We start from the raw sequence: 56,126 nt of genomic DNA, 5'->3' as shown, positions 1-56,126 counted from the left end.
ATGCCGCACGCGACCGCAGACGACATCGTCACCGCGCTCGCCGCCGAGCTGCCGACCACGAGTCACCAGGCGGTCTACGGCGTCCTCGCGGCACTGACCGGCGTCGGACTGGTCCGGCGCATCGAGCCCGCGGGCAGCCCCGCCCGGTACGAGCGACGGACCGGCGACAACCACCACCACGTCGTCTGCACGATGTGCGGCGCGATCGAGGACGTCGACTGCGCCGTCGGCCACGCGCCCTGCCTCACCCCGTCCGAGACGCACGGCTTCGCCGTCACCACGGCCGAGGTCACCTACTGGGGCATCTGCGAACAGTGTGCCGCCGCCGAACGCGACGACACCGTGGCCGTCCCGGCCTGACCGCCGACACCCCGACCCGGGGACGACCGCAGTCGTTCCCGCTCCCGGCACCGAACCGGGACCACGAGCAACCCGAGCACCCCTGACCGAACCAACCGTTCCACCCAAGGAGGAACCGTGTCCGACCAGAACACGACGCCCGGCCAGCCGGCCGGCACCCCCACCACGACCACCAACTCCGGCGCGCCGGTGTCGAGCGACCAGCACTCCATGGGAGTCGGCGCCGACGGCCCCCTCGCGCTGCACGACCACTACCTGGTCGAGAAGCTCGCCCAGTTCAACCGTGAGCGCGTCCCGGAGCGGGTCGTCCACGCCAAGGGAGGCGGTGCCTTCGGTACCTTCACCGTCACGCAGGACATCAGCAGGTACACCCGTGCCGCGTTCCTGCAGCCGGGCAAGCAGACCGAGATGCTCGCCCGCTTCTCGTCCGTCGCCGGCGAGCAGGGCTCCCCGGACACCTGGCGCGACCCGCGCGGCTTCGCGCTGAAGTTCTACACCGAGGACGGCAACTACGACCTCGTCGGCAACAACACCCCCGTGTTCTTCATCCGCGACGGCATCAAGTTCCCGGACTTCATCCGCTCGCAGAAGCGCCTGCCGGGTTCGCACCTGCGCGACCACGACATGCAGTGGGACTTCTGGACCCTGTCGCCCGAGTCGGCCCACCAGGTCACGTGGCTGATGGGCGACCGCGGTCTGCCGGCGTCGTGGCGCGAGATGGACGGCTTCGGCTCGCACACCTACCAGTGGATCAACGCCGAGGGCGAGCGCTTCTGGGTCAAGTACCACTTCCTCACCGAGCAGGGCCACAAGACCCTGACGCAGGAGGACGCCGACCGCATCGCCGGCGAGGACGCGGACTTCCACATCCGTGACCTGCACGCGGCCATCGAGCGCGGCGACAACCCGCGCTGGACCCTCAAGGTGCAGGTCATGCCCTACGCCGACGCCGAGGGCTACCGCTTCAACCCGTTCGACCTGACGAAGGTGTGGCCGCACGCGGACTACCCGCTCATCGAGGTCGGCACGATGGAGCTCAACCGCAACCCGGAGAACTACTTCGCGCAGATCGAGCAGGCGACCTTCGCCCCCTCGAACTTCGTCCCCGGCATCGCGGCGAGCCCCGACAAGATGCTCCTCGCGCGCATCTTCAGCTACGCGGACGCGCACCGCTACCGCGTCGGCACGAACCACGCGCAGCTGCCCGTGAACGCCCCGAAGAACGAGGTGCACTCGTACTCGAAGGACGGCGCGATGCGCTTCGACTTCCAGAAGTCCGAGGTCCCGGTCTACGCGCCGAACTCGCTCGGCGGTGCGCACGCCGACCCGGCCGCGACCGACGAGACCCCCGGCTGGGAGTCCGACGGCGCGCTGCAGCGCTCCGCCGCGACCCTCCACCCCGAGGACGACGACTTCGGTCAGGCCGGCACCCTGGTGCGCGAGGTCCTCGACGACGCCGCCCGTGAGCGCCTGGTCGGCAACATCGCCGGGCACGTCTCGAAGGTGACGCGCGACGACCTGCGCGAGCGGGTGTTCGCCTACTGGACGAACGTCGACGCCGACCTCGGCGCGCGCGTGCGCGCAGCGGTCGCGCCGAGCGCGCCCGGTTCGAACGAGGACCCGGAGAAGGTCGCGGTCGAGGCGTAAGCCCCGCTCTCACCAGACGGGAGGCGCGGTGCGGGTCGAACCCGCACCGCGCCTCCCGTCTGTGCGCGGTCCCACGACGACTGCGCACGGTCCACCGCGTGCAGTCGTCGTCCTGCTGCGCAGGTCCGGTGCGATCCCTAGACCTGCTGGCCGTTCAGCCAGATCGGGCCGGCCGGCCAGTCCTCGAGCCGCTCCGCCACGGGGAGCACCATCCAGCCGCCCTGGTCGGTCATCGGCAGCCCGGCGCCCTCGGCCGTGAACGCCGTGTAGTCCGCCACGACGTCGTCGAACACGTGCCAGCCGAGGTTCGCGTAGAACGGCACCCGGTTCTCACCGGCGCCGAGGAACCCGTACGGCACCGCCAGCCCCTCGAGCACGGCGTGCGCACGCTCCATCAGGTCGCGGCCCTTGCCGGTGCCCTGCAGTCGTGGCGACACCGCGACGAGGCCGGTGTCGCCGACGAGCACGTCCCGGCCGCCGACGGTGATGAACATCCGGCGGATCCCGACGTGGGCGAGGACGACGTCGTCGGCGTCACGGGCGAGCACGCGCCGCTCGGGCTGCATGCCCGCCCAGCTGCGACCGCCCACGTACCAGTGCGACCAGTCGGGGAACGCCTGCCCCAGGAGCGCTGCGATCGCCTCGTGGTCGGGGAGCGACAGCGTGCTCTCCTCGACCACCTCCCACCGGATGTCCTCAGTCACGGGTCCATCCTGCCGGAGACCGTCCGTCCCGGTGCGGTGGGGTCAGCCGCGACCCGGCGCCGTGACCTCGATCCGGTTCGCCCACGGGTCCTCGAAGGCGACCGTCCGACCGTCGTCCGCCGACCGCACCCCGGAGTCGTGCATCCGCTCGACCAGGGCGCCGAGGTCGTCCGCGCCGGGGACCTCGATCCGGACGAGACCGAGTCCGAGCGCGAGCTGGCGGCGTCCGGCACCGCGCGAGTTCCACGTGTTCATCGCCATGTGGTGGTGGTAGCCGCCGGCGCTGACGAACAGCGCTTCACCCCAACCGGCCGTGGTCGCGAAGCCGAGACGGTCGACGTAGAACTCCTTGGCGGTGGCGACGTCCCCGACCGACAGGTGCACGTGGCCGACACGTCCGGGGCGTGCTGCTGCGCCGTCGAGGGCGTCCTGCGTGAGGTGCTCCTGCAGGAAGGCGTTCGGGTCGACGGAGATGGTGGCCATGTCGACCATGCCGTGCGTCCACGACCACTCGGTGCGGTCGCGGTCCCAGTAGAGCTCGACGCCGTTGCCCTCGGGGTCGGTGAAGTAGAAGGCGTTGCTGACGAGGTGGTCGGCGCTGCCCGTGAAGGTCTGCGGGTACCGGGTCGCGACGGAGTAGAGCGCGGCGGCCAGGTCGGCCTTCGTGTCGAACAGGATCGCGGTGTGGAACAGGCCGGCGTCGTGCGGCCCGGCGTGCTGCATCGACGGCGCGTGCTCGAGGATGACGATCGGGGTCGTGCCCCGCCCGAGCACCGCCACACCACCCTCGTTCGACAGGAGGGACAGCCGCACGCCGTCGCGGTAGTAGGCGATCATGCGGTCGAGGTCGGCGACCCGGAGCGTCACGGCGCCCATCGAGGTGTCGTCGGCGAGGAGGTCCTGCGTGGTCATGCGACCAGTGTGCGCCCATTTGGTTGACGCGTCAACCAAATGGGCGTGACGTCTGCCATCGCACGCGTGGCGTGTGCCATCGCGAACACGGCGTGTGCCATCGCACTCGGTGTCCTGTCGGCTGCGCGGCCCCGGGCCGGGCCAAGATGGAGGGATGCCACGCACACGACGACTGCCGGACCGAGCGGACGGCCGCGGTGGTGGCCGTCCGGACCGCCGCGACCTGCCGATCGAGCAGATGCGCGACCGGATGTCGTCGTACGTCTACGGCAACATCACCGTGCTCGCCGCCGCGATCGCCGTGGACCCCGCCGCGATCCACCACGGCTCGGCGGTGTGGGCGGTCCTCGGCACCGCGGTGCTCACGTACCTCGCGCACGTGCTGTCGCACCTGGTCGCGCACGGGCTCGGGGACGACGACGCGTCCGACGACGTCCGTCGCGAGTCCGTGGTCACCATCGTCCGCAACGCGAACCCGATCGCCACGTCCGGCCTCATCCCCGCGGTGCTGTACGCCGTCGCGTGGATCGGCTGGCTGCCCGCGTCGTGGGCGCAGACGGCCGCGCTCGTGATCCTCGTGGTCCGCATCGGCATGGTCGGTGTGTTCATGCAGCGGTTCAGCGGCAAGCGGCCGACGTTCCTCGGGCTCTGGGGTGGCATCGTGCTCGCCGCCGTCGCGTTCGTCATCGGTGTCGTCAAGGTGGTGCTGACGCATTGAGCGACGAAGCCGTCCCCGAGCCCCGCAGGCGTGCCCGCTGGAAGTTCCTCCGTGACCTCGCGATCATCGTGGTCGTCGCGCTCCTGGCGTCCTTCCTGGTGAAGTCGTACCTCGTCCGGTCGTTCTTCATCCCCTCGCTGTCGATGGCGAACACGCTCCTGGTCGGTGACCGGGTGCTCGTCAACGAACTCGTCCCCGGATTGGTGCCGCTCCGACGCGGCGACGTCGTCGTCTTCGAGGACCCGGGCGGCTGGCTCGGGCCCGGGCAGGGGAACGACCTCATCAAGCGGGTGATCGGCCTGCCCGGCGACACCGTGTCGTGCTGCGACGCGCAGGGACGCCTGTCGGTGAACGGTCACGCGGTCGACGAGTCGTACGTCGTGCTGCAGCCCGGCTCCGACCGGGTCGCGCTGACCGACTTCTCGGTGACCGTGCCGAAGGGCCGGCTGTGGGTGATGGGCGACAACCGGTACGACTCCGCCGACTCCCGAGCGCACGGGACCGTCCCGGTGTCGGACGTCGTCGGTCGGGCGTTCGTCACGACCTGGCCGGTGTCGCGGTGGACGGTGCTGTCCCGGCACGGCGACGTCTGGGACGCGGTCCCGGACCCGTGATCGACGGCGAACGGCCGACCCGTTGCGCGACGCGGACGGGGGTCTCGCGTGCGCCGGACGGTCACGGTAGCGTTCGGTGGCCCGCCGGACCCGGCGCGCGGATCGTCGAACGGAGGCTCTCGTGACGTCCTCCGACCAGCCGTTCGACTACCGCTCCGGCGGCGACGAGCACGTCTCCCTCCGGAAGATCCGCACCGGTGGGCCGCAGGCCGGCACGATCGGCCCCCGCCCCGACCACGTCGTCTTCGTGCTCGCCAACGGCCGGGCGACGCTGACCGCCGACGACGGCAGCGAGTGGGACGTCGGGCCCGGACGACCGATGATGCTGTCGGCACCCGTGGCGTACGCGTTCGACACCGACGCGACCGCGATGACGCTCCTGCACGTCGCGCCCGCGATGCTCGGCGACGCCGAGGAGCCGTCGGAGTTCGTGCAACCGGACGCCGCCGACCCCGGCGTCGAGCCCCTGCTGACCCTGTTGCGCGAGGTGACCGACCGCATCCTCGACCCCGACCTCGACGCCACCGAGCGGGCAGCGCTGAACCGGCGGGTGGCCACGGTCGTGCTGTCGACGTTCACCCGCTCACGCTCCGACGTCGAGCACCGGCTGCGTCGCGCCATCCGCTTCGTGCACGACCACGCGGGCGAGGACCTCGAGGTCGCGGACATCGCCGCCGGCGCGGAGCTCAGCGAACGGGGTCTGCAGGACCTGTTCCGCCGTCGCCTCGCCGTGACGCCGATGCGCTACCTCCGCGAGGTCCGCCTCGACCGCGTGCACCTCGAACTCACGTCCCGCCGGGGTGGGGTCGTGACGGTCCGCGACATCGCGCGGCGCTGGCGCTTCGCGCACCTCGGCCGGTTCGCGGCCTCGTACCGGCAGCGGTTCGGCGAGAGTCCGCACCAGACGCTCCGGCGGTCGGGCCGTTCCGAGGGCTGACCAGCTGGACCCCGTCCAGGAGGCGCGGTGCGGGTCCGGCCCGCACCGCGCCTCCTGTGCGTCAGCAGCCCGTCGTCGTCAGCGTGACCGTCGCGACCTCGCCGATCGACACGGTCGCCTCCTGCGGGCAGAGCTCGTTCGCCCGCACGGTCACCTTGCCCAGCGGTACGCCGGCGAAGTCCGCGGTGCCGCCCGGGAACACCCGCTGGTGCTCGGAGAGCTTCCCGGTCTCGGCGGTGAAGACCTTCACCTCGTAGGGGTGGTCCGCGGCGTTGGCCGACACGGTCACGGACAGCTGCCCGGTGGAGTCGTGCGCACCGCAGCCGGTGAGCGTCAGGACCGCGGCGACGCCGAGGACGAACACGGGGGCGACACGTCGGAGCACGTCGGCAAGGCTACGCCGTCCCGAGCAGCCAGCCGTTGTCCGCCGCGACCCGGAGCGCCTCGGTCGCGTTGCGCGCGGCGGTCTTCCCGATCGCGGACGACAGGTGGTTGCGGACCGTGCCCTCCGACAGGTGCAGCGACCCGGCGACCCCGGCCACGGTCGGCGCCGTGCGGAAGGCGATGAGCACGTCGGTCTCCCGCGGGGTGAGCGGGGACGGGCCGGCGGCCAGGGACTCCGCGGCGAGCACGGGGTCGACGACCCGGAACCCGCCCGCGACACGTCGGACGGCGTCGGCGAGCTGCTCGGCGGGGGTGTCCTTCACGACGAAGCCCGCGGCCCCGGCCTCCAGTGCGCGCCGGAGGTACCCGGGCCGGCCGAACGTCGTCACGATGAGCGATCGGCACGTGGGCAGCGAGCGGGCGAGGGCAGCGGCGGCGGTGAGCCCGTCGGCGCCGGGCATCTCGACGTCGAGCAGGGCGACGGTGGCGCCGGACGACCGTGCTGCTTCGAGCACCTCGTCGCCGCGGGCCACCTGGGCGACGACCTCGATGTCCCGCTCGAGCGACAGCAGGGACGCGAGCGCACCGCGGACGAGCGCCTGGTCGTCGGCGAGGAGCACACGGATGGTCTCGGTCATCGTCGGTTCCTCTCGACCCGCAGCCGGAAGCCGCCCAGGTCGCTCGTGCCGGTGGTCAGGGTCGCCCCGACGGCGTCGGCGCGCTCGCGGAGCCCGCGCAGCCCGTTGCCCGGGGTGGTGGAGGCGGCGTCCGGGTCGAGCAGGCCTGTGCCGTCGTCCTCGATCGTCAGGGCGGACCGGGTGAGCGTGACCCGGACCCGACTGGCGGCCGCGTGGCGGATGACGTTCGTGACGCCCTCGCGCAGGACCCACGCGAACAGGCTCCGGACGTCGTCGGCCGCCGCGTCGCCGTCGCGGGGGAGCACCGCGTCGATCGCCGCGGCCTCGAGTGCCGCCCGTGCCGACACGAGTTCGGCGTCGAGGTCGGCCTCGCGGTAGCCGCTCACCGCGCGCCGGAGACCCTGCAGCGCCTCGCGGGAGAGTCGCTCGACGTCCTGCATCTCGGTCTTCGCTCGTGCCGGGTCGACGTCCACCAACCGTGCGGCGAGCTCGGACTTCATCGCCACGACCGTGAGCGAGTGGCCGAGGACGTCGTGCAGGTCGCGGGAGAACCGTGCGCGCTCCTCGACGACGGCGAGCCGGGTGATCTCGTCCTGCGCGACGCCGAGCCGCTGTTCCGCTTCGCGCTGCCGGCCGAAGAAGAGCATCGACGCTCCGACGGACACGGTGATGACCGGGGCGAACAGGATGCCGCTGTTCACCGCCGTGTCCCAGCCGGTGCTCGCGGCGACGAGGAACTGTGCGCCGAGGATCGCGAGCACGACCACGCCGGCGACCCAGAACCGTTCCGCGACGAACCCGGACAGTGCGGCGACGAGCAGCCAGGTCCAGACGGCGAGCGGCCCGACCACGAACAGCAGCAGCCCCGCGAGCAGGGCGACCCCGGCGAGGACCACGACTCGTCCGCGCAGGCTCCGCCGCCACATCAGCTCCGGTGCGAACAGGTACGCCGCGTAGACGACGGCGAGGGCCACGGTGGAGAGGACGTGCGCCCGGAGGGTCCGGCCGTCGCTCCAGACGGCGATGATCTCGAGCACCTGCCAGAGGAGCGCGAACACCGCGCCGGTGTACCAGCGGCGCCGCCCGATGCGGATGTCGTCGTCGCTCGCGCCCGGTGGGACGGCCCACGGGAACGATCGGGGTGACGGGCGGGACGACCTGGAGGCGCGGGGTGCGTGCTCCGCACCACGCGCCTCGGTCGTGCTGGTCGCCTCGGACATCGGTGCCAGCGTAGGACCGTCGGTCACTGTCGTGCGGCGTCGCGGCGGTAGCGCCACACGATCACCGCGGCGAGGACGATCGCCCAGCCCGCCAGGACCATCGCCGGCTCGGTCATGCCCGAGGACCCGGTCGCCCCGGCGCCCATCTGCCCGATCCGGTTCAGCCAGTACGAGGGCAGCAGGTGCGCGACGCTCCCCATCCAGCCCGGCATCACCGACAGCGGGACCCAGAGGCCGCCGAGGATCGCCAGGCCCATGAACACCACCATGAAGAGCGGCTGCGCGAACGACGGCTTCGCGAACTGCCCGATGAGGATCGCGATGAGGGCGAACGGGATCACCCCGCACCAGATGCCGAACCCGGCGGCGAACCAGTGCAGCGGGTCGAGCGAGGCGTGCAGGACCACGGTCGCGACGAGCACCGTGATGACGATCGACACCGCGGAGAAGGCCATCGCGGCGATCACCTTCGAGACCATGAACCCCCACCCGGACAGCGGCGTCACGCGGAGCTGCCGGTTCCAGCCGATCGACCGTTCGTTGACGATCGCGAACGCCTGGCTGAGCGCGGCCATCATCGCGCCGTACGAGGCCATCTGCAGCGTCGTGACGGTGAGGTACTGCAGGTGCGTCGTCGGGTCGGTCTGGGAACCGAACGCCGAGCCGAACACGAGCAGCATGATCACCGGGACGGCGAAGGTGAAGACCATCGCGCGGACGTTGCGGAGCTGTCGCTTCGTCTCGAGGTACACGTAGCGGATCGGCAGGCGGCCGGAGGCGGTGGCGGTGGTCATGCGAGGACTCCTTCGGGAGCGGTGTCGGTGGGAGCTGCGGCGGGGTCGGCGGTGAGCGCGAGGAAGGCGTCGTCCATGGTCGAGGCGACCACCTGGATGTCGTGTGCCTGGGGGAACGTGGCGAGCAGGGCCCTGAGGGTGTCGTCGCTGCGGTCCGAGCGGAGCGTGACGGAGTCGTGCCGCGCCTCCAGGGAGACGACTCCCGGCAGACCGCGCAACGCGACGTGCGCGTCGGTGCCGAGCCCGGAGAACCGGACCGCGCGCGTGGCGGTGATCGCCTTGATCTCGGCGGGCGTGCCGTCCGCGACGATCCGGCCGGCGCGCATGATGACGATGCGGTCGGCGAAGGTGTCGGCCTCGTCGAGGTAGTGCGTCGCGAACACGACCGTGCGCCCCGCGTCGGTGAACTCGCGCATCGACGACCAGAACGTGTGCCGGGCCTCGACGTCCATCGCCGCGGTCGGCTCGTCGAGCACCAGCAGGTCCGGGTCCGAGACCACGGCCACGGCGAACCGTGCGCGCTGCAGCTGTCCGCCGGAGAGCTTGTTGACCCGGCGTCCGGCGATCTCGGTGCACCGCGCTCGCCGGAGGGCCTCGTCGACCGGCATCGGACGCCGGTGTGCCGCGGCGACGAGCGCGACCGCGTCCCGGACCGTCGTGTCCGGCAGGAGTGCGCCGCCCTGGAGCATCGCGCCGACCCGGCCGGCGACGACCGCGGCGCGGGGCTCCTCGCCGAAGAGCAGGGCCTGGCCGGTCGTCGGCGTGGACAGCCCGAGCGCCAGGTCGACTGTCGTGGTCTTGCCGGCGCCGTTCGGGCCGAGGAGGGCGACGACCTCGCCCGGACGGATCGTCAGGTCGACGCCGTCGACCGCGGCCACGGCGCCGAAGCGCTTGCGGAGGTCGCGGAGCTGGATGACCGGTGTGTCGTTCATGGTCCACAGCCTGACGCTGCGTGCGGACGTGCCCCTCTGCCGTGCGTCACGGATCGGGCATGACATCTGTCACGGCCGACCCCGGCGTCCTCCGTACTGGGGACGGCCACTGTCCGGTAGGCGCGTTAGCGTGGGTGTATGCACCACGAGCCCGTCGTCACCGACCGACCCGCCACGGACGCCGTCCGGCGGGCAGCGCTCCTCGCCGCGCTGGACGTGGTCGAGGGCGGGCCCGAGGAACGCTTCGAACGGATCACGCGGATCGCGCGCGAGGCGTTCGGCGTCACCGGCTCGTTCCTCAACCTCGCGGGGGAGTCCGAGGTCTTCATCAAGTCGCAGCAGAGCGACACGGTGTTCGGCCCGACCATCCCGCTGCACGACACGTTCTGCGGCCGGACCCTCGCGGTCGACGGCCCCGTCGTGGTCCCCGACGCCCGCGCCGACGTCCGGTACTCGGACATGCCGATGGTCGTCGACGACCCGAACGTGCGGTTCTACGCCGGGGTGCCCCTGCGGGTGGGCGACGACGACGTCAAGGTCGGTACGCTCTGCCTCATCGACCCGGCACCGCGCACGCTCGACGACGACGACCTCGCGCTGCTGCAGGAGCTCGGCGTGTGGGCGGAGCGCGAGCTCGCCGCCGGCGCCGACGAGGACCGGCTCCGCTCGGTGCTCGCCGGACTCGAACCGGCCGGTGTCGACCTGCCCGGGTACCGCGTCGGCGGCATGTCCAAGCCGCACGGCGTCGTGTCCGGTGACTTCCACGACTGGCACGTCGACGGGGCGTCGCTCTCGGTGACCGTCGCCGACGTCATGGGCAAGGGGATGTCCGCCGGGCTCCTCGCCGCGACCATCCGTGGTGCGCTGCTCGCCCGGGGAACGTCGTCGTCCCGTGATGCCGTGGCGGCGCTCGAGGCCCAGGTCGCCCCGGACCTCGGTCGTGCCGAGTCCTTCACGACGCTGTTCCACGGCCGCCTGACGACCTCGACCGGGCGGATGGAGTTCACCGACGCGGGGCACGGTCTCGTGCTGCACCTGCACGCGGACGGCACCGAGACCGTGCTGCGCTCGTACGACCTGCCGATCGGGCTGCACCCGGTCGGTGCCGCGCGGGTCACCGGGACGCTCGAGCTGGAGCGCGGGGACGTCCTCATCGTCGTGAGCGACGGGGCGCTCGAGCTGTGGGATTCCACGCTCGCGTCCCTCGGTGCGCTCGGGGCGATGTGGCGGGACGCGCCGGACCTCGACGTGTTCTTCGGGCGGGTGCGGGCGCGTGCGGCGACGCACGACCCGGGGGACGACCTGACGGTCGTCGTCGTCGCGCGCGACTGACGGGCGCGGGCGGGCGGGGCGCCGAGAGCGCAAAATCTGTCGCGCTCGGCGCCGCGGGGCGGCACTTCATGCCCCCTCGGCGGACGTGAGCGGCGTGTTGCGCGCACTCGCGGCGGCGTCCGGCGCCCGTGCGGCCTGGAGGCGCGGGTCGGCCTCACGCCGCGCCTCCCGTCCGGCGCGCGCGCGGGTCAGGCGCCGAGAGGGCACGTTCTGTCGCGCTCGGCGCCGCGGGGCGGCACTTCGTGCGCCCTCGGCGGACGTGAGCGGCGTCTTGTGCCCGCTCGCGGGAGCGTCCGGCGTGCGTGCGGCCTGGAGGCGCGGGTCGGCCTGGCGCCGTGCCTCCCGTCCGGCGGTCGTGCGGGTCAGGCGCCGAGAGGGCAAGATCTGTCGCGCTCGGCGCCGGCGGGCGGCACTTCGTGCGCCCTCGGCGGACGTGAGCGGCGTGTCGTGCCCGCTCGCGGCGCCGCGCGCGGCCGCCCGCGCCCGCGGCCGCCCCGCGCGGGCGCTACGCGCCCAGGCGCTCGATGAGCTCGCGGTAGCGCTCGGCCGTCCGCGCCACGATCGCCTCGGGCAGCACCGGCGGCGTCCCCTGCCGATCCCAGTTCGCGCTGAGCCAGTCCCGCACGATCTGCTTGTCGAACGACTCCGTGCGGTTCCCCGACCGGGCGTCCCAGTAGCGGCTGGAGTCGCTCGTCAGGACCTCGTCGGCGATCCGGATCTGCCCCGACGCATCGCGCCCGAACTCGAACTTCGTGTCCGCGATGACCACCCCGCGGTCGAGCGCGATCGCCGCCGCCTCGGAGTAGACGCGGAGCGAGAGGTCCCGCAGCTGCGTCGCGACGTCGGACCCGACGAGGTCGACCGTCTGCTCGAAGGAGATGTTCTCGTCGTGCTCACCCTGCGGCGCCTTGTACGCCGGCGTGTAGATCGGTTCGGGCAGCTGGTCGCCGTTCGACAGGCCAGCGGGGAGGGGCACGCCGCAGACACTGCCGGACTGCTGGTACTCGGCCCACCCGCTGCCGACGAGGTACCCGCGGACGACGCACTCGACCGGGAACATCTCGAGCGGCATGACGTGCATGGAGCGCGATGCCACCGACGACGGCACCGGGGTCCCGCCGGCGGACGGCGCGATGAGGTGGTTCGGCACGTCGGCGAGCTGGGTGAACCAGAAGCGGGACAGCCGGGTGAGGAGCTCGCCCTTGCCCGGGATCGGCGGCTCGAGCGCGAAGTCGTAGGCGCTCACCCGGTCGGACGCGACGAGGAGCAGCTCGGTGGCGCTCGCGACGTCCGCGGTGCCGGTGGGGACGTAGAGCTCGCGGACCTTGCCGGAGGAGACGTGCTGCCATCCGTCGAGGACGGGCGCCGGGCTCATCGGGCGACCTTCGCGGCGATGTCGGTGCGGAACTGCGCTCCCTCGAGCGTGATGTCACCCAGGCCGGCGTACGCGCGGTCGCGGGCCTCGGCGAAGGAGGACCCGGTGGCGACGACGCTCAGCACCCGCCCGCCGGTCGCGACGAGCTGGTCGTCGAGGACCCCGGTGGCGGCGTGCGCGACGGAGACCCCCTCGCGCGCGTTCGCGGCGTCGATCCCGGTGATCGGCCGACCGGTCTGCGGGTTCTCCGGGTAGCCCTCGCTCGCGAGCACGACCGTCACGGCGGCCTCGTCGCGGAACGACGGCGCCGGGGTGCCCCCGAGCTGCCCGGTGGCCGCGGCGAGCATCAGCCCGCTCAGCGGGGTCGCCAGGCGGGGGAGGACGACCTGGGTCTCCGGGTCGCCGAAGCGCGCGTTGAACTCGATGACCCGGACGCCCTGCTCGGTGACGATGAGCCCGCAGTAGAGGAGGCCGACGAACGGCGTGCCCTCGTGCTCGAGCCGACGGACGGTGGGGAGCGCGACCAGGTCGGTGACCTCGTCCACGAAGGCCTGCTCGGACGCCCAGCGGTCGGCGAGCCAGGGCAGCGGCGAGTACGCGCCCATGCCGCCGGTGTTCGGCCCGACGTCACCGTCGCCCAGTCGCTTGTAGTCCTGTGCGGGGCTGAGCGGTCGGACGTCGTGCCCGTCGCTCAGGAAGAACAGGGAGACCTCTTCGCCGTCGAGGAACTCCTCGACCACGACGTGGCCGTGCTGCAGCCAGTAGGTGGCGTGGTCGATCGCTGCCTGGCGGTCCTCGGTCACGAGGACGCCCTTGCCGGCGGCGAGCCCGTCCGCCTTCACGACGTAGGGGGCGCCGAGCTCGTCGATCGCGGCGACGGCTTCGTCGACGGTGCCGGCGTACACCGGGCGCCCGGTGGGCACCGCCGCCTCGGACATGATCCGCTTCGCGAAGGCCTTGGAGCCCTCGAGCTGCGCGGCGGCCTTGCTCGGACCGAACACCGGGATGCCCCGCGTGCGAACCGGATCGGCGACACCGGCGATGAGCGGCGCCTCGGGACCGACGACGACGAGTTCGACACCGTGCTCGAGCGCGTACTCGGCGACGAGGGCACCGTTCGTCGGGTCGATCGAGACGGTCTCGACGTCGGCCGCGATGCCGGCGTTGCCCGGCGCTGCGGTGATGACGTGACCGGCCTGCTCCGCGAGGAGGGCCGTGATGATCGCGTGCTCGCGGGCACCGGAACCGAGGACGAGGATTCGCACCCGATCACCCTACCGATCCCGACTCGCCCGTTGCGATGCGACGGCTAGCCTGTGGACATGCCACCCAGGAGGATCGAGGACGCGGAGGGCCGCGCCGCGCTCACCGCCGTGCAACAGGGGGCCACCGCTCGGCCGACCCTGGCGACCGCGGTGCGGTGGTCGTTGCAGCGCCTCGCGGAGGACGTGCCCGGCAACAGCGTCGAGGTGCGGGTCCCGCCGTTCGCGGCGGTCCAGGCCGTCCCCGGTCCCCGGCACACCCGTGGGACGCCGCCGAACGTGGTCGAGACGGACGCGGCCACGTGGCTCGCGCTCGCCACCGGCGAGCTGCGCTGGGACGAGGCCGTCGCGCAGTCGCGCGTCAGCGCGTCCGGGTCACGTGCGGACCTGACGGACTTCCTGCCGGTGCGTCTGGCCGTCTGAGACGGCCGCCGACACGGGACAGCAGACGGCCCCGAATCGGGACAGCAGACGGCCCCGAATCGGGACAGCAGACGGTCGCGGAGCAGCCAGCAGACGGTCGCGTGTGCCGGACGGGAGGAACGGTGCCAGCCCGCCCCGCGCCTCCTGGTCCATACGGACGCAAGTACTTAGACGGCCTCACCGAATTAGGTAGTACCTACTGATGTGACGTCGCCGACCCGGCGAATACCGTAGAAGTCGCCGGGATTCGGACCCGACCCGAACGGGTCCGAACCCGGCGACAGGGTCAAAGGTACGCGACATTCCGTACATCCTGTCAACCGTTCCGGCGAGTCGTGCTGCATTCCGCAACGAACCTGCGGCTTCCGGAGGCGCGGTTGCGCCCGGACGACTCGCCGATCAGAGCAGCTCGGCGAGCTCCGTGCGCGCGTGCAGGTCCCACTTCGTGAACACCCGTGACAGATGGGCGTCGATCGTGCGCACGCTGAGGCCGAGCACCTCGGCGATGCGGCGGTTGCTCATGCCCTGCGCGGCGAGCTCGGCGACCTCGTACTCGCGGTTGGTGAGCGGTGGCTTCACCCGTCCGGCCGACACCGCCATCCCGTGCGACGCGAGCACGCCCTGGGCCGCGATGATCCGGGTCCGTTCGTCGGCGCGGATCGCCTCGGCGTACTCGACGATGGCTCCCGCGAGCGGTCCGTCGACCCGGGTGGCGGCGTCGCGCATCCGTTCGAGGGACGCGGCGGAGTCCCGCCCGTTCAGCATGTCGTTCGTGTAGTGCAGCGTCTGCGCGTACATGACGTGCGTCCAGGACCCGCTCGCCGTCCCGCGCTCGATGATGTCGTCCGCGTGCCGCAGGCCCGCCGGGTTGCCGAGCACGGCCTCGGTCCACGCGATCGTCACCGCGATCTGCTCGCCGATGATCCGCATCGCCCGGAGCGGCGTCGACCGGGCGCGTTCGAGCGCTGCTGAGGCTTCCTCGGCGCGACCGGCGTAGGCGTACGACATCGCGAGCCGTGCCCACGGGTAGGCCGCGAACCCGCCGTGGTCCGCCACGTCGTACCGCTCGCAGGCGGCGGAGAACGCGGCGATGGCGTCGTCCCAGCGCCGCTGGCCGAGCGCGAGGTTGCCCTCGCCGATGAGCTCGAGCGTGAAGTCGTACTTCAGGTAGGGGCTGGACCGGCGGACCGGGACCTCGGTGATGAGGTCGGCGATGTCGCCCCGCCAGACCTGCAGCTGGTGCAGCACGGAGACGATCTCGCCGACGCTCCAGGGGGCGTCCTCGAGGTGCTCGACCGCGGTCGCCAGGCAGGCCCGGCCGAACGCCGCCGCCTCGTCCAGCCGGCCCCCGGTCGCGAGGGCCATCACCGCGCACGGCGCCAGGCAGAGGAAGGCGAACGGCACCGTCGCCGCGTGCACGATGCCCGAGCGCTCGAGTTCGGCGCGGACCTCGTCGAAGCTGCCGCCCCAGCCGAGGTGGGCGAGCCGCAGCAGCCGGAGCCGTTCGACGGCGTCGCCGGAGACGAACCGTGCGGCGACGTCGGTCAGGGCCACCGCGGCGAGGACGTCGTCGTCGTGGAACTGTCGGATGTTCGCGAGGGTCTCGCACGCCTCGATCACGGCGTGGTCGTCGACCTCGGTCGGAGCCGAGCACACCACGGCCCAGGCGGCCTCGGCATCGGCGCGACCGGCCTCGCGACCGGTGCTGTACGAGTGCGCGAGCGACCGCAGGCAGTGCGCGGCGACCCTTTCACTCGGGCTGAGCGTGGTGCGCAGGGCCGCCGAGGCGAGGGCGATGCCGCTCTCGTGCTCCTGCAGCCGGACGGCGACCTGGGCGGCGTCGAGCAGCTGGTCGACCGGGGGCAGCACGCCGCACTCCAGCGACCACAGCGCGGCACGGAGCCGGGCGGCCGGCGGGGCACCCTCGGGGCGGTCGGTGCGGAACGCGTTGGCGCGGGCGAACAGCGCCGTCCGCCGGGCGACCGGGACGAGTGCCCGGACGACCTCGCCGACGAGCGGGTGCGACGGACGGACGACCGCGGCGCCGTCGTCGAGCGAGTCGATGCGGACGAGGCCGAGCGCCACCACCCGGTCGACGTCCCCGCCGCTGACGAGCCCGATCAGCCGCGCGAGGGGGATCGGGTCCGCGAGGGCGACGATGTCGACCACGTCGCGGAGGTCCTCCGGCAGCGAGCCGAGCTCGGTCCGGTACATGTCGGCGAGGCTGTTCGACGCCGTCACCCGGCCCCGCCAGTACCAGCCCGTCGCGGTCTGGTCGAGGGCACCGGAGGCGAGTGCGGACCGGACGACCTCGCGGATGTAGAGCGGGTTGCCGGCGGTGGCGCGGTGCACCCGCTCCGCCGACGCCGTCTCGAGCTGGGCACCGAGCGCCTCGGCGATGAGGGACGAGGTCTCGTGCAGGTCGAGCGGTTCGAGGTCGATGCGCTCCAGCAGGTCGTCCTGCCACAGGGCGCGCAGGGGTTCGGGGAGCGCGGTGAAGTCGCGGCACGTCAGCACGAGACGGGCGCCCTGCTCGCGGACGAGCCATGCCACGTACCGCGCCGAGATCGCGTCGAGGTGGTCGGCGTCGTCGACGCGCAGGAGGACGTCGCGGTCGGTGAGCTCCTCGCTCTCGCGCAGGCGCTGCTCGGCACCGCCGGCACCGACGAGCTCGGCGAGCGACCCGGGGAGCTCCCCGAAGCGCTCGGCCACCGCGCCGAACGGCATCGAGCGGCTGGCGGCGACGGCAGTGATCGGCACGACGAGGGTCCGGCCGGAGGTGTCACGCCCGGAGACCCGGTCGGTGACCCGCACCGCGGCCGAGCTCTTGCCGAGACCGGGAGCACCGACGAGCGCGACGCTCCACCGGTGCTCGGCCACGACCGAGACGGCTCGGTCCTCCTCGCGACGCTGGAGGATCGGCCAGCCGATCCGCGCCGGGATCCGGGAACCACGAGTGGTCCGTTCGCGCATCTGCCGTACCTCCTCCCCGTGGATACCGATCGGTAGGGACCATCCTCTCCCGGATCGACCTGGCCGCACAGACCGGAGCACGTCCCACAGTGGGGGACAATGGGACCGTGAGCAACACCGATCGACCCGACGAACGACCGGCTCCGGCGCCGAACGCCGTCTCCTCCTCCGACGAGGTGACGATCCGTCGCGCCCCGAAGTTCGGCGTCTTCATCGTGGGCGGTGCGGTGCTCGGCTTCATCGCGACGCTCATCGTGGTGTCGCTCACCATGGACATCGACCGCGGGGACACGCAGGAGACCGCGAGCTTCGGCAGCCTGGTGGGGTACTTCAGCCTGTGGGGCGTCACGATCGGCGCCTTCGTCGGCGCGGTCGTCGCCGTCGTCCTGGACCGCGTGTTCTCGCGCCGTGCGGCTCGCCTCACGGCGGAGCGCGTCGAGGTCGAGCTGCCGCCCGAGACGGTGGACGGCGAGATCGAGGACCACGGCGACCAGGCGCGGTAGACGCGACCGGTCGGACGGGAGGCGCGGTGCCAGCTGGCACCGTCCCTCCAGGCACGGCCGTCACCCCGCTGGCGCGGTGCGCCGGAACCGGCTGGTGGGGCCCACCTCCCGTCAGTCAGGCCGTCGCGTTCGCGACCCGCGCTCAGCTGAGTTGGTTGGCCTCGACCCAGGACAGGTACTCCGGGCTGACCGTGCCCGTGACGTACTCACCCGTGAAGCAGCTCATCTCGAGGTCCGTGACGTCGGAGCCCTCGATGATCGCGTCGCGCATGTCGCCGATCTCCTGGTAGATCAGGTGGTCGCTGCCGAGCACCTTGTTGATCTCCGGGATCTTCCGGTCGTGGGCGATGAGCTCCGCGCGGGTCGGCATGTTGATGCCGTACACGTGCGGGTACCGGACAGGCGGCGCGGCGCTCGTGAACGTGACCTCGTTCGCACCGGCGGCGCGGGCCATCTCGACGATCTCGCGGCTCGTCGTGCCGCGCACGATCGAGTCGTCGACGATGAGGATGTTCTTGCCCTTGAACTCGGACGACATCGCGTTGAGCTTCTGGCGCACGGACCGCTTGCGCTCCGCCTGCCCCGGCATGATGAACGTGCGGCCGACGTAGCGGTTCTTGTAGAAGCCCTCGCGGTACTCGATGCCGAGCTTCTGCGCGACCTGCATCGCGGCCGGGCGGCTCGAGTCCGGGATCGGCATGACCACGTCGATGTCACCGGTGGGGGCGTACTGCGCGATCGTGTCCGCCAGGCGGTTGCCCAGCCGGAGGCGGGCGTCGTACACCGAGATGCCGTTCATGACGGAGTCGGGACGGGCGAGGTAGACGTACTCGAACGAGCACGGCACCAGGCGCGGGTTCTTCGCGCACTGACGGGCGTGCATCTGGCCGTTCATCTCGATGAAGATCGCTTCACCGGGGGCGACGTCGCGGACGATCTCGTAGCCGCCGGACTCGAGCACGAGGGACTCGGAGGCGACGACCCACTCCGGCTTGCCGGCCGCGTCGAACTTGTGCCCGAGGATCAGCGGGCGGATGCCGAACGGGTCGCGGAACGCCAGCAGCCCGTGCCCGGCGATGGTCGCGATGGCGGCGTAGGAACCCTCGACCCGCTCGTGCACGCGCTCGACGGCGTCGAAGACCTGCCCGGGGTCGAGGTCCTTGCCGCGCACCTGGCCCTGGAGCTCGTGCGCGAGCACGTTCACCAGCAGCTCGGTGTCGGAACTCGTGTTGAGGTGCCGCCGGTCGATGTCGAACAGTTCACGGGTGAGTTCCCGCGTGTTCGTCAGGTTGCCGTTGTGCACGAGGACGATGCCGTAGGGCGCGTTCACGTAGAACGGCTGGGCCTCTTCCTCGTTGCTGGCGGCACCCTTGGTGGCGTACCGGACGTGCCCGAGGCCCATGGTGCCCAGCAGGGCGCGCATGTCCCGGGTGCGGAAGGACTCCCGCACGTGACCGCGGGTCTTGTGCATGTGGTGGATGTGACCCTCGACCGTGGCGATGCCCGTCGAGTCCTGTCCCCGGTGTTGCAGGAGGAGCAGTGCGTCGTAGATGGATTGGTTGGCGGGGCCCTGTGCAACGAGGCCGACGATGCCGCACATTCGCGGGTGTGCTCCAGACCGTAGAATCGGGGGGTACCGAACAAGTCTGCCATGTCACCGCGAAGGACTCAGCATGCCCAACCCGTACGCCGAAGCCGGAGTGGACACCGCCGCCGGTGACCTGGCCGTCGAACTCATGAAGTCCGCAGTCGCGGCCACCCACACCCCGTCGGTCCTGGGTGGCGTCGGTGGCTTCGCCGGGCTCTACGACGTCTCGTTCCTGAAGGACTTCTCACGGCCGCTGCTCGCGACCTCCACCGACGGCGTCGGGACGAAGGTCGCCATCGCGCAGGCGATCGACAAGCACGACACGATCGGGCAGGACCTCGTCGGCATGGTCGTCGACGACATCGTCGTGGTCGGCGCGAAGCCGCTCTTCATGACGGACTACATCGCCTGCGGCCGGGTCGTCCCCGGGCGCATCGCGGACATCGTCGCCGGCATCGCCCGCGGCTGCTCGGAGACCGGCACCGCGCTGGTCGGGGGCGAGACGGCGGAGCACCCCGGGCTGCTCGGGCCGGACGACTACGACGTGGCCGGTGCCGCGGTCGGCGCGGTCGAGGCCGGGTCGCAGCTCGGCGCGCACCTCGTGCAGGACGGCGACGTCGTCGTGGCGATCGAGTCCTCCGGGCTGCACTCCAACGGGTACTCGCTCGTGCGGCACATCCTGTCGTCGCGCGGTGTCGGGTACACCGACTCGTTGCCGGAGCTCGGCGGCCTCGTCGGGGAAGCCCTGCTCGAGCCGACGCGCCTCTACACGACGCCGCTGCTGTCGCTCATCGAGCAGCACCCGGGCGCCGTGCACTCGCTGTCGCACGTCACGGGCGGTGGCATCGCGGCGAACCTGGCGCGCGTGCTGCCCGTCGGGTCCTGGGCCGAGGTCGATCGCTCCACGTGGGAGCCGCTCCCCGTCTTCCGTGTGCTCGCGTCGATGGCGGGCACTCCCATCGAGGACACCGAGGGCACCTGGAACCTCGGCATCGGCATGTTCGCGGTCGTGTCGGCCGCTGCGGCGTCGGACGTCATCGCGTCGCTCGGGGCCGCCGGGCTGCCGTCGTGGGCGGTCGGGACGATCTCGACCTCGGCGCGTGACCTCGACGGGTTCGAGCAGGGCGCGAAGGGCGTCGACGGCGGCGCGGTGCGGCTCGTGGGGGCGTACGCGGGCTGAGCGCGGGCGCGCGGGCCGCGCGGGCGCGCCGCGCGGGCCGCGGGGGCGCCGCGCGAGCGCCGCGCGGGCGCCGCGGGCTCGAGGTCGCACGAACTGCCGTCCGGACTCCTTCCGGGCGGCAGTTCGTGCGACCGGGGTGGAACGGGCGCGGCAGGTCGTGCGACCTCGGCTTGGTCGTTCGTCGCGCACGAGGGTCGTTGCGGACGCGCGGGTGCGACATCGTCGCTGTCGTGCGACGTCGGATTCGTCGTTCGTTGCGCGCGCCGGTCGTTGCGGGCGCGCGGGTGCGACATCGTCGCTGTCGTGCGACGTCGAGGATGTCGTTCCGAGTCCGCGGGGCCCCGGCCGACGTCAGACGCGGGCAGCACCGGGCGGCAGGCACGACGAAACGCCGCGCTGCCCCGGAGGGTGCGCGGCGTCGTCATCGAGCCTGGGTCAGGCGGACTTGTTCTGGTCCTGCTGCGGTTCGAACTCGTCGTCTTCTTCGAGCTGGTCATCACCGTATTGGTCTGCCCAGCGGTCGACGTAGGAGTTCTCGTCCGAGTGTTGCCCGGCGGAGAGCTCTCGTTCGAGCGCACCGTAGTTCGTCTCCGGGCTGAAGTACTTCAGTTCCCGGGCGACCTTGGTGTGCTTCGCCTTCTGACGGCCGCGCCCCATGCGTGACCCCCTCGTGATCGGCTCTGGTCCGGTCCTGGCGGGAGAGGAGTCACCCGGGGAACCGAACGGTTTCGTGGTTTGAAATCTGCCGATCACTCTACCATGTACCCCGATCTGGACGTCGCCGCGACGGCCCCGCCCACAGCAGAATCGAAGTGATGACAGACGACGCGCAGGCCCCGGCCGACCAGCACGCCCGGGTCGTGGTGATCGGCGCGGGTCAGGCCGGCCTCTCGGTGGGATACCACCTCCGCCGGCTCGGCCTGACGCCGGGGAGCGATCTGGTGCTGCTCGACCGGGCGCCGAGCACGGGTGGAGCCTGGCAGTTCCGGTGGGAGGCCCTCCGCCTCGGAGCCGCGCACCGCGTGCACGACCTGCCCGGGATGAACGCTATGGGCCTCCGGTTCGACGACGCCGACCGGTCGCGACCGGCGCGGGACGTCGTCGGCGAGTACTACCGGCGCTTCGAGCAGCACTACGACCTGCGGGTCCGCCGTCCGGTCTCGGTGTCGTCCGTGTCGCGCATCGGGGACAGCCCCGGAGCGTCCGGAGGCCTGTGCGTCACCGTCCGGACCGCCGACGGGCGCACGAGCCGGATCGGCGCCGAGGTCGTCGTGAACGCCTCCGGGACGTGGGGCACGCCGTTCGTCCCGTGGTACCCAGGTCGGGATGCCTTCGGCGGTCGGCAGCTGGACACGACGGAGTACCGGAGCGCGGCGGAGTTCGCCGGTCAGGACGTGGTGGTCGTCGGCGGTGGCACCAGCGCGATCGGGTTCCTGCTCGAGCTCGACGGCGTCGCCGAGCGGACCCGGTGGTTCACCCGGCGGCCCATGGTGTGGTCGGAGTCGGCGGCGCTCGACCTCGAGTCCGCGGTGGCGGCGGTCGACGAGCAGGACCGGGCCGCCCGGGCGGGGGAGACCCTGCCGAGCATCGTCTCCGGCACCGGTGTCCCCGTGTCGCGACGGATCCGTGCCGGACTCGAGCGGGGTGTGCTGCAGGACTCGCCGATGTTCACCCGGCTCGACGAGACCGGCGTGGTCACGGCCGAGGGCGAGCACGTGCACGCCGACGCCGTGATCTGGGCGACCGGGTTCCGTGCGGACCTGCGGCACCTCGCGCCGCTGCACCTGCGGACCGCGGCCGGGGGCATCGTGGTCGAGGACGGTCGGTCGGTGGATGAGCCGCGGTTGTTCCTCCCGGGGTACGGGCCGCAGGCGTCGACCATCGGGGCGAACCGTGCCGGGCGGCGGATCGCCCGGCAGGTGATGGACGTGCTCGCGGATGACGATGCGGGCTCGGCGCCGGCGGCCCGGTCCGACTGACCTCGCACGGTGCGACGTCGCCGACGCACTGTGCGAGGTTCCGCGCCCGGTGCGGGGCGAACACCGTCCCACCGAGCGCGGAACCTCGCACACTGGCGCGGGCGTCAGGCGGGCAGGGGCTCCTCGACGCCACGACGCCGGCGGGAGGCCAGCAGGAACACCGCGTCGAGCGAGAACCGCCCCGGCCCGGTCAGCGCCACCGCGACGGACGCCACCGCGAGCACGAGGACGTACTCGAACCCGCCGTCCTGCGAGTAGAACCCCGCGGACGCGTGCGCGAGCAGGCCTGCCACGACCATGTCGACCGCGAGCAGCACGCCCACGATCCGGGTCGCGACGCCGAGCACGAGGAACGCCCCGCCGACGAGTTCGAGCCCGGCGACGAGGGGTGCCGCGACCTCGGCGAGGGGGACGCCCATGCCGGAGAAGCCCTGGGACACGGAGCCGATCCCCTGCGCGAACTTCTGGGCGCCGTGGGCGATGAACACCACGCCGAGGACGATGCGGAGCGCGGTCAGGCCGATGGAGGTCGATGTCGTTCGCATGCCGTCGAAGCTAACCGGTGACGCGTCATCATCCACCCCCGTCCGGGGGACTTCCCGGACATCACCAGAACATGCCCAGGCACGGGTCCGCAGAAGCGCGGACCCGCGTTCAGGAATCGGCGCCGCGCCCGGTCTGCTGCTGCAGGCGGTCGATGTGCTCCGAGGCCTCGGCCTTGGTGAGGTCGGCGGGGAGTTCCTCGCCTGCCTCGCGGGCGAGGGTGTCGAGGTAGCTGCGCTGCGGCCCGGTCATGGGCTCGTCACCGGTGACCCACTGCTCGGGGTCCTTGCTGGCGTCGGTGCTGGGGTCGGGGCGGGCTCCGCCGAGGGTCTCGGGCTGGCCGGTGCGGTCGTCGATCGGGTCTGCGTCACTCATGGCGTGGACGCTACGCCGCACCCCCGACCGGAACGCCCACCGTGGCGTCCCCCGGACACACGGCGCCCCCGCCCGTGGCAGCGCCCCCGCCCGTGGCAGCACCCACGCCCGCGGCAGCGCCCACGCCCCGCGGCAGCGCCCGCGGTCAGTCCGCGACCGCGGTGTACTGCACCAGGTCCGGGCCGACCGAGCTCACCGCGATCGGGACCGACCGGTCGTCGCGGCGGATCCAGATCGTCGCGGCACGCTCGTCGATCCGCTCGACCTCGTGCAGGGTGCCGTCGATCAGGACGGCAGCGCGGACCAGGACGTGCCCGGTGCCCGAGCGCGGCGGCAGCCCCACGACGTCGTCGCCGAAGGCCGGGTACCGACCGGGCGACAGGAACGGCGACACCGGGGTGGTCACGATCTCGAGGCCCTCGTCGACCGCGCGCACCGCCACGAGCCGCACCGCCTGGTCGGTGGGGAGCGGCACGTCGACGACCGGGGCGTCCGCGGAACCCGCCAGTGCGCGGAAGGCGGGCCGACCGTCGGGGGCAAGCCGCGCCTCCAGGCCGTCGATCCGGACCCGACCGCGACCGCGTGAATCCGCGTACGTGCCGGGCTCGATCCCGGACCGACGCGCCTCGATCCGGGAGACCACCACACGGTCCGGGCGGTACCAGTCGCGGAGCGTTGCCGGGTCGACCCAGCCGATGCGGTGCGTCGAGTCCTCGGCCGCCTGCTCGTCGAGCGCACCGAGGGGGTGCGGGCCGCGGACGGCGACGAGTCCCTCGTGCGGGCCGCCGGGCGTCGGCTCGTGGTCGAGCACCTCGACGCGCTTCGAGACCTTGCCGCCGTGCCCGTCGAACGTGGCGAACGTGCGCAGGTCGGAGATCGTCATGACGACAGATGCTACGACGAGCGACCGTCGCCGCGTGGAGGCGACGGGACGAGGACGTGCATCTCGCCGGTGCACTGGGTCGGGTCGACGCCCTCGGCGGGACCGGCCGGACGGGTCGCGCGGCGCGGCTGCAGGCTGTTCCGCTGGGCCGATCGGAGCAGGCGGTCGTCCTCGGCGTCGTGCTGGACGATGCCGTGCGGGGAGCGACGGAGTGCGGGGCGGATCGGCTCGCCGCGACGCTCCTGGCCGGGGAGCGGGCGGGATCGCCGGCCGTACAGGAGCTCGGAGGAGTCGAGCAGCCAGGGCACGAGCGCGACGGTCACGCCGTGCACGAGCAGCAGCTTCTTCCGGATGCGGCGACCGCGGTGGTTGTGGAGGAAGGTCTCCCACCAGTGCCCGACGATGAAGACCGGCGTGTAGACGGTCACGACCTCGGAGCCGTGCTCCATCCGGTGCGCCTTGATGTACTTGATGAGCGGCATCGAGATGTCGCGGTAGGGGCTCGGCACGATGGTCAGGGGGACCTCGATGCCGTACTCCTCCCACTGTGCCCTGAGCCGGGCCGCATCGGCGTCGTCGATCGCGACGTGCAGGGCCTCGAAGCTCGCGTGCTTCGCGGCGATCGCGTAGTCGAGGGCCTTGAGCACGGGCTTCTGCAGCTTGTTCACCAGGACGATCGCGTGGTCGCCGGTCGCGCCGAACCGGGTCTCCTCGTCGGCCTCGATCTCGTGCGAGACATCGCGGTAGTACCGGTTCACGCCGAGCATGAGCACGAACAGGATCGGCATGATCAGGAACACGAGCCAGGCGCCGTGCGTGAACTTCGTGATCGTGACGATGACGAGGACGACGAACGTGAAGGTGGCGCCGGTGGCGTTGATGGCACGGGAGCGCATGACCTGCCCACGGTTGACCGGACCAGCCGCGGTGCCCGCCCGGTCCGCCCGCAGCAACCGCGTCCAGTGCACGATCATCCCGGTCTGTCCGAGCGTGAACGACACGAACACACCGATGATGTAGAGCTGGATGAGGCTCGTGACGTTCGCCCGGTACACGATCAGCAGCGCCGCCGCGACGAGGGCGAGCACGATCACGCCGTTCGAGTAGATGAGCCGGTCGCCGCGGGTCGACAGGGCCTTCGGGGCGTACGAGTCGCGCGCGAGGATCGACCCGAGCAGCGGGAAGCCGTTGAACGCCGTGTTGGCGGCGAGCAGCAGCACCGCCGCGGTGGTCGCCTGGATCACGAAGAAGAGGACCGTGTTGTCGCCGAACGTCGCGGCCGCGATCTGCGCGATCAGGGAACGCTGCGGCGTCGTGGCGCACTGCGCGAAGCCCTGCAGGTCGCACGCGCTCTCGGCGTAGTGCACGCGGGAGATGAGGGCGAGCGTGATGAGACCGACGAACAGCACGATCGCGATCGACCCCATGAACACGAGGGTCATCTGCGCGTTCTTGATCTTCGGGCGGCGGAACGCCTGCACGCCGTTCGCGATCGCCTCGACACCGGTCAGCGCCGAGCAGCCGGATGCGAACGCGCGGAGGAGCAGCAGGATGAACGCCGCCTGCGTCGTGTGCTCGACGTTCTGCACCGTGTACGCGGCAGACTCGGCGACCGGGGCGTTGCCCAGTGCTGCCCGGGCGAGCCCGACGACGACCATCACGAACACGCTCGCCACGAACAGGTAGGTCGGCACGGCGAAGGCCTTGCTCGACTCGCGGACGCCCCGGAGGTTCGCGGCGGCGAGGAGCACGACGAACACCAGGGCCAGTTCGACCCGGAACTCGTTGAGGAACGGGAGCGCGGAGATGATGTTGTCCACGCCGGACGCGACCGAGACCGCCACCGTCATGACGTAGTCGACGAGCAGTGCGGAGGCCACGACGAGCCCCGCCTTCTCGCCGAGGTTCCGGTGCGCCACCTCGTAGTCGCCGCCGCCGGACGGGTACGCCTTGATGAGCTGTCGGTAGGACGCGACGACCACGACGAGCAGCAGCACGACGAGGGCGGCGACCCACGGGGCGAACGTCAGGAACGCCATCCCGCCGAGCAGCAGGATCATGAGGAGTTCCTGCGGCGCGTACGCCACGGAGGACAGCGGGTCACTCGCGAAGATCGGCAGTGCCAGGTGCTTCGGGAGGAGCTGTCCCTCGAGCTTCTCGGAGGGGAGGGGATCCCCGATCAGTCGCGCTTTCAACGACCGGATCTCGTTCGTCACGAGCGGCAAACCTACTCATTTCCGGGCGCGAGTCAACACGGCCGACCCCGGTGGTATTCCCCGTCCGTGCCGGTTCGGGTCGGGCGCACCCCGGAAACCCCTTGCAGTTGACGCAGCGTCAACCTCTACCGTGGCCTGCATGAGGGATTCGACAGACACGGCAGCCGCAGCTGCGAAAGCACCGCACGGCATCGCCGACGTGGCGCGTTCCGCCGGTGTGTCGAGCCGCACGCTCCGGCACTACGACGCGATCGGCCTGCTGCCGGCGACCGCGGTCGGCGAGGGCGGGCTCCGACGCTACGACGACCGCGCGCTGGTCCGGCTGCAACGGATCCTCCTGCTGCGCGGGCTCGGACTCGGGCTGGCCGACGTCGGCCGGGTCCTCGACGGCGAGCAGGACGACGTCGCGGCCCTCACGGCGCACGTCGCGTGGCTCGAACGCGAGCGCGACCGGCTCGCGCGGCAGCTCGCGGCCGTGCGGACCACCATCACGAGGCTCGAGGAAGGACAGGACATGAACGCCACCGACACGTTCGACGGGTTCGACCAGACGCGCTTCCGGCAGGAGGTCGAGGAGCGCTGGGGGCCCGCGGCCTGGGACCGAGGCGCACGCTGGTGGGAGTCGAAGGACGCCGCCGCGAAGGAGGCCTTCCAGGCGGAACAGCGGGCGATCGCGCAGGACGCCGCAGCGCTCGCCGCGTCGGGCGCGGGTCCGGCGTCGGAGGCCGGCACGGCACTCGCGCGGCGTCAGTTCGCCTGGCTCGCCGAGGCGACGCCCCCGGCCGAGCTCACCGCCGTCCGGTTCCGCACGCTCGGTGACATGTACGTGCAGGACGAGCGGTTCACGCACGCCTACGAGTGGGCGGGCGCGGGTGCCGCGCGCGCCCTGCGGGACGCGATGCACGCCCTGGCCGACCGCGGCCTGTGACGGACGACCCGCGCCTCCTGGCGGACTGCCTGGAGGCGCGGGTCGTCACCGTCTGTCGGCCGCCGGTCGTCAGAGGGACTTGCGCAGCGCCTCCAGGCCGTCGCGCAGACGCGTGACCGTGTCCGCACCGAGCGTGCCGCGGGTCGCCCGACGGCGGAGGTCCGCGCGGACCTGCTGCCGGAACGACGACAGGACCATCTCGACCTCGCGCAGGGCGCGGGCGCCCTCGGACGGGACGTCCACGGGTTCGTCGGCGGTCCGGCCGCGCGGTGCCTGCGCGCTCGCCGCGAGGTCGGCACGGAGGGACCGCATCGCCTCGCCCACTGAGGCGCGGACGCCGTCGGCCAGGGACTTCACCGAGTCGTTGACGCCGTTCTCGACCGCGGCGATCTCGTCGGCACGGGCGTCGAGCTCGGCACGGCCCGCGTCGGTGATCGCGTAGACGGTCTTCCGGCCGTCCGGGGACTTCGTGACGAGCCCCTCTTCCTCGAGCTTGGCGAGCCGCGGGTACACGGTGCCGGCGCTCGGGACGTAGGTGCCGCCGAAGCGGTCGCCGAGGGCCTGGATGACCTCGTACCCGTGCATCGGGTGGTCGGCCAGCAGCACGAGCAGGTAGAGGCGCAGGTGGCCGTGCGCGAAGACGGGGCTCATTCGGGCACCTCGCCGTCGTTCACCGGGGCCGCGGGCGTGGTCGGTGCAGCCGGCGCGGTCGGTTCCGTCGGCTCCGCGACCGGTGGTGCGTGCAGCACCGCGATGTCGCCGGACACCGAGTTCACCTTGAGGTCGAGCCACTGCCCGGACAGCTCGCCGCCCTGCTTGACGTAGGACCCCCGCACGCCGCGGATCTCCGAGTCGTCGAACTGCAGCTTGCCCGAGGCGGTGCTGACGGTGCACTGGTAGGGCACGCCGTCCTCGAGTCGGACGCTCACCGCACCGGACACCGTGTTGACGCGGGCCTGGTCGGGGGTGCCGTGCAGGTCGAGCACCACGTCGGCGCTCACCCCGTCGGCCGAGAACCGCGGGATCGCCCCGGTCGCCACGACGTCGCCGGAGACGGTGTGCACCGTCAGGGCGCCGTCGAGCTCGCGGATGGTCGTCGTGCCGGACACCGCGTTCACGGTGACGTCACCCGCGACGTCGTCGACGACGAGGTCGCCGGACACCGTGTTGAGCGTGGCGCCGCGGTTCGTGCCGGACAGCAGGGCGCCGGCCGAGACGACGCCGAGGGTGACGACGGCGTCGCGGGGCACGAGGACGCTGACGTCGGCGTGGGCCTTGCCGCGGAACGACTTCAGGAAGCCGATCGGGTCGTCCCACCGGACCTGCGGGTGGTCGATCGTGAGCGTGTCGCCGTCGAGCTCGATCTTCATCGGCTTGCCGGACACGCTGTGCACCTCGACGCGGGCGGTCGGCTCGTCGTGCGCGACGACGTCCACCTGTCCTCCGGCGAGGCCCACGCGCAAGCGGCGGACGATCCCGGTGTCGATCACCTTCGGCTCCTCGACGAGCCACTTCTCCTGGGCCATGTTGCCTCCTCGAACTCGCGATGTATCGCGTCTGTAGCAGACACGTTATATCGCGACCTGGGCGCACGCAAGGGCTCTAGGCGACCTCCGAGGCGGCGGCGACCCGCGCCTCCTGGACCGGTGTGGCGGCACGCGTCCGTTCCGGGGCTCCACGGGAACCGGCGGAAGACCGGCATGAGCGGCTGCACCATCGGACCGATCGCGAACGCCGCGACCACGGTGCCGGCTCCGACGTCGCCGCCGAGGAACCAGCCGACGATCACGACCGAGACCTCGATGACGGTCCGCGCCACCCACACCGGCCAGCCGAGGCGCTCGTGCAGGCCGACCATCAGGCCGTCGCGAGCGCCCGTGCCGAAGCCGGCGCCGATGTAGAACGCGGTGGCGACCGCCAGGAGCACCAGCCCGGCGACGAACAGGAGGACCCGGCCGACGAGTTCCGACGGCGTCGGGACGAGCCAGAGCACGAGGTCGGCGCTCGGTCCGATCGCCAGGGCGTTGAGCAGCGTCCCGATGCCCGGCTTCTGGCGGAGCGGGATCCAGAACAGCAGGATGACGCCGCTCGACACCACGGTGATGACGCCGAAGGACCACGGCACCACGTTCTCGAGCCCCTCCGTGAGGACCGTCCACGACGAGACCCCGACGACCGCACGCACCTGCAGCGCCGTCGAGGCGCCGTAGAGGAACAGGCCCACGAAGAGCTGGACGAAGCGGAGCGTGAGGGCGGTGGAGCGGGTCATGGCTTGATCGTCGTGGAGATTGGACTGCGGGTCGAGAGCCAATTCCGCTACCGTGGATCCATGACCCCGGTCCTGCTCAGTGCCCGATCCGCAGCACTCCTCCTCACCGACTGGCGCGCCGGTACCGACGCCCCCGCGTACGAGGCGCTGTCCGACGCGCTGCGCGTGCTCGTCATCGACGGCCGGATCCCGCAGGGCGTGCGGCTGCCCGCCGAGCGGGGGCTCGCCACCGCGCTGGGCGTCTCGCGCACCACGGTCGCGAACGCGTACTCGAGGCTCCGGTCCGACGGGTTCGTGGTGTCGCTCCGGGGGTCCGGCAGCGTGGTCCGGCTCCCGGCCGGGCTGATCGGCCGACCGGACCCGGAACGGCTCGGCGGCGTCGTCGACGACGACCTGCTCGACCTCCGCAAGGCCGCACTGCACGCGGCTCCCGGGATCGCCGAGGCGGTCGAGCGCGCGGTGCGGCACGTGCCCGCGGCGCTCGCCGGCATCGGGTACGACACCGTCGGGGACCCCGGGCTGCGCGCGGCGATCGCCGAGCGGTACACCGAACGCGGCCTGCCCACCGACCCGTCCCAGGTCGTCGTGACGATCGGGGCGCAGCACGCGATCGCCCTGCTCGCCCGGGTGCTCGTCCGCCGGGGCGACGCCGTCCTCGTCGAGTCCCCGACCTACCCGCACGCGCACGAGGCCTTCCGCGAGGTCGGCGGTCGACTCGTCGGCGTGCCCGTCGACGCGCGGACCGGGTGGGACGCCACGGCGCTCGAGACCACGATGCGCCGCACGGCGCCGGCGGTCGCGTACGTCATGCCCGAGCTGCACAACCCGACCGGAGCGACGATGTCCGCGTCCACCCGGGAACTCCTGCTGTCCGTCGCTGCGTCGACCGGGACGACGGTCATCGCGGACGAGACCATGGGCGAGCTGCGGATCGAGGGCTCGCCGTCCCTGCCGCTGGCAGCGGCCGACCCGTCCGGGGCATCGGTCGTGATGATCGGGTCGGCCGACAAGGTGTTCTGGGGCGGCCTGCGGATCGGTTGGATCCGCGCCGCACCGGCGCTCCTGCAACGGCTGCTCCTCGCCCGTCCGACGGGCGACCTCGGCACGCCCGTGCTCGACCAGTTGGTCGCGCGGGAGCTCGTCCCGCGGACGGCGGCGGTCCTGGAGGCGCGGCGCGAGTACCTGCGCCAGGGTCGCGACGACGTCGTGGGTGCGTTGCGCGCGCGGCTCCCGGAGTGGGACGTGCCGTCGCCGGCGGGCGGGTTGACGACGTGGGTCGGGCTCGGGCGCCCGGTGTCGAGCGCGCTGGTGCTCGCCGCACGCGCCGAGGGCGTCGTGCTCGCGTCCGGCGGGGTCTTCGGCCCGGACGGTGGGTTCGAGCGGTTCCTGCGGGTGCCGTTCACGATGTCCCCGGCCGACCGGGTGCGGCTCGTCGACGTGCTCGAACGGTCGTGGGCGCGGATCGGCGGAGACGCCGCCGGCGTGCGGGGGTCGCTCGCCGCGGTGGTGTGACGCGCCCTCCTCGCTCGGCAGTGTCATCCTCCGGGGTGACGCTCCTCGTGCGATCTGGCTCTGCGGAGTGATGCGTGCGACGCCCGGCCACCGGGATCCTGGTCCCATGGAGACGACCATGCACGCCGGCACGACGGCCCGTCCGGCGCCCGCTCCGACCCACGCGGTGCCCGCCGCCGCCCGGGTCTCGATGGCGCTCACGGGGGCACTGCTCGCCGGGGTGCTCACCTCGTTCGGGCAGGCGGTGCCCGGACTCTCCTCCGTCGCGAACTCCGCCGGACCCTGGTTCGTCGTCGCGGCTGCGCTGTGCCTGCTCGCCGGTGTGCGGTCGGGGCGCTGGGCGTCGCCGGTCGCGATGGTGCTCGGCGTCGTGCTCCTCGAGCTCATGCACGTGGGGTACTGGGCGACGACGAACCTGCGCGGCTACCCGGACGTGCTGTCGATCACGAACTTCTGGGTCCTGATGGGCATCCCCGCCGGGATGCTCGCGGGTGCGGTCGCGGTGGCACTCCGGTCACGGGACGTCGGGTGGCGCGGGGCAGCGCTCGGGGCGACCGCCGCCGTGCTGGTCGGCGAGGGCGTCCGGGCCCTGCTGCAGGTGGCGGACACCACGGGGCCGGTGACCTGCGTGGTCGAGATCGTCGTCGGCCTGGCGGTCGTCGTCGTGGCGGTCGTGACGGCTCGGACCCCGCTCGGCCGGATCGTGGCGCTCGCGACCGGCGTGCTCGGGACCGTGGGCGTGCTCGGCGCGTACCTCCTGCTCGACGGCTGAGTGCGTCGTGGTGCACCCTGCAAGGATCGGGGTGTGCACCTCCTCTCGGTCTTCAGCCTCCGCAACCGGGCGCTCATCGCGCTCGTCACCGTCGTCGTCGCGGTGTTCGGCGGCATCGCGCTGACGAGCCTCAAGCAGGAGCTCATCCCGAGCGTCCAGTTCCCACAGGTCGCCATCGTCAGCGCGTACCCCGGTGCCACGCCCGAGGTCGTGTCGAACGACGTGTCGACGAAGATCGAGCAGGCGATCCAGGTCGTGCCGAACCTCGAGTCGACCACCGCGACGTCGTCGACCGGGCAGAGCGTCGTCTCGGCGTCGTTCGACTACGGATCGAACCTCGCCAGCGCCGAGGACAAGATCCAGACCGCGGTGAACGCCCTGTCGCTCCCGGACACCGTGCAGACGCAGATCGTCACCGGCTCCTTCGACGACCTGCCCGTGCTGCAGCTCGCCGTCACGGGGAAGGGCGACCAGGAACAGCTGGTCGACCGGCTGAACGCCACGGCGATCCCCGACATCGAGAAGCTCGACGGCGTCCGGCAGGCCGACGTCTTCGGCAACCCGGGGCGCCGCGTCGTGATCACCCCGGACACCGACGAGCTGGCGTCGCGGGGCCTGAGCACCCAGTCCATCGCGGACGCACTCGACGACAACGGGACGCTCGTCCCCGGTGGCACGATCACCCAGGACGGCACGACGCTGTCGGTGCAGACGGGGGAGCGGATCGCCTCGATCAAGGACATCGAGGGGCTGCCGTTGACCGCGTCGTCGAGCGGCGGGTCGTCGTCCGGGGCGGGATCCTCCGGCAGCTCCTCGTCCGGCGGTGCGGCGGACGCCGGGGCAGGCGCGACCGGCGGGGCGGGCGCGACCGGCGGGGCGGGCGGGGTTGGCTCGTCGGGCGGGGCGGGCTCGACCGGGGCCGTGGACGCGACCAGCGGGACGGCGGCGAGCAGTGCGGCGGGGGCGGACAGCACCTCCAGTGCGACCGCCGGTGGATCGACCGCCGGGACCGCCGCGACGACGCCGACCACCATCGGCGACGTGGCGAAGGTCGCGATCGAGGAGTCACCGCGCACCTCGATCAGCCGCGTGAACGGCGAGACGGCACTGACCATCGCGATCACCAAGACGCAGGAAGCGAACACCGTCGACGTCTCGAAGACGGTCCGCGACGCTCTCCCCGGCATCGAGGCGAAGGTCGCCGGCGACCCCCGGTTCACCGTCGTGTTCGACCAGGCGCCCTACATCCAGCAGTCCATCGACTCCCTCGCCGAAGAGGGGCTCCTCGGCCTCGGGTTCGCCGTCGTCGTGATCCTGCTGTTCCTGCTGTCGGTGCGGTCGACGATCGTCACCGCGATCTCGATCCCGACCTCGGTGCTCCTCGCCGCGATCGGCATGCGGGCGACCGGGTACACGCTGAACGTCATCACGCTCGCCGCGCTCACCATCGCGATCGGGCGCGTGGTGGACGACTCGATCGTGGTCATCGAGAACATCAAGCGGCACCTGCAACCCGGGGTGGACCGGACCCGGGCGGTGCTCGACGCCGTCCGCGAGGTGGCCGGCGCCGTCACCGCGTCGACCCTCACCACCGTCGCCGTCTTCCTGCCGGTCGCGTTCGTCGCGGAGCTCGTCGGCGAGCTGTTCCGGCCGTTCGCCCTGACCGTCACGATGGCGCTCGTGGCGTCGCTGCTGGTGTCGCTGACGATCGTCCCGGTGCTCGCGTACTGGTTCCTCCGGACGCCCGCCGCCGGTGGCGCCGTCGCTGGTGGTGCCGCCGCCGGTGGAGCCGGTGGCGCTGCTGCCGGCGGTGCTGCTGCCGGTGGGGCGGCTGCCGACGGGTCCGCTGCGACCGCCGCGCTGTCGTCCGCCGAGGACCTGCACGACGCCGGCACGTCCGACCGGCTCCGGCGCGGGTACCAGCCCGTGCTCCGCTGGGCCATCGGTCGGCCGGCGCTCGTGGTGGTCCTGGCGGTGCTCGTGCTCGGCGGTACCGCGGCCGCCGTGCCGTTCGTCAAGACGAACTACCTCGGCGACTCCGGGCAGAACACCTTCACCGTCACGCAGGACCTCGAGCCGGGGACGAGCCTCGACGAGCAGTCCGACGCGGCGAAGGAGGTGGAGCGCGTGCTCCGTGGCGTCGCGGGTGTGCAGACCGTGCAGACCACCATCGGGACGAGCGGGCAGTCGATCCAGGCGGCCTTCGGGGGCGGGGCGTCGGCCTCCGTGCAGTACAACGTCACGACGGACGCCGGCGACGACCAGACCACCATCCAGTCCACCGCGCGCGACCGAATCGACCGCATCGACGGCGTCGGCGAGGTCAGCCTCTCGTCGGCCGGTGGCGGCTTCGGCGGTTCGAGCGACATCGAGGTCGACGTCACCGCGCCGACCCAGGCAGAGCTCCGGACCGCGGCGGCGTCGGTGCTGCGCGAGATGCGGAAGGTCGACGGCACGACCGGCGCGACGAGCAACCTGTCGGCGTCCGAGCCGTACCTCGCCGTCCGGGTCGACCGGCAGGCCGCCGCCGAGCGCGGGCTGACCGAGACGCAGGTCGGCGGGATCGTCGCCGCGGCGGTCTCGCCCCGCGACACCGGCACGATCGAGATCGACGACGCGACGCTCGACGTGTACATCGCCGACCCCGAGCCCCCGACGACCGTCGCCGCACTGCGGTCGCTGTCCGTCTCCACCTCGACCGGGTCGGTGCCGCTGTCCGACCTGGCGACCGTCGAGCAGTCCGAGGGGCCGACGTCCATCACGACGTCGAACGCCGTCCGGACGGCCACGATCACGGTGACCCCGGACTCGACGAACCTCGGCGCCGCCGTGCAGAACGTGACGGCGGCCGTCGACGCGCTCGACCTGCCGCGTGGCGCATCCGCCGAGATCGGCGGTGTCGCCTCGAGCCAGTCGTCGGCGTTCAGCCAGCTCCTGTTGGCCATGCTCGTTGCGGTCCTGATCGTCTACGTGATCATGGTCGCCACGTTCCGGAGCCTGCGGCAGCCGCTGCTGCTGCTCGTGTCGGTGCCGTTCGCGGTCACCGGCGCGCTGCTCCTGCAGATCGTGACGGGGATCCCGCTCGGTGTGGCGTCGCTGATCGGCCTGCTCATGCTCGTCGGCATCGTGGTGACGAACGCGATCGTCCTCATCGACCTCGTCAACCAGTACCGGCGCCGGGGGCTCCGCGTGCACGATGCCCTGATCGAGGGTGCGACCAGACGACTCCGGCCGATCCTGATGACCGCCCTGGCGACGATCTTCGCGCTGCTCCCGATGGCCGTCGGGCTGACCGGCCGGTCCGGGTTCATCTCGCAGCCGCTCGCGCTCGTGGTCATCGGCGGGTTGGTGTCGTCGACGCTGCTCACCCTCGTGGTGCTGCCGTCGCTGTACGCCCTCGTCGAGGGGCTCTTCGAGCGGCGGGCCGACCGGCGGGCGGCGCGTGAGGCCGCGGCGGGGGAGGCCACTGCGCGTGAGACCACTGCGCATGAGACCACTGCGGGGGATGCCGCGGCGCGTGGGGCCGCGGCGGGGGAGGACTAGCGGCGGTACTCCGCGTCGATCGCCGAGATCGGGTCGACGACGGAGGCAGCCGGCGCCGCCGCGGGTGCCTCCTCGCGCTCGACGGCACGGAACCACGACACGAGGACGCACGTCAGCGTCACGAGGAACACCACGCCGGCGGCCTGCGACAGCACGGTCATCCGTCCCGTCACGGCCGCGTACCCGCCGAAGGCCACCGCGGCGGTGAACGACAGACCGAGCAGGAGCTCGGCGAACGTCTGCAGCGAGGAGTGCCGCTCCCAGCGGGAGGCAGTCGCGTGTGCAGGGCGCATCGAGGTGTCGGTCACCCCCGAAGTCTGCGGTGCGCGGTCGGCGAGCGGCAGTCCCGACTCCGGGTGCCACCCGGCCGGGGCACGTGGCGGCCGGTGCCGGTTCCGGTGCCCGAGTCTCGGCCCCGCGGACACTTTCGCGTCCGCACCGTCCGAGGAACGTCCGCCGAACCGAGACTCGGGGCCGCGGCGGGCACCAGCCACGCGCGGAGGCCCCGGCCGCGCGTCAGCCCAGGTGCTCCCGCAGGAAGCTCGCCACGCGCTTGCTCATCGCCTCGTCGAGCTGCGCGATGGAGTGCGCCGACCCCTCGACCGCGACGAACGTCACCGGCACGTCGTGTCGTCGGAGCGTCGCCGCGAACTCCTGCGACTCCCACAGCGGGATGAACTCGTCGGTGGAGTGGCCGATGAAGAACGGCGCCGTGTCCGAGGTCACGTGGTACTCCGGCGATGCGCGGGTCGCGGCCGGACAGTCCGAGTATGTCCGGCAGCCGAGGTACAGCAACTGCTTCCGCTGGAACGCGGCGGAGACGCCGTCGGCCTCGGTCGACCGGGTCGTCAGGTTCGTGGGGCCGCTCAGGTCGACGACGGCCCGGATCCGGTCGCCCTCGGCGTAGGCGGTCGAGTCGTGGTCCGTCACGGCGAGCATCGCCGCGAGGTTCCCACCGGCGCTGCCCCCGAACACCCCGACCCGCTTGCTGTCGACGTCGTAGGTGGACAGCGTCGTCGGACGGAACACCCAGTCGAGTGCCCGTCGGACGTCGTCCAGCCCGGCCGGGAACGGGTCCGTCGGGGCGAGCCGGTAGTCGACGTTGAAGGTGACGAAGCCCTCGGAGGCCAGGTACTTGCACACCGATCGGTACGCGGCGGTGGCCTTGTCGCCGTGGGACCAGCTCCCACCGTGGATCATCAGGACGGCGGGACGCGTGCCGCTGGCCGCCTCGGCGACGGCAGCGTCGCCAGCACCAGACCCGTCCTCGGCTGCCCCGGCCCCGGCCCCGGCAGCGGCGACGCCGGCCGCGGCAGTCCCGGCACCACTCGCACTCCCGCCCCCGGCGGCGTCGGCCCCGACATCGTCCGGCGTCGCGGAAGCCGTCCCGCCCGGCGTCGACGTCGGGGTCCTCGTGGTGTCCGGCGCACTGTCCGCCGGCAGGCACACGTCGAGCCGCTGCAGCGCGTCCGACCCGTACGGCACGTCGGCGACGACGTCGATGCCGTGGTACCGGAGCGACAGCGGGTAGATGACGGGTCCGGCGGTCACCGTGCGGTTCTCGTCACCGACCGGGTCCGTGCTGCACGACGCGACCGCGCCGAGCGCCACGACCGCGGCGACGAGCGCGAGCAGCGTGCGACGGCCTGACCTCATCGGATCAACGGTAACCCGGTCCCCGCACGCCGTCGTCCACCCACGGGAGGAACCGACCGTCCCCTCCTCCGCCCCGAGGACCACCGCCGGACGAACCCGTCCGGCGGTGCCAGGATGGTGACGACCCCGCAGGAGGACCCGTGAGCCGTCGCAAGGCCTGGAACGCCGACCCCGAACCACTGCTCCGCGTCGAGGAGGGGTTCCGCCTCGACCGGGTCGACCCCGACGGCACCCCCGGCTTCCCGGGGCGGAAGATCGACGGGCTCGAGGCGCTCGCCGCCGGGGCCTCCCGACTGTCCGCGCTGCAGGAGCGCCTCTGGGCCGCCTCGACCGCCGGTGACCAGCGCCGTGTGCTCCTCGTGCTCCAGGCGATGGACACCGCGGGCAAGGGCGGGATCGTCTCGCACGTCGTCGGCGCGGTGGACCCGAACGGCGTGCACTACGCCGGGTTCAAGGCGCCGAACGCCGAGGAACGCGAGCACGACTTCCTCTGGCGCATCGAGCGACAGCTGCCGGGCGCCGGCCAGCTCGGCGTCTTCGACCGCTCCCACTACGAGGACGTCCTCATCCAGAAGGTCCGCGCGTTCGCCCCGCCGGAGGAGATCGAGCGCCGCTACGGAGCCATCGTCGACTTCGAGGACGAGCTCGCCGCGTCGGGCACGAGCCTCGTCAAGGTCATGCTCCACATCTCGAAGGACGAGCAGCGCGAACGACTCGGTGAGCGCCTCGACCGACCCGACAAGCACTGGAAGTTCAACCCCGGCGACATCGACGAGCGCCTGCTCTGGGACGACTACCAGGACGCGTACCAGACGGTGTTCGACCGCACCTCGACCGCGACGAACCCCTGGTACGTCATCCCGGCGAACCGCAAGTGGTACGCCCGGCTCGCCGTGCAGCAGCTCCTGCTCCGCACGCTCGAGGACATGCAGCTCACCTGGCCCGCAGCGGACTTCGACGTGGCCGAGCAGCGGCAGCGGCTCGCCGAGTCCTGACCCGCGAACGGTCCAGGAGGCACGGATCGCCCCCGCCCCGCAGCCCCGGCCCGGCGGTGGGCTGGCCAGCGACGGTCCGATCGCGTAGACTCACTCGGTCGGCCTTCGACGCCGTGACATTGCGATCACGGAGTTTTCGTTTGGGTGTGTGTTGCTCGAGGGCTGGATTCACGTCGATCCGCGACGGGAAGAACCCCCTCTCCGCACGCAAGCCCCCGCCGATGTCGCTGCCGGGCGCTGCGGTACGTTGCGCACCCCGAGAAAGTAGCCATGGCCCCGTACAACAAGGGCGGCGCGGACAACCGCGCCTCCGACCGTGTCCGCCACCCGAACGGCACCCCCGCCGCTCGCAGCAGCAAGCACCGCGGTTTCCGCGCCGCCGACCCGTCCGCTCCGCGGCAGAAGCAGCGGTGGGACGCCGAGGAGCGTCGCGGCCGCGCGGCGCAGGGCGAGCGCCCGAGCCGTCCGAACTGGGAGCCGCGCGACGGTGGCCAGGGCCGCCCGCAGCGTGACGACCGTGGTGGCCGTCGCTTCGACCGCGATGACCGCGCTCCGCGTCGCTTCGACCGCGACGACCGTGCGCCCCGTCGTGACAACGACGACCGTCCGCGTCGCTCGTTCGACCGTGACGACCGCGCTCCGCGTCGCTTCGACCGCGACGATCGTGCCCCGCGTCGCTTCGATCGTGACGACCGTGCTCCCCGTCGTGACGACGACCGCGCCCCGCGCCGGTTCGACCGCGACGACCGCGCGCCCCGCCGTGACGCCGACGACCGTCCGCGCCGGAACTTCGACCGCGACGACCGCGCTCCCCGCCGGTTCGACCGCGACGACCGCGCTCCCCGTCGTGACGACGACCGCGCCCCGCGCCGGTTCGACCGCGACGATCGCGCCCCGCGCCGGTTCGACCGTGACGACCGTGCGCCCCGCCGGTTCGACCGTGACGACCGCGCTCCCCGTCGCTTCGACCGCGACGATCGTGCGCCCCGCCGTGACGCCGACGACCGTCCGCGCCGGAACTTCGACCGTGACGACCGCGCCCCGCGCCGCTTCGACCGCGACGACACCGAGCGCAAGCCCTTCGTCCCTGCCGACGACGTCAAGCTCGAGAAGCTCCAGGCCGAGGCGACCCTCGCGGCCGACGTCGAGGGCGTGACCTTCGCCGACCTCGGCATCGGCGGCAACATCTCCCGCGCCCTGGCCGAACTCGGCGCCACGAGCCCGTTCCCGATCCAGGCAGCGACGATCCCCGACGTGATCGCGGGCAAGGACGTGCTCGGCCGTGGCCGCACGGGCTCCGGCAAGACCATCGCCTTCGGCGCCCCGCTCGTCGAGAAGCTCATGGAGAACGGCGGCGGCACGAAGCGCAAGATGGGCCGCGCCCCGCGTGCGCTCATCCTCGCGCCGACCCGCGAGCTCGCCCTGCAGATCGACCGCACCGTGCAGCCGATCGCCCGCTCGGTGGGCCTCTTCACGACGCAGATCTACGGCGGTGTCCCGTACGGCCGCCAGGTCGGTGCGCTCGAGCGTGGCGTCGACATCATCGTCGGCACCCCGGGGCGCGTGCAGGACCTCATGAACAAGGGGACGCTCGACCTCAGTGAGGTCGTCATCTCCGTGCTCGACGAGGCCGACCACATGTGCGACCTCGGGTTCCTCGAGCCGGTGCAGGAGATCCTCTCCGCCACGGCCGAGGTCACCCCCGAGGGCAACCGCGCCCAGAAGCTCCTGTTCAGCGCGACGCTCGACGCCCAGGTCGCGTCGCTCGTCGAGCAGTTCCTGCACGAGCCGTCCGTCCACGAGGTCGCCGGTGAGGACCAGGCCTCGTCGACGATCGACCACCGCGTGCTCGTGGTCGAGCAGCGCCAGAAGGACCAGCTCCTCGAGGAGCTCGTCGCCGGCGCCGGCAAGACCATCGTGTTCGCCCGCACCCGCGCCTACGCCGAGCGGCTCGCCGACCAGTTCGAGGACGCCGGCATCCGCGCGACCTCGCTCCACGGCGACCTGAACCAGTCGCGCCGGCAGCGGAACCTGCAGCTCCTCACGAGCGGCCGCGTCAACGTGCTCGTCGCGACCGACGTCGCCGCCCGTGGCATCCACGTGGACGACGTGTCGCTCGTCGTGCAGGCCGACGCGCCCGACGACTACAAGGCGTACATGCACCGCTCGGGCCGCACAGGTCGTGCCGGCAAGGAGGGCACCGTCGTCACGATCGTCCCGCGCAGCCGTCGCCGCAAGATCGAGGGCATCCTCGAGCACGCGGAGATCGAGGCGGACCTCGTCGACGCCGCCCCCGGTGACGGGATCGTCGCCGAGCTCGCCGCGCGGTAGTCGCGAGCAGACGCAGGACGGGAGGCGCGGTGCCAGCTGGCACCGTCCTCCCTCGCAGGCTCGGTCGGCGCGCCCCGCGCAACGCTTCGCGTCGCCGCTGAGCGGGGCGCGCCCGTCCGTCACGACCGCGTCAGCGGGTGAAGAAGAGCAACCCGCGCACGTACCCGGCCTGCCCGGCGTGCTGCGTGCAGTCGTCGAGGATGCTGACGAGCCGAGCGCCCCGCGTGACGGGCGGGTCCCACTCGTCGTCGACCACCGGGTCGAAGTCCGCCGGCTCGAGCGTGCCGACGTAGGCGACCGTGCGGTCGTGCACCGCGCGGAGGTAGCCGACCAGCAGGTCCGCCGAGGCACGGACGCGTCCGACGTCGTCCCGCGACATGCCGTAGCCGAGCGCCTCGGCGGGGAACGGCAGTCCGAACCGCTCCACCCAGCCGTCCGCCGTCCACACCTGCTCGGTGCCCGCGAGGTCCGCGATCTGGGCGTCCTGCCCGCGCGCGATGTGCCACGCGAGCCAGGCGAGGGTGTTCGCACCGGCGGCCGGACGTGCGGCCAGCTGGTCCTCCGACAGCCCGCTGACGGCGCGCTCGACCGTGGCGGGGACGCGGGAGAACGCTTCGATGAGGAGTTCTGAGGGGGTCATGCCGGCAACGCTACGCGCGGTGTCCGACACCGTTCGTCACGGCTGCAGGCCGGCGATCGTCCCCGCGACGGAGACCGATCGCGAGTGGCGTTCGAGCGCAGCGCCGAGCCGGTCGAAGGCGTCGGCGAGGCCGGCGCGGTCGCCGGGGGCGATGACCTCGCGGAACGCCGACGAGTAGACGGCGCCGATCTCGCGCGCCACCTCGGACCCGGACGGGGTGAGGTGGAGGAGGATGCTGCGGCGGTCGTCGGGGTTCGGACGACGCTCGATGTGGTCGCGCTTCTCGAGCCGGTCGATCAGGCTCGTCATGGCACCCGTGGACAGCTCGAGGTACTCGCCGGCCTGCTTCGGGGTGATGCCCTCGCCGTCGGCGGACGCGAGGAAGAACACGAACCGGGCGTCCGTGGCGTTCAGTCCGCGGGTGGAGCTCTCGTGGTGCAGGACGCGCGCGTGCTGCATCTGCAGGACGCGGAACGCCGTCATCAGCTTCGCGACGTCGCCGTCCGGGTCGACCTCGGGGATGCCGACGGTCGGCGACACGGGGGCAGGGGGGAGCTGCGCGGCGTCGAGGGGTCGCGCGAGCGGGGTGGTGGTGTCCGTCATCGGGCGGCTCTTCTCGGGAGGGTGATCGCCAGCGCGATCGGTGGGACGGCACGGGCATGCCGCCGTGCTGCTCATTGAACAAGTATCTCACCGATTGAAGTACCCCCAACTGTGGGGGTGTAGCTTCCCTTGTGAGCCACACGGCGCTCAAGTAGCTTGATCGTCGTAGCAACCACGGCGCCGTCGCGACTAACCACCGCGGAACCCCGGCGCCCCTTTGGATCAGGAGCTCCGTCATGTCCCGTGTCACCCCGCGCGCTGCGCGTCTCGCCGCCTGGATCGCCATCCCCGCCGCTCTCGTGGCCTCGGGTGTCGTCGTCTCGACCGCGTCCTACTCGGCCTTCTCGGCCACCACGGTCAACCCGACCAGCAACTGGTCGGCCGGCAGCGTCGCCCTCACCGACGACGACAACAACACCGCGCTGTTCAACGCGACCGGCCTCAAGCCCGGCTCGACCGGTGCGAACTGCATCACGGTCACCTCGACCGGCACGCTGCCCTCGACCGTGAAGCTCTACGGCACGAACGCGGCGACGACCAACGCCCTCGCGTCGAACATCAACCTCACCGTCGAGCAGGGCACGGGCGGCGGCTTCGGCTCCTGCACCGGCTTCACCCCGGCGTCGACGAGCGGCACGCTCTACAGCGGCACCGTCGCGGGCTTCGGCTCGGCCTCGACCAACTTCGCCACGGGTGTCGGCACCTGGGCGCCGACCGGCAGCGGCTCGGAGTCGCGCGTCTACCGCTTCACCTACACCGTCTCGAGCACCGCACCGAACACCGTGCAGGGCGGCACCGCGGCCCTCGGCTTCACCTGGGAGGCCCAGAACAGCTGAGCCGGCGGCGCCGGAGCGTGATCGACGCTCCCGCACCCACCGCGTGACGTCCGGGACCGAGCCCGACCCGGGCCCGTCCGTCACCGTCCGACAACGCGCCCCCGGTCGAAGGCAGTCATGGTCAGCATCGAAGTGCACGGCGGTCCCACGCCGCACGACGTGCTCCGTGACGCCCTCGACTGGGGGCGCGTCGTCGTCGCCACGCTCGCCCGCGGCGTCGTCGCGACCCTGCTCGGGCTCGCGCTCTGGGCAGCTGCTCCCGCCGTCATCGGCTGGCAGCCGACGACGGTGATGACCGGATCGATGGAGCCGCGGCTCACCCCCGGCGACGTCGTGGTCTCCCGCCCGGTGTCGGCCGGGGACGTCCGGATGGGCAAGGTCCTGCTCGTCGACGACCCGGACCAGCCCGGGCACCTCCGCATGCACCGCTACGTCGAGGACGGTCCGCGCGGCACGATCGTCACGAAGGGCGATGCGAACCCCCGGCAGGACTCCACGCCCGTCGAACCCTCGGCCGTCCACGGAGTCGCGTTCCTGCGGGTCCCGTTCGTCGGTGCGCCGATCGTCTGGCTCCGGGCGGGGGAGTGGGGCAAGGTCGGGATGCTGGCACTCGGTCTGGTCGCGGTGCTCGCGCTCTGCACGATCGACGGATCGCTGCGGCGGTTGGTCGGTCCGGCGGGGCGCTCGTCGGACGAGAATGCGTCGCGCGACGGGGGTGGCGGGCCGGACGGTGGCGCTGGCACTGTCAGGGTCGGTGGCGCCGTCGATGTCGGTGACAGCGTCGCCGTCGGTGCCGGTGACGGCCAGGAGGCGCGGGTCGACCCCGCCCCGCGCGTCGCCCCGGCCCCGACCACCGCCCCCACCGCCGTCGTGAGCCGCCGTACCCTCCGTCGTGCGGACCGCCGAGCGCGTCGGTTCCGCCGTCTCGGCGGCGCGGCCGCCGTCCTCGTGCTCGCGGGCGGCGCCGGGTTCCTCCTGCCGGCGGAGGCCGTCGCCGGACCGTGGTCGCGGACCACCGTCACGTCCACCTCGTTCGACGCTCTCACCGTCCCGCAGGCCACCGCGCTCGCCTGCACGCCGAACGGCGACGGCTCCGTGAACATCGGCTTCACCTACGGCGGCCCGGCCGCGACCTCGTTCTCGGTGATGAACGGGACGACGGCACTCGCCACCGGGTCGGCCTCACCCGTGCGTGTCACGGGCTCCGGACTCCTCAACCTCGGCCAGGTGTACACCGTCACCGTCCGCGTGAACTACCTCGGGAACTGGACATCGACGAGTACCGCGACCGCCCGGATCCAGACCGCGCTCGTCGGCACCAACCTCAGCTGCGCCTGAGTTCTCCACAGGTCGCCGCGGGGCACCCGGCGATGTCCCCGGCCGGCGCTACCGTGACCGCATGCGCATCCTGCACACCGGCGACTGGCACCTCGGCCGCACACTGCTGGGTGCCGACCTGCTCGAGCACCAGGCGGCCTTCCTCGACTGGCTCGTCGACCAGGCCCGGGTGCGTGCGGTCGACCTGGTCGTCGTCGCCGGGGACGTCTACGACCGTGCCATCCCGCCGGTCGACGCCGTCCGGATGCTGTCCAGGGTGCTCGAACGGCTGGCCGAGACGGCCACGGTCGTCATCACCCCGGGCAACCACGACTCCGCCGCACGACTCGGCTTCGGTGCCGGCGTGATGGACCCGCGGGTGCGGATCCTCGCCGAGCCCGCAGGCATCGCCACGCCGGTCCTCGTCGACGACGCCGACGGGCCCGTCGCGGTGTACGGCATCCCGTACCTGCACCCCGACCTCACCCGGTACGCCCTCGCGGCGGTGCCCGACGAGCCGCTCGCCCGCTCGCACCAGGCCGTCGTCGGTGCCGCGATGGACCGCGTCCGCGCCGATCTCGCCCAGCGGCCCGGTACGCGCAGCGTCGTCGTGTCCCACGCGTTCGTCGGCGGGACCGAACCGAGCGACAGCGAGCAGGACATCCGCGTCGGCGGGGTCGACCGGGTGGCGCGTGCCGTGTTCGACGGCATCGACTACGTCGCGCTCGGGCACCTGCACGGGCCGCAGCGGGTGGGGGACGGCGACCGCGTGCGGTACGCGGGCTCGCCGCTCGCGTTCTCGTTCGGCGAGCGGCGCCAGCAGAAGTCTGTCACCGTCGTCGACCTCGACGACTCCGGGCAGGTGACGGCCGAGCTCGTGCCGACGCCCGTGCCGCGGCGGCTCGTCGACGTCCGGGCCACGATCGACGAGATCGAGTCCGGGGCGCACCGGTCGGCGGCGGACGCCTGGGTCCGCGTCGCCGTGACGGACACCGTCCACCCGGAACGGATGTACGCCCGGGTGAAGGACCACTTCCCCCACGCCCTCGCCATCACGCACGAGCCGGCCGACCGCGCCGAGCGTGCCGCAGCCCGCGCGGTCACGGCGACGTCCGACCCGGTCGAGGTGGCAGCCGACTTCGTGTCGTTCGCCACCGGCACCGCGCCGGACGACGACGACCGCGCGATCCTGACCGAGGCGTACGAAGCGGCCGCCCTGGCCCTCCAGCGTGAGGGGGACCGCTGATGTACCTGCACCGGCTCGAACTCCGCGCGATCGGCCCCTACCCGGACCTCGTGTCGATCGACTTCGCCGCGCTCGCCGCCTCCGGGGTGTTCCTGCTCGAAGGGCCGACGGGTTCCGGCAAGTCGACGATCATCGACGCCGTGGTGTTCGCCCTCTACGGCGGACTGGCCGGTGCCGACGCGAGCGACGACCGGTTGCACAGCCAGCACGCCGACCCCGCGGTCGAGCCCTTCGTCGAGCTCGTGTTCGAGACCGGTGCCGGTGTGTACCGCGTCCGACGCACGCCGCAGTACCAGCGCCCGAAGCAGCGGGGGACCGGCACCGTGAAGCAGCAGGCCTCCGCGCAGCTGTTCCGCCTCGCCGGGCCGGCCGACGTGGCCGGTGAGCCGATGTCCTCGCGCATCCCCGAGGTCGCGGTCGAGATCGCCCGGATCATCGGCCTCGACAAGGCGCAGTTCCTGCAGACCGTCGTCCTGCCCCAGGGCGAGTTCGCCCGGTTCCTGCGGTCTCCCGGCGAAGACCGCCGCAAGCTGCTGCAGTCGTTGTTCGGCACGCAGGTCTACGACCGGACGGCCGACGAACTCGCTGTCCGCCGTCGCGCCGTCCTGGCCGAGGTCGAGGGCGCCGACGCCCGGGTCCGCGACGCCCTGAACCGGTTCGCCCAGGCCGCGGGTGTCGACGAGCCGGACGAGTCCGACGTCCCCGCGACCGTCGCGGCACTCCGAGCGACCGCCGACGCTGCCGAGTCCGCTCGCGCCACCGCGTCGCGCGCGGCCGCTGCTGCGGCGGCGCACGAGCAGTCGGTCACTGCTCGTGCAGCCGCACTGGACCGCCGCGCCGTCCTCGTCGCACGTCGTGCGGAACTCGACGCGGGTGCCGACGGGGTCGCCGCGGCCCGCGTGCGCCTGGCGTCGGGCGAACGCGCTGCCCGCGTCGCAGTCGTCGCCGACGGGCTCGACGCCGCACGCGCCCGATCCGACCACGCCACCGCGGCGGCGGACGCCCTCCGCGCAGAGCACGGCGTGACGACCGACCGAGACGCCCTCGCCCACCAGCGGACCGCCGTGACCGAGTGCCTCGCCGCGGTGCGGCACCGCATCGACCTCGAACGGGCGCTCCCCGGCAGGCGTCGGGCGATCACCGACGCCGTCGCTCGCGGAACCCTGCTCACCGAACGCCTCGCCGACCTCGACACCGCGCTCGATGCCCGCCCCGCCGAACGCGCCCGCATCGTCGAGGACGCCCGGGCCGCCGCCGCGCTGGCCGCCGGGTCCGAGGCCGCGCGGCTCGAGGTCGAGCGTGTCCGTGCACTCCGGGCCGACCTCGTCGCCCGGGCCGCGTCCGAACGGCGCGTGCAGGGTGCCGAGCAGACCGTCGTCGCGGCCCGCGCCACCGCCCACGAGCTCGTCCGGGTCGAGCAGCAGTTGCGGGAGCGCCGCATCGCCGGTCTCGCCGGAGAGCTCGGCGCCGCACTCCTGCCGGGCGACCCGTGCCCGGTGTGCGGGGCGACGGAGCACCCGGTCGTCGCGACACCGCAGGACGACCACCCCACGACCGAGGCGATCGAGGCCGCGGCCGAACGTGCCCGGGGTGCCGAGCGCGCCCTCGGCGACGCCGCGACGGCCCTCGCACTCGAACGGGCCGAACTCGCCCGGCTCGTGCAGGTCCTCGGTGACGTCGACGACGACACCGTCGACGCCCTCGCGGCTGCGGCCGACGCAGCCGTCACGGCGGCGCACGACGCGGCCGTCCGCGTGCGCGACCTCGAACAGCAGCGGGCCGCACACGACGAGGGAACGCGCACCCTCGAACGGCAGCGGAACGAGGTCGACGCCGAACGCGCCGTCCTCGCCGGCGCAGCGGCAGCCGATGCCGAGCGCCTCGAGCAGGACGAGTCGGCGGTGTCGGCCGCGATCGAACGCGTGGCCGAACACCTCGACGGTGCGCCGGAGACCCTGCGCCAGGGGGTCGAGTCGCTCGACGCGCTCGTCGGTCGACTCGACGCGGTGCTCCAGGCCGACAGCCGCGCGGACTCGGCAGCAGCGGACGTCCGCGAACGTGCGGCCGAGGTGGACCGGGTCCTCACCGAGCAGGGGTTCGACGACGTCGTCTCCGCCCGCGCCGGGGTCCTCGACCGAGCGGACGCCGAAGCACTCCGGGCCGAGGTCGCCCGTGCCGACCAGGCGCGCGCGGTCGTCGACGCGGGACTCGCCGAACCGGCGGTCGTCGCTGCGGCCGACGACGACCCGGCAGCACTCGACCTCGACGGAGCCCGCGCAGCACGGGACGCCACCGCAGCCGCGGCCGAGGCAGCCGTCCGCGCGGCCACGTCGGCGGTCGACCAGGCCGTCGCGTCCGAACGGTGCGCAGCCGAGCTGGACGCCGCGGTCCGTGCTCGCGACGACACCTCTGCGCGCAGCCGGGCCGTGGTGCGGCTCGCCGACGTCGCGGCAGGGGTCGCAGCAGCCAACCCCACCGGGATCACCCTCGGCACCTACGTGCTCATGCGCCGGTTCGAGGACGTCGTCGCCGCGGCGAACGACCGGTTGCGGGCGATGCTCGCGGGCCGGTTCACGCTGGAGACCTCCGACGAGCGGGAGTCCGGCTCACGTGCACGGCGCACGGGCCTCGCACTCGCCGTGCACGACCAGACGACCGACACCGTGCGCGACCCCCGCAGCCTGTCCGGCGGCGAGACCTTCACGGTGTCGCTGTGCCTCGCGCTCGGTCTGGCCGACGTCGTCCAGGCCGAGGCGGGCGGGGTCTCCCTCGGCACGCTGTTCGTCGACGAGGGGTTCGGCACGCTCGACCCCGAGACGCTCGACGACGTGATCGGGCAGTTGTCGCGCCTGACCGCGGGCGGCCGTCAGGTCGGGATCGTCAGCCACGTCGAGGAGCTCAAGCAGCGGATCCCGGAGCGCATCGCCGTGCGGCGCACGTCCGACGGTGGATCCCGGGTGACGACCACGGTCTGACGCGCCCGCGCCCGCGCCCGCCCCCGCGCCCGCGCCCGCCCCCGCGCTCGCGCCCGCGCACGCACCCGCCCCGCCCCCGCCGCGCCATCGTGCGAGGTCCCGCGCTCGGTGCGAGGCGCCCGACGTCCCACCGTCAGCGGAACCTCGCACGGTGCGAATTCAGGACGCTGCGCAACCCCACGCGTCAGGGCGACGGCGACACGTCCACCGTGCCGTCCGGCGGCGGCAGGATGTCCGCAGCGACCCACGGGAACACGAACGTGAACAGGACCCACACGATCGCCGCGAGGAGCACGAGCAACTCGATCACCTTGAGCGCCGCGGGGCCGGGCAGGATGCGCCAGACGAACGGGAAGATCACTTCGACGTCTCCGAGAGTTCCTTCGGGGTGCCCTCCGACGCGGGCATCCAGTAGTCGAGCTTGGCGTGCGTGACGTACCGCTCCTTCGCCGACCACATCGGGTGGCACGCGGTCAGGGTGAGCCAGCGGTCGTCGGCCGTCGGCTCGACCCCGGGCTTGTTCGGCACCGGGGCGATGGTCTCGACGTGGTCGGGCGTGACGATCTGCGAGTCGGTGACCTTGTAGACGTACCAGACGTCGAACTTCGTCTTCGCGTCGGTCACCCGCACCACGACGTCGTCGCCGGTCTTGAGCTCGGCGATCTGGTTGAGCGGCTTGCCGTAGGTCACGCGGTGCCCGGCGACGGCGAAGTTGCCCTCGGCGCCCGGCATCGCGGTGTCCTGGTAGTGGCCGAGGCCGATCGTGTTGAGGACCTTCTCGCGGTCGGTGCCCTCGCCGATCGGGCGCTCGTAGTCCTTGCCGAACCGGGGGATCTGCATCGTGCCGAAGACGTCGGTGACGTTCGGCGGCTCGGCGAGCACGGGAGCGGGCCCGCGGTGCTCGGTGCCGGTCCCCGAGACGTCCTTCTGCCCGAGGCCGTCGACGAGCTTCGTCTGCTCGTTGACCGCGACGACGTCCGTCCACCACGCCGTCCACACCACGTACAGCCCGGTGCCGGCGCCCGCGATGATGAGCAGCTCGGCGATGAGCGAGACGATGGCGCCACCCACGGTCTGGCGGCGACGCGGTGCCCGTCGCGCAGCACCGGCCGCACCGTCGCGGCGATCTCGGCGCGACGGGAGTGTCTCGTGTGCGGTCACGGGGCTCCTGATCCGGATGGGGTGGTCGGACAGGTCTATCAGATCACGACGACGACCCCGTGACGAGGTTGTCCACAGCACCGTTACGGTGAAGTGATGCAGCACGTCCTCCGCCGGTTCGACCCGGCCGACACCGAAGCCGTCGTCGCCCTGTGGCAGGCCTGCGGTCTCGTCCGTCCTTGGAACGACCCCCGTCGCGACATCGCCCGCAAGCTGACCATGCAGCCGGAGCTGTTCCTGGTCGCCGAGGACGCCGAGGACCCCGCCCGTCCGGTCGTCGGAGCGGGCATGGCCGGGTTCGACGGGCACCGCGGCTGGGTGAACTACCTGGCGGTGCAGCCGGACCTGCAGGGCTCGGGGCTCGGGCGTGCGTTCATGGCGGAGTTCGAGCGACTGCTGACGGACCTCGGCTGCCCGAAGCTCAACCTGCAGGTCCGGGCCGGCAACGAGCAGGTCATCGGCTTCTACGAGGTACTCGGCTACACCGACGACCGCACGGTCTCCCTCGGCAAGCGGCTCATCCCCGACGCCTGACGCCCGGCCCGCTCCGGCCGCCCCGAATCTCGGCTCCGCGGACAGTTTCGCGGCCCTGCGACCACGAAACTGTCCGCCCAGGCGAGACTCGCCCGATGCGGCGCCGCGCCCGGCCTACGCGAGCGCCAGCCCCACCGCGGCGCCGAACGCCAGCACGATCCCGGCCCACTGCACGGCAGTCAGCCGCTCCCGGAGCACGATCCCGGCGAGCACGACCGTCCCGATCGGGTACAGCGCGTTGAGCACGCTGACCACGGGCAGGGTCGCTGGGTCCTCACTCGAGTGCAGCCCCGCTTGGATGAAGACGTTCGCCGCGGCGTCGAGGACGCCGCAGGCGACCACCGTCCACACCAGGCGGGCCGGCCAGCGTCCGCCACCACGGATGCCGGGAGGCGCGGCAGACCCCGGAGCGTCGGCCGACCTCGCGGGGTCTGCCGCGCCTCCAGGGCCCCGCCCCGTGACCGCCGCCCGCCGCGTCACCACGACCGCCGCCGTCCCGAGCAGCACCGCCTGCAGCACCCGCGACACGACCAACGGCACCACCCCCGAGTCCGACGGCGTCATGTCGTACGCGAGCACGATCCCGCCGAAGCCGCACCCCGCGACCGCCGCCGTCACGAGCCCCACCGCGGTCACCCGCGCACCCGACGTGTCCCGCACCGCCGCCACCAGGACCACCGCGACCACCGCGACGACCAGCGCGACGACCGCGAGGCCGGACAGCGCCGTCCCGCGCAGCACCGCCACCAGGACGGGCACGACGGCGGCGAAGACGGCGGTCAGCGGCGAGAGCACGCTCATCGGGCCGATCGCCAGCGCGCGGTAGAGGAGGAGGACGCCGACGCCTCCGGACGCCCCCGCGACCGCGCCCCACAGGACGGAGTCCGCACCGAACGCACCCCCGACCACGACGAGCCCGACCAGCAGGGGCACGATCCCGACCGCCGCGGCGACGGCGGCCACCGTCACCGCACGGACTCGACGTGACGCGAGGCCGCCGAGGAAGTCGGCGAACCCGTAGACGAGCGCGCCGGACAGGCCGAGGACGACGGTGAGCACGGCTCCCATCCTGCCCGGCCCGGTAGCCTGCGTGGCGTGAGCGTTCCATACCACCGCCTGCCCCGCGTCGACGCACGCTGGAGGTGGTGGCGCCCGCTCGTGGCGCTGGCGTTCCTCGCCGGCTGGTACTTCGTCTCGCAGGTGATCATCGCCGTCGCGTACTTCGTGCCGATCGGCGCGACCCAGGGGCCACAGGCGCTCATCGACCTGCAGAACGACCTCGCGAGCGGGGCGCTCGACCCCACCGACCCGGTGGTGCTGTCTCTGTCGCTCGTGTCCCTCGTGGTCCTGCTGCCGGGCATCCTGCTCGCGGTGAAGATCGCGCGCGTCGGTCCCGCCGGGATCCTGTCGTCCACGCGGTTCCGGGTGCGCTGGGGCTGGACGGCCTGGTGCCTCATCCCGACGCTCGTCATCGCGGCGATCATGTTCTGCTTCCAGGGGCTCGGGATGCTCACCTTCGACGGCGGCCTGGGGTGGGACCACGCCGCGATCGGCCAGTCGACGGTGTCCCTCGGCACGCTGACCACGACGCTCGTGCTCGTCATCGTGCTCGTGCCGTTCCAGGGCGCCGCCGAGGAGTACATCTTCCGCGGCTTCCTCATGCAGACCATCGGCTCGTGGATCCCGGTCCGCATCGTGGGCACGGTCCTCGCCGTCGCGGTGTCGACCGTCGTGTTCGCCCTGCTGCACATCCCGAACGGCTACAACGTCTGGGGCATCCTCGACGTCGGGTCGTTCGGCCTCATCGCCGCGATCATCGTGCTGCGCACCGGCGGCCTCGAGGCGACCGTGTTGCAGCACGCCTTCAACAACATCATGATCTTCGTGCTGCAGGCGCCGGGTTGGTCGGGGATCGACCTCTCGTCGCAGGACGCCAACGGGACCGTCGGCGGCTGGCTCGTCACCCTCGGTACCTCGCTGCTCTACTGGGGCATGGTCGAGGTGCTCGCGCGGTGGCGCCACCTCGACCGCCGCTTCGCGGGCGCGGCCGCACCGCGGTTCCGTGGTCCGGCACCGGTCTGGGCGGGTGGCGGGCGCTGGTTCGGTCCAGGAGGCACGGGCTGGGCGAGCGCCCCGGCCCGCCTCGACGAGACGGCCGGCTCGGCCGACGGGGCGGACGCAGCGCCTGTGGACAACGCCGTGGGTGTCGTCGGTCGGCCGTAGGCTCGTGGCATGAGCACCACGCCCGCGCCCGCCGCCGTGTCTGCTTCCCGAGCCGCCGCGCTCGACGTCCTGCACCGCGTGTGGGGCTACGACGACTTCCGGGGCGAACAGGCCTCGATCATCGACCAGATCGTCACCGGGGGCGACGCGCTCGTCCTCATGCCGACCGGCGGTGGCAAGTCGCTCTGCTACCAGGTGCCGGCACTCGTGCGGGACGGCGTCGGCGTGGTCGTGTCGCCGCTCATCGCGCTCATGCAGGACCAGGTCGACGCCCTCGCGGCGAACGGCGTCAAGGCCGCGTTCCTCAACTCCACGCAGGGGCCGGACGAACGTGCCCGGGTCGAACGCGCCGTGGTCTCGGGCGAGGTCGACATGCTCTACCTCGCGCCCGAGCGGCTCCGGCTCGAGTCCACGCGCGCACTGCTCGACCGCGCGCAGATCGCCCTGTTCGCCATCGACGAGGCGCACTGCGTCGCCCAGTGGGGCCACGACTTCCGGCCGGACTACCTCGAGCTCAGCGTCCTGCACGAGCGCTGGCCGACCGTGCCGCGCATCGCCCTGACCGCCACCGCGACGCCGCAGACCCACCGCGAGATCTCCGCCCGCCTCGGCCTCGACGACGCCGCGCACTTCGTCGCCGACTTCGACCGGCCGAACATCCAGTACCGCATCGAATCGAAGACCGGGGCGCTGCAGCAGCTCCTCACCTTCATCCGCACCGAGCACAGCGGCGACGCGGGCATCGTGTACTGCCTCTCCCGCAACTCGGTCGAGCGCACCGCTGCCGCGCTGTCCGAGCAGGGGATCCCGGCGCTGCCCTACCACGCCGGTCTCGACGCCAAGGTGCGGGAACGGAACCAGTCCGCCTTCCTGCGCGAGGACGGCGTCGTGATGGTCGCCACCATCGCGTTCGGCATGGGGATCGACAAGCCGGACGTCCGGTTCGTGGCGCACCTCGACCTGCCGAAGTCGGTCGAGGGCTACTACCAGGAGACCGGTCGTGCCGGGCGTGACGGGCTCCCCTCGACCGCCTGGCTGGCGTACGGCCTGAACGACGTCGTGCAGCAGCGCCGGATGATCGACCAGTCCGAGGGCGACGCCGCGCACCGTCGGCAGCTCAGCGCGCACCTCGACGCGATGCTTGCCCTGTGCGAGACCATCGAGTGCCGGCGCGTCCGACTGCTCGCGTACTTCGGGCAGGAGAGCACGGCGTGCGGCAACTGCGACACGTGCATCGCCCCGCCCGAGTCGTGGGACGGCACGGTCCCGGCGCAGAAGTTCCTCTCCACCGTGGTCCGGCTCGACCGTGAACGCGGCCAGCGGTACGGCGTCTCGCACCTCGTGGACATCCTCGTCGGCAAGCAGTCGCCCCGGGTGCAGGAGCTCCGGCACGAGTCCCTCGCCACGTTCGGCATCGGCAGCGACCTGGGCGAGGCGGAGTGGCGCACCGTCGCCCGACAGCTCCTCGCGCAGGGCTACGCGGCGGTGTCCGGCGACGGGTTCGGCACGGTCGTCCTGAGCCCGACGAGCGCCGACGTCCTCGCCGGCCGCGTGCAGGTGCGCATGCGGCGCGACCCGGTGAAGGCACCCCGGGCCTCCCGCAACCGCCGGACCGTCGTGACGGACATGCCACAGGAAGCCCTCGGGCTGTTCGAGGCCCTGCGCGCCTGGCGTGCGGCCCAGGCCCGCGAACAGGGCGTCCCGGCGTACGTGGTCTTCAACGACGCGACGCTGCGGGGCATCGCGGCGGTGAAGCCGTCGGACGAAGACCAGCTCGCTGAGATCTCCGGCGTCGGCGGGGCGAAGCTCGAGCGCTACGGCCGTGCGGTGCTCGATGTCGTCGCCGCGGCCGAGTGATCGCGACACATTCCGTGGCGGGCATGCGATCGGGGTCGTGATCACTACACTCGGAGACTCCCGTCACGAGGAGGCCCGTGTGTCCGGATCGTCGAAGTACACCACGCTGAGCCGTGCCTTCGTGGCGCCGCTCGCTCGCATGATCTGGCGGCCGCGGATCATCGGTCGGAAGAACATCCCGAAGCGTGGACCGGTGATCCTCGCGAGCAACCACCGCTCGTTCATCGACTCCCCGACGATCGGCCTCCTCGCCCCGCGGAAGGTGTTCTTCCTCGCGAAGAAGGAGTACTTCACGGGAAAGGGTTTCCGGGGCTCGGTGACGCGGGGCTTCTTCGAGGGCATCGGCGCGATCGGTGTCGAGCGCGGTGCGGGTTCGGCCGCGCAGGAGGCCCTCGACCTCGGGCTCGAGCGACTCCGGGCCGGCGATGCGTTCGCGATCTACCCCGAGGGCACCCGGTCCCTCGACGGCCGCCTCTACCGGGGCCGCACCGGAGTGGCCTGGCTGGCCCTGACGAGTGGTGCACCCGTGGTGCCCGTCGCTCTCACCGGCACCCAGGACGTCCAGCCGGTGGGGTCGCGCGTCCCGAAGCTCGCGAAGGTCACGGTCGAGTTCGGTACGCCGCTCGACCTCTCCGGCTTCGGAGAGGCCTCGTCCGGCCGGGCTCGTCGTCACGCGACGGACGCCGTGATGGCGGCGATCCAGGAGCTCAGCGGACAGGAGCCCGCGAACGCCTACAACAACCCGCCGGCGACGATCGTCGAGCGGGTGCGGCAGGTCCTCCGACGCGACGACCCGACGGCCGCGGTCGAGCCCGACTGACGCGCTCATACACGAAAGGTGCTATTGCACATCTGAAATACTGGTGGTTCAATGGAGTCGTGCCAGGGGCACACTCCGCCCGCGTCCCGCCCGAGAACGGGACGCCCGACCACCTGATCGGAAGGCAAGCAGCATGTCCTCCACGCCGCTCTTCGACTCCATCGCCCGCCGTGCCGAACGGCCGACCCCCGCTCCGGCGGCACCGGCAGCTCCGAGCGCGCCGACCTCGCCGATGACCACCCCGGTCGAGCCGCAGGGCCCCGTGTTCGTCCCGGCGTCGCTCGTCGCTGCGATCGAGGCCGCCCCGACGCGCGTGGTCGCCGCGACGACCGCTCACGCGGTGGCTCCGGAGCAGCTCGTCCTGGTCGAGGCCGTCGCCGACGCGATCGCCCGCGCCGTGGTGGACGCCGTCGTGACCGAGCTCGACCGCATCGCCCGCGACGGCGTCGTCCGCGCCTGAGCCGGCCCTCGACGAAGCCGATGTCCACGACGACGGACCGCCTGCCGATGCGCCCGCGGGGCGCCGCTCGCCACGCGGCCAACGCCCCGGCCGGGGTCGAGCCGCTCCCCACCCGTCGTGCTCGCCGTGCGGCAGAGCGTGCGGCGGCGGACCTGACCACCGCGCCCGGCACCGGCACCCGCGCCGACGCCGGCACCGGCACCAGCACCGGCGCCATGCCGCTGCGCGCCGCCGCTCCGAGCATCGAGACGCCGGGCACCGACGTTCCGAGCATCGCCAGCCTCCGGCATCCCGGCGTCCCCGCGGCGTCCGTATCGCCGCCCGCGCCGACGTCATCGGCGTCCGAGCCGTCGACCCCATCGGCGTCCAGGCCGCCTGCCCCGTCGGCCTGCCGGGCTGCGTCGGCCCCGCCGGCCGTCCCGGTCGTGTCCCCGACCGTGACGACCGGAGCCGTCACCCACTCGACCACCGGGGCGGCGGTGTCCCCTCCCGCCGCCCCGGTCTCCACCAGCGCAGGGAACCCTCAACCCCTGCCGTCGCGACGGACGCTGCGCACCGAGACGCCCGCGATCCGCCCCACTGCCCTCGGGCATGCCGTCACCCAGGCGATCACGCTGCCGCTCCGCTCGATCGGCTCCGCCTTCGCGTCCGCCCGGGCCGTCCCGCTCACCGCGACCGCCGTCGCCGCGTGCCTGTTCGTCACCGTCGCCACACCGCAGACGGCGACGGCAGCGAGCGCCACGTCGGTGCTCCCCGCGCTCGACGTGCAGGAGTACACGACCTCGGCGACGTCGACCGCCCGCGCCGAGCGGGACGGCTTCGCGATCGGCCGGGCACCCGAGCGTCGTGCGGCAGCGGCTCCGACGTTCGAGGCGGCTCCCGGCGCCTCGGCGGCGAGGCCCGTCGCGGGGACGATCCCGGCAGCGGGCGGCTTCGGCTCGCGGTGGGTCAGCGGC

Annotated in this window: 52 protein-coding genes (2 of these 52 running past the window's edge); 26 read left to right on the top strand and 26 right to left on the bottom strand. The window is 72.6% G+C overall.

Going from position 1 to position 56,126, the window contains the following annotated elements; translation table 11 throughout:
* Both ACEN8D_RS08585 and ACEN8D_RS08580 read left to right on the top strand, forming a co-directional pair.
* Positions 1–360, top strand: the 3' portion of a protein-coding gene (locus ACEN8D_RS08585; protein WP_309778395.1) for a Fur family transcriptional regulator. It extends 84 nt beyond the left edge of the window; 360 of the gene's 444 nt are visible here — the last part of the coding sequence; its start codon lies off the left edge, out of view; its stop codon occupies positions 358–360.
* A gap of 117 nt (positions 361–477) precedes the next feature.
* Positions 478–2,007 carry a catalase gene (locus tag ACEN8D_RS08580; RefSeq protein ID WP_413399895.1) on the top strand — a complete coding sequence of 510 codons (1,530 nt, stop codon included), beginning with the start codon at positions 478–480 and terminating at the stop codon, positions 2,005–2,007.
* 137 nt (positions 2,008–2,144) lie between these two features.
* Here ACEN8D_RS08580 and ACEN8D_RS08575 read toward each other — a convergent pair whose 3' ends face one another.
* Together ACEN8D_RS08575 and ACEN8D_RS08570 are read right to left on the bottom strand one after the other, a co-directional pair.
* Positions 2,145–2,711 (bottom strand): GNAT family N-acetyltransferase, encoded by a 567-nt coding sequence (locus tag ACEN8D_RS08575; RefSeq protein ID WP_071303490.1) that lies wholly within the window; start codon positions 2,709–2,711, stop codon positions 2,145–2,147.
* Between the two features lie 42 nt (positions 2,712–2,753).
* A complete protein-coding gene (locus tag ACEN8D_RS08570; RefSeq protein WP_413399738.1) occupies positions 2,754–3,623 on the bottom strand; it encodes a VOC family protein in 870 nt (289 codons plus the stop codon).
* Between the two features lie 154 nt (positions 3,624–3,777).
* On the opposite strand from ACEN8D_RS08570, the gene ACEN8D_RS08565 reads away from it, so the two are divergent.
* The 3 genes from ACEN8D_RS08565 (at position 3,778) to ACEN8D_RS08555 (ending at position 5,892) form a co-directional block, all read left to right on the top strand.
* Positions 3,778–4,341 (top strand): hypothetical protein, encoded by a 564-nt coding sequence (locus ACEN8D_RS08565; protein WP_229085410.1) that lies wholly within the window; start codon positions 3,778–3,780, stop codon positions 4,339–4,341.
* The gene (gene lepB / locus ACEN8D_RS08560) at positions 4,338–4,955 is read left to right on the top strand and encodes a signal peptidase I (RefSeq protein WP_413399737.1); all 618 of its coding nucleotides are present in this window, start codon (positions 4,338–4,340) and stop codon (positions 4,953–4,955) included. The genes ACEN8D_RS08565 and lepB overlap by 4 nt, the downstream gene beginning before the upstream one ends.
* A 121-nt stretch (positions 4,956–5,076) precedes the next feature.
* Entirely contained in the window at positions 5,077–5,892 is an 816-nt protein-coding gene (locus tag ACEN8D_RS08555) for a helix-turn-helix transcriptional regulator (RefSeq protein ID WP_413399736.1), read from the top strand.
* Between the two features lie 61 nt (positions 5,893–5,953).
* Here the strand turns inward: ACEN8D_RS08555 and ACEN8D_RS08550 are convergent, their stop codons facing one another.
* From ACEN8D_RS08550 to ACEN8D_RS08530, 5 genes are read right to left on the bottom strand one after another with little or no spacing between them, the layout of a single operon-like run.
* Entirely contained in the window at positions 5,954–6,277 is a 324-nt protein-coding gene (locus ACEN8D_RS08550; protein WP_413399474.1) for a hypothetical protein, read from the bottom strand.
* A gap of 10 nt (positions 6,278–6,287) precedes the next feature.
* The gene (locus ACEN8D_RS08545) at positions 6,288–6,914 is read right to left on the bottom strand and encodes a response regulator transcription factor (protein WP_070417009.1); all 627 of its coding nucleotides are present in this window, start codon (positions 6,912–6,914) and stop codon (positions 6,288–6,290) included.
* The gene (locus tag ACEN8D_RS08540) at positions 6,911–8,134 is read right to left on the bottom strand and encodes a sensor histidine kinase (protein WP_413399472.1); all 1,224 of its coding nucleotides are present in this window, start codon (positions 8,132–8,134) and stop codon (positions 6,911–6,913) included. Before ACEN8D_RS08540 ends, ACEN8D_RS08545 begins: the two co-directional genes overlap by 4 nt.
* A 23-nt stretch (positions 8,135–8,157) precedes the next feature.
* The gene (locus tag ACEN8D_RS08535; protein WP_175473755.1) at positions 8,158–8,928 is read right to left on the bottom strand and encodes an ABC transporter permease; all 771 of its coding nucleotides are present in this window, start codon (positions 8,926–8,928) and stop codon (positions 8,158–8,160) included.
* A complete protein-coding gene (locus tag ACEN8D_RS08530; protein WP_071294471.1) occupies positions 8,925–9,860 on the bottom strand; it encodes an ABC transporter ATP-binding protein in 936 nt (311 codons plus the stop codon). The genes ACEN8D_RS08535 and ACEN8D_RS08530 overlap by 4 nt, the downstream gene beginning before the upstream one ends.
* Before the next feature lie 138 nt (positions 9,861–9,998).
* Between ACEN8D_RS08530 and ACEN8D_RS08525 the strand changes: the two genes are divergently transcribed.
* Positions 9,999–11,192, top strand: coding sequence for a SpoIIE family protein phosphatase (locus tag ACEN8D_RS08525; protein ID WP_495601232.1), 1,194 nt, complete (start codon positions 9,999–10,001; stop codon positions 11,190–11,192).
* 505 nt (positions 11,193–11,697) lie between these two features.
* On the opposite strand, the gene ACEN8D_RS08520 is transcribed toward ACEN8D_RS08525, so the two are convergent.
* Together ACEN8D_RS08520 and purD are read right to left on the bottom strand one after the other, a co-directional pair.
* Positions 11,698–12,567, bottom strand: coding sequence for a phosphoribosylaminoimidazolesuccinocarboxamide synthase (locus ACEN8D_RS08520; RefSeq protein WP_261647035.1), 870 nt, complete (start codon positions 12,565–12,567; stop codon positions 11,698–11,700).
* A complete protein-coding gene (gene purD, locus ACEN8D_RS08515; RefSeq protein WP_413398984.1) occupies positions 12,564–13,832 on the bottom strand; it encodes a phosphoribosylamine--glycine ligase in 1,269 nt (422 codons plus the stop codon). The genes ACEN8D_RS08520 and purD overlap by 4 nt, the downstream gene beginning before the upstream one ends.
* 57 nt (positions 13,833–13,889) lie before the next feature.
* On the opposite strand from purD, the gene ACEN8D_RS08510 reads away from it, so the two are divergent.
* Positions 13,890–14,252, top strand: coding sequence for a sterol carrier family protein (locus tag ACEN8D_RS08510; RefSeq protein WP_071294508.1), 363 nt, complete (start codon positions 13,890–13,892; stop codon positions 14,250–14,252).
* 399 nt (positions 14,253–14,651) lie between these two features.
* Here ACEN8D_RS08510 and ACEN8D_RS08505 read toward each other — a convergent pair whose 3' ends face one another.
* Complete coding sequence (locus tag ACEN8D_RS08505; RefSeq protein ID WP_229085418.1) at positions 14,652–17,225, bottom strand: helix-turn-helix transcriptional regulator; 2,574 nt, start codon at positions 17,223–17,225, stop codon at positions 14,652–14,654.
* Between the two features lie 107 nt (positions 17,226–17,332).
* Here ACEN8D_RS08505 and ACEN8D_RS08500 point away from each other — a divergent pair, with 107 nt between their 5' ends.
* Positions 17,333–17,728 carry a hypothetical protein gene (locus ACEN8D_RS08500; RefSeq protein WP_083295078.1) on the top strand — a complete coding sequence of 132 codons (396 nt, stop codon included), beginning with the start codon at positions 17,333–17,335 and terminating at the stop codon, positions 17,726–17,728.
* 142 nt (positions 17,729–17,870) lie between these two features.
* On the opposite strand, the gene purF is transcribed toward ACEN8D_RS08500, so the two are convergent.
* Positions 17,871–19,328, bottom strand: a complete 1,458-nt coding sequence (purF, locus tag ACEN8D_RS08495) for an amidophosphoribosyltransferase (protein ID WP_413398983.1) — start codon at positions 19,326–19,328, stop codon at positions 17,871–17,873.
* Between the two features lie 73 nt (positions 19,329–19,401).
* Here purF and purM point away from each other — a divergent pair, with 73 nt between their 5' ends.
* Positions 19,402–20,496 (top strand): phosphoribosylformylglycinamidine cyclo-ligase, encoded by a 1,095-nt coding sequence (purM, locus tag ACEN8D_RS08490; protein WP_413398982.1) that lies wholly within the window; start codon positions 19,402–19,404, stop codon positions 20,494–20,496.
* 435 nt (positions 20,497–20,931) lie between these two features.
* Here the strand turns inward: purM and ACEN8D_RS08485 are convergent, their stop codons facing one another.
* A complete protein-coding gene (locus ACEN8D_RS08485) occupies positions 20,932–21,153 on the bottom strand; it encodes a DUF3073 domain-containing protein (protein ID WP_070417000.1) in 222 nt (73 codons plus the stop codon).
* Positions 21,154–21,311: 158 nt separating this feature from the next.
* On the opposite strand from ACEN8D_RS08485, the gene ACEN8D_RS08480 reads away from it, so the two are divergent.
* Positions 21,312–22,475, top strand: a complete 1,164-nt coding sequence (locus ACEN8D_RS08480; protein ID WP_413399943.1) for an NAD(P)-binding domain-containing protein — start codon at positions 21,312–21,314, stop codon at positions 22,473–22,475.
* A gap of 104 nt (positions 22,476–22,579) precedes the next feature.
* Here the strand turns inward: ACEN8D_RS08480 and ACEN8D_RS08475 are convergent, their stop codons facing one another.
* The 4 genes from ACEN8D_RS08475 to ACEN8D_RS08460 form a co-directional block, all read right to left on the bottom strand.
* Positions 22,580–23,020, bottom strand: coding sequence for a DoxX family protein (locus tag ACEN8D_RS08475; RefSeq protein ID WP_413399942.1), 441 nt, complete (start codon positions 23,018–23,020; stop codon positions 22,580–22,582).
* A gap of 109 nt (positions 23,021–23,129) precedes the next feature.
* Positions 23,130–23,393: a DUF3072 domain-containing protein gene (locus tag ACEN8D_RS08470; protein WP_413399941.1), complete on the bottom strand. Its 264-nt coding sequence runs from the start codon at positions 23,391–23,393 to the stop codon at positions 23,130–23,132.
* A gap of 145 nt (positions 23,394–23,538) precedes the next feature.
* The gene (locus ACEN8D_RS08465; RefSeq protein WP_413461622.1) at positions 23,539–24,276 is read right to left on the bottom strand and encodes a hypothetical protein; all 738 of its coding nucleotides are present in this window, start codon (positions 24,274–24,276) and stop codon (positions 23,539–23,541) included.
* Between the two features lie 11 nt (positions 24,277–24,287).
* A complete protein-coding gene (locus ACEN8D_RS08460) occupies positions 24,288–26,501 on the bottom strand; it encodes an APC family permease (protein ID WP_413461621.1) in 2,214 nt (737 codons plus the stop codon).
* Between the two features lie 130 nt (positions 26,502–26,631).
* Between ACEN8D_RS08460 and ACEN8D_RS08455 the strand changes: the two genes are divergently transcribed.
* On the top strand, positions 26,632–27,420 hold the full coding sequence (locus ACEN8D_RS08455) for a MerR family transcriptional regulator (protein ID WP_413461620.1): 789 nt from the start codon (positions 26,632–26,634) through the stop codon (positions 27,418–27,420).
* A 69-nt stretch (positions 27,421–27,489) separates the two neighbouring features.
* Here the strand turns inward: ACEN8D_RS08455 and ACEN8D_RS08450 are convergent, their stop codons facing one another.
* From ACEN8D_RS08450 to yczE, 3 genes are read right to left on the bottom strand one after another with little or no spacing between them, the layout of a single operon-like run.
* Positions 27,490–28,071: a PadR family transcriptional regulator gene (locus ACEN8D_RS08450; RefSeq protein WP_413399378.1), complete on the bottom strand. Its 582-nt coding sequence runs from the start codon at positions 28,069–28,071 to the stop codon at positions 27,490–27,492.
* The gene (locus ACEN8D_RS08445; protein WP_413399377.1) at positions 28,068–28,946 is read right to left on the bottom strand and encodes a DUF4097 family beta strand repeat-containing protein; all 879 of its coding nucleotides are present in this window, start codon (positions 28,944–28,946) and stop codon (positions 28,068–28,070) included. Before ACEN8D_RS08445 ends, ACEN8D_RS08450 begins: the two co-directional genes overlap by 4 nt.
* Positions 28,907–29,689 carry a membrane protein YczE gene (gene yczE / locus ACEN8D_RS08440; protein ID WP_413399376.1) on the bottom strand — a complete coding sequence of 261 codons (783 nt, stop codon included), beginning with the start codon at positions 29,687–29,689 and terminating at the stop codon, positions 28,907–28,909. Before yczE ends, ACEN8D_RS08445 begins: the two co-directional genes overlap by 40 nt.
* A 60-nt stretch (positions 29,690–29,749) precedes the next feature.
* Between yczE and yczR the strand changes: the two genes are divergently transcribed.
* The 3 genes from yczR (at position 29,750) to ACEN8D_RS08425 (ending at position 35,516) form a co-directional block, all read left to right on the top strand.
* Entirely contained in the window at positions 29,750–31,201 is a 1,452-nt protein-coding gene (yczR, locus tag ACEN8D_RS08435; protein ID WP_092384556.1) for a MocR-like transcription factor YczR, read from the top strand.
* Positions 31,202–31,307: 106 nt separating this feature from the next.
* Complete coding sequence (locus ACEN8D_RS08430; RefSeq protein WP_413399375.1) at positions 31,308–31,973, top strand: DUF6518 family protein; 666 nt, start codon at positions 31,308–31,310, stop codon at positions 31,971–31,973.
* A gap of 33 nt (positions 31,974–32,006) precedes the next feature.
* On the top strand, positions 32,007–35,516 hold the full coding sequence (locus ACEN8D_RS08425; protein WP_495601231.1) for an efflux RND transporter permease subunit: 3,510 nt from the start codon (positions 32,007–32,009) through the stop codon (positions 35,514–35,516).
* Here ACEN8D_RS08425 and ACEN8D_RS08420 read toward each other — a convergent pair.
* Both ACEN8D_RS08420 and ACEN8D_RS08415 read right to left on the bottom strand, forming a co-directional pair.
* Complete coding sequence (locus ACEN8D_RS08420; protein ID WP_309889576.1) at positions 35,513–35,824, bottom strand: hypothetical protein; 312 nt, start codon at positions 35,822–35,824, stop codon at positions 35,513–35,515. The genes ACEN8D_RS08425 and ACEN8D_RS08420 overlap by 4 nt on opposite strands.
* A 208-nt stretch (positions 35,825–36,032) precedes the next feature.
* Complete coding sequence (locus tag ACEN8D_RS08415) at positions 36,033–37,172, bottom strand: alpha/beta hydrolase (RefSeq protein ID WP_495601230.1); 1,140 nt, start codon at positions 37,170–37,172, stop codon at positions 36,033–36,035.
* A gap of 140 nt (positions 37,173–37,312) precedes the next feature.
* On the opposite strand from ACEN8D_RS08415, the gene ACEN8D_RS08410 reads away from it, so the two are divergent.
* The gene (locus ACEN8D_RS08410) at positions 37,313–38,167 is read left to right on the top strand and encodes a PPK2 family polyphosphate kinase (RefSeq protein ID WP_071294488.1); all 855 of its coding nucleotides are present in this window, start codon (positions 37,313–37,315) and stop codon (positions 38,165–38,167) included.
* A 270-nt stretch (positions 38,168–38,437) separates the two neighbouring features.
* Entirely contained in the window at positions 38,438–40,498 is a 2,061-nt protein-coding gene (locus ACEN8D_RS08405) for a DEAD/DEAH box helicase (RefSeq protein WP_413461677.1), read from the top strand.
* Between the two features lie 130 nt (positions 40,499–40,628).
* Here the strand turns inward: ACEN8D_RS08405 and ACEN8D_RS08400 are convergent, their stop codons facing one another.
* Positions 40,629–41,138: a mycothiol transferase gene (locus ACEN8D_RS08400; protein WP_413399396.1), complete on the bottom strand. Its 510-nt coding sequence runs from the start codon at positions 41,136–41,138 to the stop codon at positions 40,629–40,631.
* A gap of 36 nt (positions 41,139–41,174) precedes the next feature.
* Complete coding sequence (locus ACEN8D_RS08395) at positions 41,175–41,741, bottom strand: MarR family winged helix-turn-helix transcriptional regulator (RefSeq protein WP_309889448.1); 567 nt, start codon at positions 41,739–41,741, stop codon at positions 41,175–41,177.
* 236 nt (positions 41,742–41,977) lie between these two features.
* On the opposite strand from ACEN8D_RS08395, the gene ACEN8D_RS08390 reads away from it, so the two are divergent.
* From ACEN8D_RS08390 to ACEN8D_RS08375, 4 genes are all read left to right on the top strand, one after another.
* A complete protein-coding gene (locus tag ACEN8D_RS08390) occupies positions 41,978–42,577 on the top strand; it encodes a hypothetical protein (protein WP_309889450.1) in 600 nt (199 codons plus the stop codon).
* A gap of 117 nt (positions 42,578–42,694) precedes the next feature.
* A complete protein-coding gene (locus ACEN8D_RS08385) occupies positions 42,695–43,915 on the top strand; it encodes a S24/S26 family peptidase (protein WP_495601229.1) in 1,221 nt (406 codons plus the stop codon).
* A 61-nt stretch (positions 43,916–43,976) separates the two neighbouring features.
* Positions 43,977–45,140: a metallophosphoesterase family protein gene (locus ACEN8D_RS08380; RefSeq protein WP_413400057.1), complete on the top strand. Its 1,164-nt coding sequence runs from the start codon at positions 43,977–43,979 to the stop codon at positions 45,138–45,140.
* Complete coding sequence (locus ACEN8D_RS08375) at positions 45,140–48,115, top strand: AAA family ATPase (RefSeq protein WP_495601228.1); 2,976 nt, start codon at positions 45,140–45,142, stop codon at positions 48,113–48,115. The genes ACEN8D_RS08380 and ACEN8D_RS08375 overlap by 1 nt, the downstream gene beginning before the upstream one ends.
* Before the next feature lie 184 nt (positions 48,116–48,299).
* Here ACEN8D_RS08375 and ACEN8D_RS08370 read toward each other — a convergent pair whose 3' ends face one another.
* A complete protein-coding gene (locus tag ACEN8D_RS08370) occupies positions 48,300–48,476 on the bottom strand; it encodes a hypothetical protein (protein WP_156794771.1) in 177 nt (58 codons plus the stop codon).
* Complete coding sequence (locus ACEN8D_RS08365; RefSeq protein ID WP_229087447.1) at positions 48,473–49,276, bottom strand: class E sortase; 804 nt, start codon at positions 49,274–49,276, stop codon at positions 48,473–48,475. The genes ACEN8D_RS08370 and ACEN8D_RS08365 overlap by 4 nt, the downstream gene beginning before the upstream one ends.
* A gap of 96 nt (positions 49,277–49,372) precedes the next feature.
* On the opposite strand from ACEN8D_RS08365, the gene ACEN8D_RS08360 reads away from it, so the two are divergent.
* Positions 49,373–49,810, top strand: a complete 438-nt coding sequence (locus tag ACEN8D_RS08360) for a GNAT family acetyltransferase (RefSeq protein ID WP_413400139.1) — start codon at positions 49,373–49,375, stop codon at positions 49,808–49,810.
* Between the two features lie 114 nt (positions 49,811–49,924).
* On the opposite strand, the gene ACEN8D_RS08355 is transcribed toward ACEN8D_RS08360, so the two are convergent.
* Positions 49,925–50,869 carry an EamA family transporter gene (locus ACEN8D_RS08355; protein ID WP_495601227.1) on the bottom strand — a complete coding sequence of 315 codons (945 nt, stop codon included), beginning with the start codon at positions 50,867–50,869 and terminating at the stop codon, positions 49,925–49,927.
* Positions 50,870–50,905: 36 nt separating this feature from the next.
* On the opposite strand from ACEN8D_RS08355, the gene ACEN8D_RS08350 reads away from it, so the two are divergent.
* The 5 genes from ACEN8D_RS08350 to ACEN8D_RS08330 form a co-directional block, all read left to right on the top strand.
* The gene (locus ACEN8D_RS08350) at positions 50,906–52,033 is read left to right on the top strand and encodes a CPBP family intramembrane glutamic endopeptidase (RefSeq protein ID WP_413399503.1); all 1,128 of its coding nucleotides are present in this window, start codon (positions 50,906–50,908) and stop codon (positions 52,031–52,033) included.
* Between the two features lie 9 nt (positions 52,034–52,042).
* On the top strand, positions 52,043–53,890 hold the full coding sequence (gene recQ, locus ACEN8D_RS08345) for a DNA helicase RecQ (RefSeq protein WP_413399504.1): 1,848 nt from the start codon (positions 52,043–52,045) through the stop codon (positions 53,888–53,890).
* 79 nt (positions 53,891–53,969) lie between these two features.
* Entirely contained in the window at positions 53,970–54,710 is a 741-nt protein-coding gene (locus ACEN8D_RS08340) for a lysophospholipid acyltransferase family protein (RefSeq protein ID WP_070416975.1), read from the top strand.
* 133 nt (positions 54,711–54,843) lie between these two features.
* Positions 54,844–55,170, top strand: coding sequence for a hypothetical protein (locus ACEN8D_RS08335; RefSeq protein ID WP_413399505.1), 327 nt, complete (start codon positions 54,844–54,846; stop codon positions 55,168–55,170).
* Between the two features lie 20 nt (positions 55,171–55,190).
* On the top strand, positions 55,191–56,126 hold the 5' portion of the coding sequence (locus ACEN8D_RS08330) for a M23 family metallopeptidase (protein ID WP_495601226.1). The gene runs 336 nt beyond the window's last position; only the first 936 of its 1,272 coding nucleotides appear in the window; it begins with the start codon at positions 55,191–55,193; the stop codon falls past the right edge of the window.

The sequence above is a fragment of the Curtobacterium sp. Curtsp22 genome (assembly GCF_059492135.1).
Note: the sequence above shows the minus strand (reverse complement) of the source record. Positions and strands in the feature narration are given on the sequence as shown.

What these genes read in the sequence shown, in the direction of transcription:
- yczE (WP_413399376.1), bottom strand. Translation starts at nt 29,689, where the DNA reads ATGACCCGCTCCACCGCCCTCACGCTCCGCTTCGTCCAGCTCTTCGTG.
- ACEN8D_RS08445 (WP_413399377.1), bottom strand. Translation starts at nt 28,946, where the DNA reads ATGGCCCAGGAGAAGTGGCTCGTCGAGGAGCCGAAGGTGATCGACACC.
- ACEN8D_RS08485 (WP_070417000.1), bottom strand. Translation starts at nt 21,153, where the DNA reads ATGGGGCGCGGCCGTCAGAAGGCGAAGCACACCAAGGTCGCCCGGGAA.
- ACEN8D_RS08510 (WP_071294508.1), top strand. Translation starts at nt 13,890, where the DNA reads ATGCCACCCAGGAGGATCGAGGACGCGGAGGGCCGCGCCGCGCTCACC.
- ACEN8D_RS08545 (WP_070417009.1), bottom strand. Translation starts at nt 6,914, where the DNA reads ATGACCGAGACCATCCGTGTGCTCCTCGCCGACGACCAGGCGCTCGTC.
- ACEN8D_RS08385 (WP_495601229.1), top strand. Translation starts at nt 42,695, where the DNA reads ATGGTCAGCATCGAAGTGCACGGCGGTCCCACGCCGCACGACGTGCTC.
- ACEN8D_RS08430 (WP_413399375.1), top strand. Translation starts at nt 31,308, where the DNA reads ATGGAGACGACCATGCACGCCGGCACGACGGCCCGTCCGGCGCCCGCT.
- ACEN8D_RS08400 (WP_413399396.1), bottom strand. Translation starts at nt 41,138, where the DNA reads ATGACCCCCTCAGAACTCCTCATCGAAGCGTTCTCCCGCGTCCCCGCC.
- ACEN8D_RS08335 (WP_413399505.1), top strand. Translation starts at nt 54,844, where the DNA reads ATGTCCTCCACGCCGCTCTTCGACTCCATCGCCCGCCGTGCCGAACGG.
- ACEN8D_RS08475 (WP_413399942.1), bottom strand. Translation starts at nt 23,020, where the DNA reads ATGCGAACGACATCGACCTCCATCGGCCTGACCGCGCTCCGCATCGTC.
- ACEN8D_RS08465 (WP_413461622.1), bottom strand. Translation starts at nt 24,276, where the DNA reads ATGACGATCTCCGACCTGCGCACGTTCGCCACGTTCGACGGGCACGGC.
- ACEN8D_RS08530 (WP_071294471.1), bottom strand. Translation starts at nt 9,860, where the DNA reads ATGAACGACACACCGGTCATCCAGCTCCGCGACCTCCGCAAGCGCTTC.
- ACEN8D_RS08375 (WP_495601228.1), top strand. Translation starts at nt 45,140, where the DNA reads ATGTACCTGCACCGGCTCGAACTCCGCGCGATCGGCCCCTACCCGGAC.
- ACEN8D_RS08470 (WP_413399941.1), bottom strand. Translation starts at nt 23,393, where the DNA reads ATGAGTGACGCAGACCCGATCGACGACCGCACCGGCCAGCCCGAGACC.
- yczR (WP_092384556.1), top strand. Translation starts at nt 29,750, where the DNA reads ATGACCCCGGTCCTGCTCAGTGCCCGATCCGCAGCACTCCTCCTCACC.
- ACEN8D_RS08390 (WP_309889450.1), top strand. Translation starts at nt 41,978, where the DNA reads ATGTCCCGTGTCACCCCGCGCGCTGCGCGTCTCGCCGCCTGGATCGCC.
- ACEN8D_RS08395 (WP_309889448.1), bottom strand. Translation starts at nt 41,741, where the DNA reads ATGACGGACACCACCACCCCGCTCGCGCGACCCCTCGACGCCGCGCAG.
- ACEN8D_RS08570 (WP_413399738.1), bottom strand. Translation starts at nt 3,623, where the DNA reads ATGACCACGCAGGACCTCCTCGCCGACGACACCTCGATGGGCGCCGTG.
- ACEN8D_RS08415 (WP_495601230.1), bottom strand. Translation starts at nt 37,172, where the DNA reads ATGAGGTCAGGCCGTCGCACGCTGCTCGCGCTCGTCGCCGCGGTCGTG.
- ACEN8D_RS08380 (WP_413400057.1), top strand. Translation starts at nt 43,977, where the DNA reads ATGCGCATCCTGCACACCGGCGACTGGCACCTCGGCCGCACACTGCTG.
- ACEN8D_RS08455 (WP_413461620.1), top strand. Translation starts at nt 26,632, where the DNA reads ATGAGGGATTCGACAGACACGGCAGCCGCAGCTGCGAAAGCACCGCAC.
- recQ (WP_413399504.1), top strand. Translation starts at nt 52,043, where the DNA reads ATGAGCACCACGCCCGCGCCCGCCGCCGTGTCTGCTTCCCGAGCCGCC.
- ACEN8D_RS08405 (WP_413461677.1), top strand. Translation starts at nt 38,438, where the DNA reads ATGGCCCCGTACAACAAGGGCGGCGCGGACAACCGCGCCTCCGACCGT.
- purM (WP_413398982.1), top strand. Translation starts at nt 19,402, where the DNA reads ATGCCCAACCCGTACGCCGAAGCCGGAGTGGACACCGCCGCCGGTGAC.
- ACEN8D_RS08505 (WP_229085418.1), bottom strand. Translation starts at nt 17,225, where the DNA reads ATGCGCGAACGGACCACTCGTGGTTCCCGGATCCCGGCGCGGATCGGC.
- ACEN8D_RS08535 (WP_175473755.1), bottom strand. Translation starts at nt 8,928, where the DNA reads ATGACCACCGCCACCGCCTCCGGCCGCCTGCCGATCCGCTACGTGTAC.
- ACEN8D_RS08540 (WP_413399472.1), bottom strand. Translation starts at nt 8,134, where the DNA reads ATGTCCGAGGCGACCAGCACGACCGAGGCGCGTGGTGCGGAGCACGCA.
- ACEN8D_RS08525 (WP_495601232.1), top strand. Translation starts at nt 9,999, where the DNA reads ATGCACCACGAGCCCGTCGTCACCGACCGACCCGCCACGGACGCCGTC.
- ACEN8D_RS08360 (WP_413400139.1), top strand. Translation starts at nt 49,373, where the DNA reads ATGCAGCACGTCCTCCGCCGGTTCGACCCGGCCGACACCGAAGCCGTC.
- ACEN8D_RS08520 (WP_261647035.1), bottom strand. Translation starts at nt 12,567, where the DNA reads ATGAGCCCGGCGCCCGTCCTCGACGGATGGCAGCACGTCTCCTCCGGC.
- ACEN8D_RS08480 (WP_413399943.1), top strand. Translation starts at nt 21,312, where the DNA reads ATGACAGACGACGCGCAGGCCCCGGCCGACCAGCACGCCCGGGTCGTG.
- ACEN8D_RS08565 (WP_229085410.1), top strand. Translation starts at nt 3,778, where the DNA reads ATGCCACGCACACGACGACTGCCGGACCGAGCGGACGGCCGCGGTGGT.
- ACEN8D_RS08450 (WP_413399378.1), bottom strand. Translation starts at nt 28,071, where the DNA reads ATGAGCCCCGTCTTCGCGCACGGCCACCTGCGCCTCTACCTGCTCGTG.
- purF (WP_413398983.1), bottom strand. Translation starts at nt 19,328, where the DNA reads ATGTGCGGCATCGTCGGCCTCGTTGCACAGGGCCCCGCCAACCAATCC.